Consider the following 55757-nt stretch of genomic DNA (forward strand, 5'->3'; position numbering starts at 1 on the left):
ACGCATCATCCTCTACCGAAACCTGCACGCTGCCGCCTTTTTCAAGCTTGCCGAACAGGATTTCATCCGCCAGCGGCTCTTTCAAATGTTTCTGGATTTTACGGGCGAGGGGGCGTGCGCCCATAGCAGGGTCAAATCCCTGCTTGCCCAGCCAGCGCCGCGCCTTTTGATCCAGTTCGATAATGACATTGCGGTCAGCCAGTTGCGCTTCCAGCTCCATCACGAATTTATCGACAATCCGGTCAAGAACTTCAGGCGACAGGCTGTTAAAGGGTACAATCGCATCCAGACGGTTGCGGAATTCGGGGGTGAACATGCGCTCGATGGCTTCGCTATCTTCACCGATACGGTTTTCGCGCTCAAAGCCAACGGCAGGGCGGGCGATTTCCGCCGCGCCCGCATTACTGGTCATGATCAGAATGACATTGCGGAAATCAATGGTTTTGCCGTTATTATCGGTCAGCTTGCCGTAATCCATCACCTGCAGCAAAATATTGAACAGATCGGGATGCGCCTTTTCAATCTCGTCCAGCAGCAGCACGCAATGCGGGTTCTGGTCAACCGCGTCGGTCATCAACCCGCCTTGGTCAAAACCGACATAGCCGGGCGGTGCACCAATCAGGCGGGAAACGGCATGCGCCTCCATATATTCCGACATGTCAAAGCGCTTGAGTTCAATGCCGAGACCGCGTGCGAGCTGCCGCGCCACTTCGGTTTTACCGACACCGGTCGGACCGGTGAACAGATAACAGCCGACAGGTTTTTCCGGCTCACGCAATCCGGCGCGGGACAGCTTAATCGCACTGGCCAGCGTATGGATGGCTTCATCCTGCCCGAAGACCATATTTTTCAGGTCGCGTTCAAGATTGCCCAACACCTGACGGTCATCGGAACTGATGGTGCGCGCCGGAATGCGGGCGATTTTTGCGACAATATCTTCAATTTCCGGCACATCAATGATTTTCTTGCGCTTGTCTTCGGGGCGCAGTTTTTGCGCCGCACCGGATTCATCCAGTACGTCAATGGCCTTATCGGGCAGTTTGCGGTCATTGATATAGCGGATGCTAAGATCAACAGCCGCCTTGATGGCCTCATCCGTATAGGTGATGCCGTGATGTTCCTCGTAATATTTGCGTAACCCGCGCAGAATTTTGATTGTGTCACCGGCAGAGGGTTCACGCACATCGATTTTCTGGAAGCGGCGGACAAGGGCGCGGTCTTTTTCAAAATGGTTGCGGTATTCCTTATAGGTGGTGGAACCGATGCAACGCAGCTCACCTTGCGCCAGAGAGGGTTTGAGCAGGTTGCTGGCGTCCATCGCCCCGCTGGAGCTTGCGCCCGCGCCGATGACGGTATGGATCTCATCAATAAACAGGATGGCGTTGTCCTGCTGTTTGATGGCGGAAATCACGGCTTTTAAGCGTTCCTCGAAATCGCCGCGGTAACGTGTCCCGGCCAGCAATGCGCCCATATCCAGCGCAAAAATCGTGGCATCTTTCAGCACTTCGGGTACATTGCCTTCGGTGATATGTAGGGCAAGGCCTTCGGCAATCGCGGTTTTACCGACGCCGGGGTCGCCGACATAAAGCGGATTGTTTTTGGTGCGGCGGCAAAGAACCTGAATAGTGCGTTCCAATTCGTCTTCGCGCCCGATCAGCGGATCAATTTTGCCATCCGACGCTTTTTTGTTCAGATTGACGCAATAGGCGTTCAATGCTTCGCGGCCTTTCTTCACCTCGGCATCTTCTTCGGCCTCGGCATCCGTTCCCAGAACGGGGCGGTCCTCGCCATAGCCGGGGACTTTCGCAATGCCGTGCGAGATATAATTGATGGCGTCAAAACGCGTCATTTCGCGCGCGGCCAGAAAATAAACGGCATGACTGTCCTGTTCGGAAAACAGGGCGACCAGCACATTGGCACCTGTGACTTCTTCGCGTCCTGCTGATTGCACATGGATGGCGGCGCGTTGCAAGACGCGCTGGAAACTGTTGGTCGGGCGGGCTTCCTGTTGGTCGGGGCGGATCAGCGTGGTCAATTCTTCATCCAGATAGATGGTGACATCTTCGGCAAGTCCGGGGACATCGACACCGCAGGCGCGCAGCACGGCAACGGCATCAGGGTCTTCGGTCAAGGCCAGCAGCAAATGTTCCAGCGTCACCAGCTCATGGCGGCGGGAGCCTGCATGGTTCAAAGCGCGGTGCAATGTCTGTTCCAGATGTGCTGATAACATGGCTTTAATCCTTTTTCCTTAGTCTTTTTCCATCGTGCATTGTAGCGGATGTTCGTGCTTTTTGGCAAAACCCATCACTTGTCCGACCTTCGTTTCCGCGACCTCATAGGTGTAAACGCCGCATAATCCGACGCCTTTGCGGTGGACGGTCATCATAATTTCGACCGCTTCATTTTCATCCTTGCCGAAAAAACGCTCCAGAACCGTGACGACAAAATCCATCGGCGTGTAATCATCATTCAGCAGCAGCACTTTATACATTGACGGTTTTTGCAGCTTGGGTTTGACGCGCGTCAACACGCCCGATTCTTCACGGTGGTCGGGGCGGCCCGCACCGTCTTTTTTGTCGCCCATGCGTATGTGGTGTCGTGTTCTCATGTCGTCAACAATCTTGAAAGGCAGGACAGTTTGAAACTGCTTTTTTTATTATACACGGTTTTTACGTGGGGGAAAACCGGACAAAGCGGCAGACCCCGCAATATTTTTCTGCGGGGCTGTTTTAAAATGTGAAAACGGGTTACGATGATATGTTGCAATCGTGACAGTACCGGAAGGTCGAAATGCCGTATCATGTTCGTTTCTCTTATTTTCTGATGATGTTTTTGCTGCTGTCCTGCCTTGGCGTATCCGTGGCGGCGGCCTGTATTTGCGCCCGCGGCTCTTTCAAAACCCGCTGGCAGGAGGCGGATGTGATTTTCCGCGGCACGGTGAAAGAAATCGCAATTGATCACCCGCGTTACTTGAATGTTTATGATGACAAACCGGTTGCCGTCACTTTTGATGTCACCGGATATTTCAAAGGCGGCAACGGCAAAATGACGGAATTTCCTCTGGATAATGCGGCACCGGCGCAGGACGGCGAACAGGTGGAGGCAACAGGCCGTCATATCGTTCCCGAAGAGGATGAAGACAAAACATTCACTATGCATACAAGCCTGCAGAATGTGACCTGTATGGGATATCCGTTCAAGGAGGGGGAAGACTATCTGGTCTTCGCCTATCTGCGCAAGGAAGGCTCGGGAAACCGCTGGTCACTATATCATTATCCGGCAGGCAGCTACGGGGCGGGCGGGCTTTGCGGCGGCACCGTACCTTATGACACAGCGGAGGCGCGGCGCGACCTGAAAGATATCTATAAAGTTCTGGGCAGCACCGGAAGCCGTCGCGGCGGATTGATTAAATTTCCCCTTAATGACTAGGTCAAAAATGCTGCAGTACAGCAACGAAAAACTGCGGAAACGGATATCACTGCCTTGGAAATCGTGCTAGTAATAAAACGGTCTTGCGTTGCAATCCGAATAGTCGAAAAGGAGGCGCGGCATGTCCCAAGCGCAGAAAAAAACAAAGGCAGCAGCCATGAATAAAAAGAAATCCCCCGCAAAACCTGCAGACAGCTTTTTCAGTCATTTCAAAAAACATGTGTCGACAAGCGATTGGCTCAGAATCGGCGATGCGGATATGGGCAAGCTGATCAAGAATCTCTATGGCTGGGTTGAAAAGCGGCAGGCCAAGCATCACAAAATCCGCGTCTATAATGTCGATGAAAAAATCCATGGCTGGCAATGCAATAATACGGTGATTGAAATCATCAATGATGATATGCCTTTCCTGATTGACTCGGTTGCGTCAGAGCTGGGGCATCAGAATTTTCAGATTGCCTATCTGTTTCACCCGGTGCTGGCGATTGACCGCAAAAAAAGCGGTTTGGTCGAAAAGGTCGGGAATAATATTGAAGAAGCGCGTTTGCGCGGCGGGCTGGAATCCGTCATTCATATTCAACTGGAACAATTTCTGCCGGCCAGTGCCTGCGCGCATCTGGAAAAACAGCTCTCCGGCATTCTGGATGATGTCCGGCTTGCGACAACGGATTGGAAGCTGATGCTGGCGCGTCTGCGTGACGTCATCAATACGATTGACATCAAGCAGGCTGACGGCGGCGAACATGAACACAATATCGAGGCCATCGATTTCCTCGAATATGTGTATAAAAACAATTTCACCCTGCTGGGCTATCGTGAATACCAGTTTGCCGCCGGCAAAAAAAGCGGCGATGTCGATGTGCGTATTGCCAAAGACAGTGCGCTGGGGCTGTTGCGCGAGGGGCATTATCCTTTTGATGTGGCGCTGAAGAAACGCGAATATGAGCAGATGCAGCAAGATGAGAATACGGTCGTCGTCAGTAAATGGATTGACCAGTATTCGACAGTGCACCGGCGCGTTCCCTTTGATGTCATCAATGTAAAAGTTGTCGATAACAAAGGCCGCGTCATCGGGCAGCATGTTTTTATCGGCTTATTCACCTCCAGCACTTATTCCTGCCGGACACTGGAAGTGCCGCTTGTCCGCAAAAAAGTGCGTGAAACGCTGGCGCTGGCGAAATTCGGCAGCGACTCCCATGACCGCAAGGCGCTGGAACATATTTTGGAGAAATATCCGCGGGACGAGCTGTTTCAGGTTTCCGTCGCGGAATTGACAAAAACCAGTATCGGGATTCTCGATTTGCAGGAACGGCAGCGCGTGGCTCTGTTTGCGCGTAAAGACCCGCTGGAACGCTATGTGTCCTGCCTTGTCTATATTCCGCGCGATATTTATGATACGCGCTTTCGCCGCAGTATCGAAACCGTGCTGGAAGCACGTTTGCAAGGTGTTTGCACAAATTATCACATTACGCTGGATGACAGCCCGCTGGCGCGCGGCCTGTTCACCATTTTGACGGATCCGGAACAGCTGACGAAATTTGACGCGGAAGCCGTTGAACAGGAGCTGATCGAGATCGGCCAAAGCTGGCAGGAAAAGCTCGGTCAAGAGCTGATCAACCGCTACGGCAAGAAAACAGGCGCTGTTTATGCCCATAGCTATGCCGAGGCCTTTCCTCCGGCCTATCAGGATAATTACGGCATCATCGGTGCGGTGAAGGATATTCCGCGGATCGAAACCCTGCTTGAGCAGAAAGATCTGGAGATCGCCGTTGATCTTTATCAGGATAAAACCAGCGCCGGTGACGGCACCTATCACTTGAAAATCTATCACCAGAGCCATCCGGTGCGCCTGTCCGATATTATGACGGCACTGGAAAATATGGGGCTGGATGCGATTTCGGAAATGCCGTTCAAGGTACGCCCGGGGCGCGGCACGAAAGAGCCGGTCTGGGTCCATGATTTTCTGGTCTCGCCGCGACACAGAGTCAGTTTTGAACTGGAGGAAATCAAGGAAGTCTTTGAAAAAGCCTTTTTGCGCATCTGGGACGAAGTTGCGGAAAATGACGCGCTGAACGAACTGGTTCTGCAGGCGGGTCTGAACTGGCGCGAAGTCCTGATTGTGCGCAGCTATACCAGCTATTTGAAACAGGCACGCTTTGCCTATAGCCGCCGCTATCTGGAAACGGTGCTGACGGAACATGCCGAAGCCGTGCGTGATCTGGTCGGTTTGTATAAGGCGCTGCATAATCCGAAACTGGCGGCAAAGAAACGCGCTGCGGAGGCCGATAAATTCCGCGGAAAGCTGGAAGCCAGACTCAATGACGTCACAAAACTGGACCATGACCGTATTCTGCGCGCCTATTGGACACTGGTCGAAAAGACCTTGCGCACCAATTACTACCAGCGCGATGAAAACGGCAAAATTCGTCCCTGTTTGTCGGTAAAGCTGGACAGCAAGAATATTGATTTTGTGCCGCGTCCGCGTCCGCATGTCGAAATTTTTGTCTATTCCGCGCGGGTCGAGGCCGTGCATCTGCGCGGCGGTAAAATCGCCCGCGGCGGTATCCGCTGGTCCGACCGCCATGATGATTTCCGTACCGAAATTCTGGGGCTGATGAAGGCGCAGATGGTCAAGAACGCGGTTATCGTTCCCGTCGGGGCAAAGGGCGGCTTTATCGTCAAAAACCCGCCGACCGAAGGCGGGCGCGATGCGTTTCTTGCCGAAGGAATCGCCTGTTACCAGCTTTTTGTGCAATCGCTGCTGGATCTGACGGATAATAATAATTTGGGTAAAATCGAACCGCCGGCAAATACCGTGCGCTATGATGATGACGACCCCTATCTGGTTGTTGCGGCGGATAAGGGAACGGCGACCTTTTCGGATATCGCGAATAAATTATCGACCAAGGCCGGGTTCTGGCTGGATGACGCTTTCGCTTCCGGCGGCTCTGCCGGATATGACCATAAAGTCATGGGGATTACCGCCCGCGGTGCATGGGAATCCGTGAAACGCCATTTCCGTGAAATGGGCAAAGATATCCAGAAAGAGGATTTCACAGCCATCGGCGTCGGTGATATGGGCGGCGATGTGTTCGGCAACGGCATGCTGCTGTCCAAACATACCCGTCTGGTCGGGGCCTTCAACCATCTTCATATTTTCTGCGACCCCGATCCTGATGCGGCGGCCAGCTTTAAAGAACGTCAGCGACTGTTCAAGGCGCGCGGCGGCTGGGATCAATATGATAAAAGCAAGATATCGAAAGGCGGTGCCGTTTACTTACGTTCGGAGAAATCTCTGACCCTGACGCCGGAAATCAAAGCCTGTTTCGATATCCGCAAGGATAAAGTCACACCGGACGAGTTGATGCATGCGATGCTGAAAACCGATGTCGAGCTGTTATGGTTCGGCGGTATCGGTACCTTTGTCAAAAGCGCGGCGGAAAGTCATGCCGATGCGGATGACCGCAGCAATGATGCGGTGCGTGTCAACGGGCGTGAAATCCGCGCGGCAGTCATCGGTGAAGGTGCTAATCTGGGCATGACACAGGATGCGCGCGTGGAATATGCGCATTATGGCGGCCGTTTGAACACCGATTTTATTGATAATTCCGCCGGTGTGGACTGTTCGGATCACGAGGTCAATATCAAAATTCTGCTGAATGCGGTGGAACGCAATACAAAACACAAAATGAGCCGCGCCAAGCGCAACACATTGCTGGAGAAAATGACCGATGAAGTCGGCAGTCTGGTGCTGGACGATAATTACCAGCAAAATCAGGCGCTCTCGATGGCGGAATACCGCGCTGCCGGTCAGCTGTCGCTTTACGGAGCCTTGCTGCGTGATTTTGAAAAACAGGGCGTTTTTGACCGCAAACTGGAACATCTGCCGGATGAGGAAACCATCGGCCGCATGTTGCAGGATAACCGCGGCTTGACGCGGCCGGAACTTTCGGTCGTGCTGTCCTATACGAAAATCGTGCTGTTCCAGAATTTGCTGGAGTCCGACCTGCCGGATGAAAAAGGTATGGAAGATTGGCTGGATATCTATTTCCCGAAACCTCTGGAAAAATACCGCACGGAAATTCTAAACCACGGGCTGCGCCGCGAAATTATCGCGACCATGCTGGCAAATGCGCTGGTCAACCGTATGGGGCCGGTCTTTATCAAATCGCGTGAAGCCAAAACAGGGGCGGGGCAGGTGGCCATCGTCAAGGCTTTCCTGATTATGATGCGGGCCTTTGATGTGCCGAAACTATGGGATGCGATCGAGGCGCTGGATAATAAAGTGCCGAGCAAAGTGCAGATTTCAGCCTTGAGCGAAATCTACATATTGCTGAAACATACCATTACCTGGCTGTTGCGGCGTCCGCGCCCGATGGGCTCCGTGACGGAGGAGGTGGCGCAATTGTCAAAAGGCATCACGGAAATTTCCGGCGTGGTGCGTGACCTGATCCCGCATTATGTGCGTGACCGTGTCGAAGCACGCCGCGAAAGCCTGAAAGAGCAGGGCATGCCCGACAAGCTGGCAACGGATATTGCAAGTATCCGCCTGCTGGATGCCGCGCCTGATATCATCAATATCGATCAGTCCTGCAAGGGCAGCTTAAAAGCGATCGCCGGCGTTTATTTCGATGTCGGACAGGTTCTGCGCCTTGACTGGCTGCGTCAGCAATGTCTGTCCCTGAAAACGGAAAATCATTGGCAGGCACGTGCTTTGAGCGGCATGGTCGATGAATTTTACAAATATCAGGCGCTGTTGACGGAAAAAATCGCGACCGAATACGGCTGTTCGGGACGAAAGGGCGATCTGGGCAAATGGCAGCAGGATCATGAAGAAAAATTGCAGAATATTGAACATCTGGTCTCGGAAATTGACCGCTCCCCGGCGATTGATATCCCGATGCTGATGCTGGCGGCGCAGGCCGTGCGGCAGTTTACGGAATAGGATCTGCAAATTTATCATGCATAAATAAAGGAAAGGCGGTCTGCATAGACCGCCTTTCTTGTCATACGGGCCGCTTACGGCTTGGGCTTTAAGCGGCTTTAGCCTTTCCCATGGCGGCTTCCAGATTTTCAGTCAGTTTTGCCATGAATTCCTGTGTCGTCAGCCATTTTTGGTCATGTCCGACCAGCAGGGCAAGGTCTTTTGTCATGTGACCGTTTTCAACGGTCTCGACGCAGACGCGCTCCAGCGTTTCGGCGAATTCAATCACTTCCGGCGTTCCGTCGAACTGACCGCGATAACGCAGACCTTGCGTCCATGCAAAGATCGAGGCGATCGGGTTTGTCGAGGTCGGCTTGCCGTCCTGATGCAGGCGGTAATGGCGCGTCACCGTACCATGTGCGGCTTCGGCTTCGACGGTTTTCCCGTCGGGCGTCAGCAGAACCGAGGTCATCAGGCCGAGAGAGCCGAAACCCTGTGCAACAACATCCGACTGCACGTCACCGTCATAGTTTTTACAAGCCCAGACAAAGCCGCCTTCCCATTTGATCGCGCAGGCGACCATATCGTCAATCAGGCGGTGTTCATAAGTCAGATCACGCTTGTCGAATTCCGCTTTGAATTCCGCGTCGAAAACTTCCTGGAACAGATCCTTGAAACGGCCGTCATAGGTTTTCAGGATCGTATTCTTTGTGGAAAGATAAACGGGATAGCCGCGCTGCAAACCGTAGTTAAAGCAGGCACGGGCAAAGCCGCGGATGGAGTCGTCAAGGTTATACATACCCATGGCGATACCGGGGCCTGTGAAATCGAAAATTTCATGGACTTCCGGTGCGCCGCCGTCTTCCGGTTGGAAGGTCAGGGTCAATTTGCCTTTGCCCGGTACTTTGATATCCGTGGCGCGGTACTGGTCACCGAAAGCGTGACGGCCGATAACAATCGGTTGCGTCCAGCCGGGAACATAGCGCGGAATGTTGGAGCAGATAATCGGCTCGCGGAAAACCGTGCCGCCCAGAATGTTACGGATTGTGCCGTTGGGCGATTTCCACATTTTCTTCAATCCGAATTCCTCAACGCGGGCTTCATCGGGGGTGATGGTTGCGCATTTAACGCCGACGCCGTGTTCTTTGATGGCATTGGCGGCATCAATCGTGATCTGGTCATCGGTTTCATCGCGTTTTTCGATGCCGAGATCAAAATATTTCAGATCAACATCAAGATAGGGAAGGATCAGCGTGTCTTTGATCATCTTCCAGATAATGCGGGTCATTTCATCGCCGTCGATTTCGACGATCGGATTTTTGACTTTGATTTTGCTCATGGCGGTTGCTCCTTGTTTCCAGTGTTCCTGTGATCTTTAAATGCACGGGCAGTATAGCAAAACAGGGCGCTGCTGCAATCATTTATTGGCGTTTGCGGGGAGGAGAGCTTAGTGGTTATAGCGCCGCTTTTTCTGCACGGTGGCGGTTTTGCCGCGCCACCAGTCTTTGCCGTTTTTTGCCGCAAGGCGGATATCATCGCGGGACAAAGCTTTTTTACCGTTTTTCAAATCATCCATGCGGGCGCGCATAAAGTTGCGGAGTTCCTTGTCTTTGCGGGTCGCACGGTCTTCACCCAGGCTGTACCATTGATAGGCCGCAACGCGGTCGCCGCGCTTTACCGCCAGCGCCGCCAGACGCAAATAGCTGTGAATATAGCCGGAACGGGCGCTTGCTTCAAACCAGCGCGCCGCTTCTTTTAAATCCTTGGCAAAGCCGCCTTTGCCTTTGCTGTACAGATCACCCAGAATAAATTGCGCACGGGCATCGCCATCCTGTTCCGCCATATCCATCAGCACGGCAAGCGGGTGGTCGGCATCCTCATAAAGCGGTTTGTAAACAGGGTCGGGATAAACCGGAATCTTTGTCGGTTTTTTATAGCTTTTATCCGCAGCAAAGGCCTGTGCAGGCAGGCACAGCAAGGCCGCAATCAGGAGAAACAGACAATGACGGAATAGCTTGCTCATTTCTTTTTTTCTTTGTCTTTCTCGTGGAAAACAGTCAGGGCTTCCATCAGGCTGTTGCTCTGGATCAGGGTTTTATTCTCCGTGGAAACGGAAAATTTCGCCTGTTTTTTGTGATTGCGCGGCACGGTTTTGGCAACGACAAAGGCGGGTTTTTCATTGCTGCTGCGAAAGATCGAAAACATCGCCGTGTCATAAGTGGAATCCAGCGCGTAATCGCGCCATTCGCCCCGCTGCACGCGCAAGCCGTAGATGGACAGAATTTGGCTAAGCTCATGTTTGTTAAAGGTGACTTTTTGCCCCGGATACCAGCGCCCGTAAAGACTGAAAAACTGTGCCATTCTATTCGTATTCGTTTCTTGTGTCCGTTAACACGCCCTTTAAGCCGCCATTCTAGAACGGTTTGCGGAAAAATGGAAATATTTTAGCGTTTGAAACCGCTGCCGCCCTGCTTTTTCTTGGGCGCGGCGGGGTACAGATCGGGGCTTTCGGAGATTTTTTTACAGCTGTTATAGACAATCTCGGCACGTTTGAAATGGTCGCGTGTTCCGGTCATTTCGGCCAGATCAAGGATGGCGTCATTCAGTTCTTCAAGCGGCATTTCCCCGTTTCCGACCTGCGCCTCGTAAATATTGCACAGCAGCAGGATGACCTGATTGGTCTGGATAACCATTTTTGCCATTTCCACGCCGGCTTTTGTGCCGGGCTTGAACATGTCATTGGCGTTTTTGGTCAGTCCGGCATCAATGGCGGGCTTCATCGCCTCGATATAGGGTTCCAGAACATTTTTGGTGGCAAAGGCGACGCTTTGCAGCAGACAGCGGTAGAAGGTCGTCTGCTCTTCCTCATTCAGCGTGCTGCGCACATCCTCAAACAATTTGTCCAGCAGGTCCTGATTCCAGTCTTTATTCTTTTGTCCGAATTCCTTCCATGACGGAATTTTTGCAAGTTTTTCCTGCAATTCTTCGGGCAAAGCTGTCAGACCGTGTTTGAAATCCATGCGCGTTTTCCTTATTAATTTAACTATCTATAGTAAGTGGCTGCGGCGGCTTGTCAAGCTGGTATTTCCGCACAGGATGGGGTAGACTGACCGCAGCAAAAATAAGAAGAAAAGGAAACAGCACCATGGCTCTGACACACACACCGCTTTGCGATACCTCTTTTAGCGCACCCGATTTTTCCCTGAAAGGCGTCGACGGCAAAGCCTACACGCTGGAGGATGTAAAAGGCGAAAACGGTACACTGGTCATGTTCATCTGCAATCACTGCCCTTATGTGAAGGCGATCATCACCCAGCTGGTGCAGGATGCGAAAGCATTGCAGGAAAACGGTATCGGTGTGATTGCGATCATGCCCAATGATACGGCGAATTACCCTGATGACAGTTTTGAAAATATGCAGATTTTCGCCAAGGAAAACGGCTTTACCTTCCCTTATGTCATTGATGAAAAGCAGGATGTCGCCCATGCCTATCATGCGGTCTGCACGCCTGATTTCTTCGGCTTTAACAAAGATCTGGAGCTGCATTACCGCGGACGTCTGGATGATGTCACACCCTCCCGCGCCGCAACGGCGGAGACGAAGCGCGAACTTCTGGACGGCATGCTGAAAATTGCCGAAACGGGGCAGGGACCGGAACATCAGACGGCCTCGATGGGCTGCTCCATCAAATGGCGGAATGAAGATGCGGCCTGATCCGCGGCAAGGCAGGGCAGGCTGAATTTTTCAGCATGTTCCGCTTGACCTTGCAGGGCATTTCGGTTTATAGAATAGGGTCTTAAAATTGTGGCGGCTGTAGCTCAGGGGTAGAGCACTCGGTTGTGGTCCGAGATGTCGCGGGTTCAAACCCCGTCAGTCGCCCCATTTTCCCTTTTATCCTTTTCACTTTACGCATTAGCGAAGTCTTAACCCGCTATATGTATATTTTTATATGAACATATATAGCGGAGAAAAGGTGATGGCGGATTTAGGCAAAAGTTTTCAGCACGAGCGTAACAGCCTGAAAGTCTACGGCTCCCCCGGCAACCAGTACGGTGACACGATGGTCGGCGGCGAGGATGTCAAAAAAATCAATCAAATGCTGCAAGATGCCTTTGCCGCCGGACAGGCGGGGGGGGGCGAAGCGCTGGTGCAAATCGGCACCCATAAAGGACGGAATATCTTTGAACAAAAGGCGGCTGACCAGATACGTATCAGCCTTGATGATGATGGCAACGCCTATGTGAAGCTGATTATACGCCAGCTTGATCCGGGGCTTGGCTTGCTGGCGCTGGCGGGCGGCTTTAAAGATCAGGGCGAAACGGATCAACAGGCGGCAGACCGTGAGGAAATGGAAGAGGCATCAGGCGCAACCGGCACGCTTGTGTCATCCTATCAGATAGACCGCCGTCCGGTTGCGGGTGATGTGCGCGTCTGGGGCGGGCCGGATCGTGCGGACGGCGTCAAAAACGGTGATGTTATTGCCATGTCGACAACGGCGATGGTGCCGGTGGTGCGTAATGCGCATCTGTGTGATGTGCAGGCGGGGGATGATGCCACAAATGCGGGCTGGGTCAAATTATCCGATCTGACGGATGCCAATGTGTTCGGCATTAAAGGACATGCGGAAATGCTGGAACAGGCGGCAGGGCTTGCGGGGCTTGCGGAACAGCTGCCGCAATCTTTTTCATCGTCGTTACAGGCACGAAATAAGGATATTCTGGTCGGCACTTCGGAAGAGCGGCAGGCGGCGGATCGTTTGATACAATCCTCCCATCAGCCCCCGTCACACAAACAGACTGCGCAAAAACCGCGATTGAAAAAATAATCAGGCTATATTGCCACGGGAGGCGGCGTTAATGCGGCATCTTCGGAGTCGGTTTTTCACCTGCCCAGCGCTGCAGATTTTTGCGGCCTGCGCCGATTAACATCAGCAGCAGAAAAGTGCCTGTAAAGCCTGCCCCTGCGGTATTAAAAATAGTCTGCCTGTCACCGGGCTTCTCATTGGACAGGTGGATGATATCGCGTGCAGTGGTGCGGTCATCAACCTGATGCAACACGCGGGCGCTCATTTCATCCAGATCGGCATAATCCGGCTCGTTGAGGCCGGTAAAGGCTTCAAATTCACCGATACGGCTTTCAAATTCCTGTACCAGATCAAATTTCTGCTGTTCGCTCAGGCGCTTGTCAACAATGACGGATTCCCCGAAACGGTGACTTAAATGCAGGAATTCTTCGGAGTCTTTGGTATTGGCGGCGCTCTCCGTGACATCCTCCCCGCCATAGACCAGAATTTCCTTTAAGCCTGTGGGCGTGTTCAATCCGGTATTCTTTTCGCCATATGAGGATAAAATGTCGAGGGCGGAGCCGTAATCATGCAGCGCGGTTTCCGCGCCCGGCTTCGCCGTGTCGTCCATCGGCAGGCTTTCGGCGATCATTATGCCCGGCACAAGAGCGACGATTCCGATAATGGTGCTCGCCATGGCGGCACCGCCTATGCTTTCCGGGTCAAGGGCGAGTACAGCCTTGCTGAATTTCTGCTTGAATTGTCCCATAATCCGTTACCTCCGCCATGGTCGTTTATAGCGACATAAATTAACATAATAATATGGTTTTGTCAATGGAGCTACAGGGCGGGGGCAAGTAATGCCGCGTCATTATTCGCGGGGCTGTTAACGCGCTTGCTGACGGGATAGGCTTCCAGCCAGTCATCAGGGCAGGGCTTGAGCAGCTTGGTCTCGCCGCTTTCCAGCCATGCGGCATAATCAGCCTTGTCCAGAATAACGGGCATACGGGCATGAACCGGTTTCACGGTATCATTGGCATCGGTTGTGATAATGGTAAAGCTGTGCAGCCTGTCTTCGCCCCATTCCTCCCATAGCCCTGCAAAGCCCAGTGGCTCATGATCATGGCGGCGGATATTGAAAGGCTGTTTGCCGCTTGCCTGTTTTTGCCATTCGTAAAAACCGTCTGCGGGGATGATGCAGCGGCGGTATTTCAAGGCACCGCGGAATGACGGCTTTTCCGCCAGCGTTTCCGCACGGGCATTTATCAGCTTATTGCCGATTTCAATATCTTTCGCCCAAAAGGGAACCAGCCCCCAGCGCATCAGGGTCAATTCGTTCCGTCCCTTGGCTTTCGAAAAACGCACAACCGGCGCATATTGCGTCGGCGCGATATTGTAGCTGGGCGGAAAATTAAACCGCTCCATGACGCCGAACACGTCACGCAGTTTTTCAATCGGGGAATTTTGGCTGTATCGTCCGCACATGCGGGCATTATATTGGCCTGCGGCGCATTTTGCCATATAGAAATTGTTGGAATATCAATGCCCTGCGGCGTATTTGGTTTGAAATTCCTTTTTCGATAGGTGGGAGGCAATGTGGTTAATATATTGTTTAATAATTGTTTTTTCTCAAAGTATTGACATATATCTTAAGCTGATGTATTGTCTTTTATCCGATCAGGATAGAGAAATGCTGAAGCGAGGCAGGTTATGACGGCAGAGAAAATGAATGAATATTTGCTGGAGCTGAATGTTCCCCCGCAACCGCAGCAATTTGTTGTGCTGAATGATGAGTCAAAAAGCGATGCCCTGCTGCGCGATCAGGAAAGACGCGACCTCTATGCCAGTACGATGATGATAAAAACCACTGATTGGGTTATCAAAAGCGGATTGACGGACTCCTTTCAAAGGGCTTCCGTTGCCACGATGCCGCAGCCAGGTCGGGCATGGCTGGTCATCGAATGTACAGAAGCATTGCAGCAAAAACTGTGCGCTGTCTTTCCGCGCAATATCAAAAAATCTGTAAAGCTGGGGCGTGCTGCGTCTGCGCAGCCTGGAAACACGCTCTAAAAGCGGTTCTCTTATTCCACAATCCGCGCTGTGCCGCAAAAGTCTTTGGCATTCGGGTCGTATTGCACCTGCACGGCATCACCGACCTTATAAGTCGCCCGTAGCCCCATATATTGATGGAAATAGCAGTTTTTATTCTGCTCGGGCACATGGAATTCCGTGCGGGCATAGAGATTCTTGCGTGCGGAACCGTTGGACATGATATCGTGCCGCGGCGCAATCGCCGTCACGCGGCCGGTGATAAAGCGCAGTTTCGGATTGTTCTCATGCGGTGCGACAGGTAAATCATACGGGTTGCGCGGATTGGCGACTACAAGCGTGTCTTTCTTGTACGGCTGTGTTTGCATTTGCCTGTCTTTGACGGACGGTTTGTGGAAATTCTTGATGATGCCGGCTGGAATTTTCTGCTGCGGCGTGTCGTCAAAATGGTTCACGACAATTTTGTAAGCATAAAAGCCGCCGGCAATCAGTACGGCGAAAAACAAAACCGCAACAAAGACAACTTTGCGGACATAGTTTTTTGCCTGTTGTTCGGATAAGGGGGTGAAGCTGGTGTTCTGGGTCATGGTCTTTCCAGATGTATAAATACGACCTTATCAGTCTATAGGCTTCCGCCCCTGCGGTGCAATAGTCTTTTCAAACAGATGCGGTGGGCAGCTATTAGCGACGGGGGCGGCTGACTGTCTGCGGCGGGGCGCGTTTGCGTGTTTCTTCGCGCAGATCCAGATGGGATGTGCCGTTTATCATGGCCTCATTGATGGCTGCCATAAAGATATTGGTATCCATATCCAGCCACCATCGCGTCCGCTCCGGCGCGCCCGCTACGTCAACGGGCTGATGCAGCGTGACGCAGGTCGTGTTCTTTGCGCTGACCGAGGCATTGGTGCGGGAGATATTGCTCCATAAAACCGTCACAGGGCAGTATTTTGCCGTCGGATTTTCATCCAGACGGTGATGAGCGAAAAATGTAATTTTCAAATCCGGATTTTCGGGAATGTTTTGGTTGCTGTCTTTTCGGGCGGGCAGGGTGGCGGTAAAAGCGGCTTTCAAATCGCTCTCCTGCGCCTCGTCGATTCCTGTCACATCCGTTAAATCAAGCTGGTTTGCGGCATTGCCGCGCCCGTGAAAACGGCGGCGCAGCTCTTTCAGCGGCAGATTGACCGGGATTTGCTTGTCATTATCCAAAAGAAGGGCAGACCGGTTTTCAGAGATTTCCAGCAACCCGTCAACTTTGCTTGCGCGAAATTCGTAATGACGCGTATCACCTGCGGCACCGCTGACGGGAATACGGACGGCAATCCATTTTTCGCCGCTGTTGCCAAGATATTGAATACGTGATTTTTCCGTCATTTATGCGTGCCTTTAGCTGCTCGGAGCAATTTATTTTCAGCAGAAGGGCTCTGTTTTAACACGAAAATATGAGATATGTCAATAATTATGCAAATTTGTATAAAATTTTATGTAAATTTTCATAAATTGGTAACATTTGTCATATATCATTGTTAAAGACGGTGCGAAATTGCGCGAAAAAAGCGGGTGACAGTCGTTATTCAGCCAAAGCTGCGGTTTCCGGACAATAATAAAAAAAAGACTGCAAAAGGGGAGAGCGGCATGTTCGAGGACGACAAAGACAAGAACGCCACCGATCAGGCAAAGAAAACAACCTTAGATTATGAAACGATTCAAAAATTTCTGCGCGATATGGGGGAGGCCGCTTATCACTGGGACGCAAAACAGGACAGCCTTTCCTGGATCAGCAGTGAATGTAAAGATTTCCGCTTTGCTGACGGCATTGCCGATATGAATGCTTTCCAAAAACAGCTGAACCCGCAGGATGCCGCAGGACGGCAGGCTTTTATCCATGAATTGTCACAGGCGGAGCCGGGCACGAAGCGTGATATGTCCTATCGCGTCAACGCGGCGGATGGCCGTGTTTTTGAAGTGCGCGAAACCGCAACATCTGCGCGTGACGGGGATGGCGGCTGCTATATTTACGGTCGTATTCAACCGCATAAACAGGTCGAAAGCTTTGAAAAGGATAAGCTGACCGGGCTGTATATGCGTCAATGGTTTCTGCACCGCATCACGGCAGAAAGCGCCGATGCCGCAGCAGCAGGGAAAGACGCCGCAGGCCATGTGCTGGCAATCGGTATTGACCGTCTGGCCATGTATAACGAGGCATTCGGCGCACATGTCACGGATGAGATCATTCGCGGTGTTGCGGAACGGCTGGGCAGCTTCTTTAAAGGGCGGCGCATATTGGCGCGTGTCTCCGGTGATATTTTCGGTGTGGCCTTGCCTTGTGCGAATGCCGAACAGGTGTCATCAATTGTGGCACAGCTTTTGGCATCTTTCCGCAGTATTCCGGTCGAAACGGCGGAGGGGCGTGTGCATGTCACGATCTCGGCCGGGGGCGCAGCTTATAACGACGCAGAAGATTTGACGCGGGCCAAAGATTTGATGGTGCAGGCGGAAACCGCATTGCAAGAGGCAAAACGCGGCGGCCGCGGTCGTTATATGAGCTATATCGTCAATGACAAGCAACGCGAACAGTTCCGCACATGGCTGAAAACAAGCGATACGCTGCTGACGGCGCTGGGCGGTAACCGCCTTGTGCTGGCTTTCCAGCCGATTATCGCCGCGAAAACCGGACAGGTGAAATTCTATGAAACGCTGGTGCGGATGGTAGATGCCGACGGCAAGCTGGTGGCGGCAGGGGAATTCATGCCGGTTGTGGAACAGATGGGGATTGCGCGTCTGGTCGATCAGTGCATTTCGAAAATGGCGCTGGAGGAATTGAAAACCTATCCGGATCTGACCCTGTCGATCAATATCTCGGCATGGACACTGGACGAGCCGACATGGCTGCGCTATCTGCTGAAAACGCTCAGGGAAACGCCGGAAATCGCCGAACGCCTGATCGTGGAAATTACCGAAACAGTGGCGCTGAGTGATATGAGCCGCGCCCGTTCTTTCGTCCGCACATTACAGGCGCTGGGCGCGCGCGTCGCGTTGGATGATTTTGGTACGGGGAACACTTCTTTCCGTCAAATCAAGGAGTTGGGCGTCGATATTGTGAAAATAGATAAATCATTTGTCCGCCGCATGGCGACGACTTACGATAACCGTCTTTTTGTACAAACATTGCAAAAGCTGGCTGAGGGGTGCAGCGTGGAAACCGTCGGTGAAGGGGCGGAAACGGCACAAGAGGTCGAAATGCTGCAAAAAGACGGCATCACCTATATTCAGGGCTATGCCTACGGCTTCCCCTCTGTCGAGAGGCTTTGGCTGGGGCAGGATGATCATGCGCGTTTACCGGAGAATGTCCGCGCCTTGCAGGCGGGGGAGAAAAAGCGGGAACAACCCTCATCAGCCGGAGCAGGATAAGCAGCGCATAAAATCAATAAAACTCAATAGGATTGGCCTGAATGTTGAATCATTTTAAGTGATTCGCATGCCAAAACCCCTCTTTTTTCTGCGGAAAAGATTATGACAGTGTTTTTTCTCAAAATTATCTCTAAGAAGTGATATTGTAAGCTATTGATTTTAAAGAGAAAGAAGTGAATCCATATTTTTTGCTTTTTAGGGCTGGACATTTTCATTTTGGCGATGCAAACTCGATTCGCTAGTGGATTTATCTGCTAGCGTCTCCCAAGTACTTCGCTTCGATGTATCTGTCTGCCCCGGTAATGTTTCATTACCGGGGCTTTTTTTCTTTGCCTGCCCCCGCAAATTTGCTAGATTTGCGGGAGTTCTGAAGGAAGAAAACAGGAATAGCAAAACTGACAGGAAGAGGCAAGCTTCATGAAACTACTCGTCCCCGTAAAACGCGTCATTGACGCCTATGTGAAACCCCGCGTCAAAAGCGACCAAACCGGCGTTGAGCTGACCAATGTCAAAATGGACATTAACCCGTTCTGCGAAATCGCGGTGGAAGAAGCCGTGCGCATGAAGGAAAAAGGTATCGCAACGGAAATCGTGGTCGTCAGCATCGGGGAGCCGAAATGCGAGGAAACCCTGCGCAAGGCACTGGCCATCGGCGCGGACCGCGCCATTCTGGTGGAAACAGGCGGGCAGGAGGCGGAGCCGCTGGCTGTTGCCAAAATTCTGAAAGCCCTTGTTGAAAAAGACTCCATTGATACGGTCATCCTCGGCAAACAGTCGATTGACGGTGATAACAACCAGACGGGCCAAATGCTGGCCGCATTGCTGGGATGGGGGCAGGGTACATTCGCCTCTGCTGTTGAAAAAGACGGTGATGCGCTGAAAGTCACGCGCGAGGTTGACGGCGGTCTGGAAACCCTGTCGGTCAAACTGCCGGCGGTTGTCACAACGGATCTGCGCTTGAACGAGCCGCGCTACGTCAAACTCCCCAATATCATGCAGGCCAAGAAAAAGCCGCTGGATAAAATCGCCGTAAGCGATCTGGGCGTTGATTTAACGCCGCGCGTGACGGTTCTGAAAGTCACCGAACCGCCGCAGCGTACAGGCGGTGATCTGCTGGAAGGCTCTGCCGCCGAACTGGTCGGACAGATGATGGAAAAAGTTGGAAACCGCCTTGCGGGTTAAAGGAGATAGAAGAAAATGAGCATTCTCGTTATTGCGGAACATGATAACCAAACAGTAAAAAGCGCGACCCTGCACACGGTCACGGCAGCAGCAAAGCTGGGCGGTGATGTGCATGTGCTGGTTGCGGGCAAGGATTGCGGTGCGGCGGCGGATGCGGCGGCGAAAATCGCAGGCGTTGCCAAAGTGCTGAAAGCCGATGATGCCTCGCTGGAACACCAGCTGGCGGAAAATATCGCGCCGCTGATTGTCGCGCTTGCGGGCGGCTACAGCCATATTCTGGCGGCGGCGACGACCTTCGGCAAAAACCTGCTGCCGCGTGCGGCGGCTTTGCTGGACACGCAGATGATCTCCGACATTTCCGACATCGTCAGCGCCGATACCTTCGTGCGCCCGATCTATGCGGGGAACGCGCTTGCCACCGTGCAAACGGGTGAGGCACTGAAAATTCTGACCGTGCGTACCACAGGCTTTGAGGCCGCCGCAGAGGAAGGCGGCAGCGCCGCAGTGGAAGATGCCGCAGGCGCGGCGGAAAGCGGTCTGACAGGTTTTGTCACGCGTGAACTGACGGTCTCCGAACGTCCCGAGCTGGGCGATGCCCGCATCGTTGTCTCCGGCGGGCGCGGTCTTGGCAGTCAGGAAGAATTCGAACGCCTGATCCCGCCGCTGGCGGATAAGCTGGGCGCGGCAATCGGTGCATCACGCGCCGCGGTCGATGCGGGCTGGGTACCGAATGATTATCAGGTCGGTCAAACAGGCAAACAGGTTGCGCCCGAGATTTATATCGCCATCGGTATTTCCGGTGCAATCCAGCATCTGGCAGGCATGAAGGATTCCAAAGTCATTATCGCCATCAACAAAGACGCCGAAGCGCCGATTTTCAAAATCGCCGATATCGGCCTTGTCGGTGACCTACAGGAAATCCTCCCCGAGCTGATGAAAGTCCTCGACGGCACCAACGGCCTGCAAAAAACCGCGTGATTTGTTTGGAAGGGGGGCGTGAGGGCAAGGGGTTTTATTGTCCCTTGTGATTAGTTGATATATCCGGTTTTTGCCATTTCGGCGTAGCGCATGACTCGCGGGTCAATATTTCCTGCTCTTTTGATAAAGTTCTCAATGATCTCGGCGGCGTGTGGCCAGTTATAGACCGCATGTCCTAAGCCGTGCAAGCCGCTCTCTATGCAGGCAATATTATTTAAGGTTAGGGCATATTCCATCACATCTGTAACGGCGGGATAAAAGATTTCTCGGTTTGGGTCATCTGCTGGATAATAGCTCAGTGTTGTTACATCCCACCACATATAGCAGAAATCATTTAGTTTGTTACCTGTCTCCGATAAATACCCCAGAACAGGTTGGCAACGCAGTTCTAGGCAGTCTCTATAAAGATATTTCATAGACTTTATGGCTTGTAATCTTGTTTTTACAGGGGCTTCGCTGACCTCTATGGCATACGCAATATTCGAGCATGATGGGCTATAAATGTAATCTAAGCCCATACCTAACTGCCAGTCTGTGTAGTATTTGGTAATTTCCGGTAGTTCGTGATTAAGCTTTATAATAAATTCCGGTATTAGTTTCTCGGGAATATCCAGAGGTTCTTGGTCGATTGCAAAGCGCCAATCACCATCTTCCTCGGGATGATCAAAGAGCGATACAATCCATTGCTCAAATAAGTTTTTGTCAAGGGATATAGATGTAATAGCGGATTGAACGTCGTCCAGCAACTCTTGCCAAGATTTCTGCCCCCGCTTGGCCATTTTTTTAGAGCTGCTTGTATAGATGCTGTCCATGCGCATAGCTATATAAGATTCTGCCCATTGAAGCTCGTCAGCGTCTCGGGTTTCAATGGCGTTTTCTATTCGCTTGATTTCTTTGACGCGGCTCATGATTCACGCCGCATCAAGCCGTCCGGTTTGAACAAAAACGCGCACCGCTTCAATCAGCGCGACTTTGTCCGGCACTTGGCGCACGCCGTAACGCGCGCCGGTAATATCGACATTGCCCTTGCGCCAAAAGCCGTCAGGGCAGCAAACCAGCAGTTTTTCAGGGGCGCTTTTCGCATAAAGGCCGAATTCCAGCAGGGAAATCGGCGATTTCGTATCGGGCTGTAGATAGAGCAGGATCAGATCGGCATGTTCCAATGCCTGCAGCTCCCATTCCACTTGCTCGCGGAAATGCGGGTTGTCGATTGTCTGTTCCCAGCTGGCATCCCAGCCTTTGCGGCGCGGGTTCAGCAGCAGCACATTCTCGCCCTGCATGGCGGCGGCCATTTCATCCTGCCAGCGTTCGGCCTTGCCCATTTCGATGGAACCGCCCAGAAACACCGCAGGACGATCAGCGGAGAGATGCGCACTGTAATCTTCGGGGGCTTTAACGTGGATCATGCTCACTTTATTGCCCCGCAACGCCTTCCAGAACATCAAGGATAATATCCGTGGCCGCATCAACCAGCACAACATCATCACCGGCCAGAATACGCTTCAAACCCTTGCGCAGGGGGAGGCGGCTTTCAAGATCATCGGGCAGGTCGCGTTTTTCCAGCCCCGGCGGCAATTTGCCGTTTTTCTCAAGTTGCATCGCCAGCCCGGGCGGAAGCTTGTCTTTTTTCGCAAGGCCGGGCGGCATGGATTTGCCGTTTTTCTTCCCCTTGCCGTTTCCTTTGCCGTGTTTTTCGCTGTCGGTGCTGCGGCGGGCTTTGTAATAATCGCCGATCAGCACTTTTTCCGCCTCGGTAAAGACGCGCTCCAGCACGGCTTCCGTTGTGTTTTCGGCTGTGCGTTTCTTCCAGATAATATCCGACAGTTTAATGCCGTCTGCCGCCTGTACGGGGGAGGCTGTCAAAACCGCCAGAACAACTGCGGCGGAAAAGGTCAAAAAATGTTTCATGTTATGCTGCTCCTAATTGTTTCAGGGCCAGCATCAGCTTTTCATGCGCATCTTCGGCCTCGGCTTGGCGGGATTTTTGCTCGGCAACGACTTCTTCCGGCGCTTTCTGAAGAAAGTTTTCGTTCGAGAGTTTTTTCTTTATTTTCCCGATCTCTGCTTCGACTTTCTCAATCTCTTTCTTGAGGCGTGCGCGCTCCTGATCCATATCAATCACATCGGCCAGCGGCAGAATGATGGTCGCTTCATCCACCACATCCTGAATGCTGCCTTGCGGCGCGTCACCGTCATGTGGCGTAATGCTTTCCAGACGCGCCAAACGCTTGATGATGTCCAGATGCGCGTCCAGACGCTTCAAGTTTTCGTCAGATGCTCCGCGCAGCAGCATATGGATAAACGCCCCCGGCGGCACATTCATATCACCGCGCACACGGCGGACGGTGGTAATCAAACGGATCACCCAATCCATATCGTCAATCGCCTTGCGGTCGATCGCGCTGTCGTCAAATTCCGGCCATGATGCCGTCAGCAACCATTCCTGCTTATCCGTTGCATCGGGGTTTTTGCCGTGCAGATGCGCGTGCAGTTCTTCGGAAATAAAGGGCATCACGGGGTTCAGCATCAAAATCAGCTGGTCAAACACCCATGCGGCAGTGGCGCGGGTTTCGGCTTTTGCGGCCTCGTCATCGCCTTGCAGCAGCGGTTTCGACATTTCCACATACCAGTCACAGAAAGTGCCCCATGCGAAATGATACAGATGGTTGGCCGCTTCGTTGAATTTATAGGCATCCAGCGCTTCGGCGGTTTTTTGGCTCAGCAAGGCAAGCTCGCTGACAATCCAGCGATTGACGGCATGGCTGACCTTTGCCGGATCAAAATCCGCAACGGGTTTACAATCATTCATTTCACAGTAACGGGCGACATTCCACAGCTTTGTGGCAAAGTTGCGGTAACCTTCCACGCGACCCGGTGCCAGTTTGATATCGCGCCCCTGCGCGGCCAGCGCGGTGAGGGTAAAGCGCAGCGCATCCGCGCCGTATTCGTCAATCACATCCAGCGGGTCAACGATATTGCCCTTGGTTTTTGACATTTTCTGCCCGTGTTCGTCACGGACGAGGGCATGAATATAAACTTTGCGGAAGGGAACATCTCCCATGAAATGCAGCCCCATCATCATCATACGGGCAACCCAGAAGAAGATGATGTCAAAACCTGTAATCAGCGTATCGGCGGGATAGTAACGCCCCAGCTCTTTCGTCTGTTCCGGCCAGCCAAGGGTAGAGAAGGGCCACAGAGCGGAAGAAAACCACGTATCCAGTACGTCTTCATCCTGCGTCAGCGTCACATCATCCTTGCCGTAATGTTTGCGCGCCTGTGCATAGGCATCTTCCTCGTCCTCGGCAACGAAAACCTGTCCGTCATCCGCATACCACGCCGGAATCCGGTGTCCCCACCACAGCTGGCGCGAAATACACCAGGGCTGGATATTGCGCATCCATTCAAAATAGGTTTTTTCCCAGTTTTTCGGCACAAATTCCGTGCGTCCGTCTTCAACGGCTTCAATCGCGGGTTTGGCGAGCGTGGCGGCATCACAATACCATTGATCGGTCAGCCACGGCTCCAAGACCGTTTGCTTGCTTTTCTCGTCATAGGGGACGGAATGGGTAATCTCGGTAATTTCGCCCAACAACCCGAGCTTCTCGAATTCTTCGATGATTTTCTTGCGGGCGTCAAAGCGATCCATGCCCTGATATTCCGCAGGCGCGTTTTCATTGATTTTCGCATCGGCATCCAGAATATTGATCAGCTCCAGATCATGCCGCCGCCCGACTTCAAAATCATTGAAATCATGGGCGGGGGTAATCTTCACCGCACCGGTACCCTGTTCGGGGTCGGCATAATCATCGGCGACAATCGGAATCTCGCGTCCGACAAGCGGCAGGGTCACGGTTTTGCCGATCAAATCCTTATAGCGTTCATCTTCGGGGTGAACGGCAACGGCGCTATCGCCCAGCATGGTTTCAGGGCGGGTCGTGCCGACCTCGATAAATTTTGACGGGTCATCTGTCAGTGGATATTTCAAATTCCACATATGACCCTGTTTCTCCAGCATGCTGACTTCCAGATCGGAAACGGCGGTGTGCAGCTTCGGATCCCAGTTCACAAGGCGCTTATCCTTGTAGATCAAACCTTCTTTATACAGCTGGACAAACACCTTTTTTACGGCATCGGACAGCCCGTCATCCATCGTAAAGCGCTCGCGCTCCCAATCGGGGGAGGCACCAAGACGGCGCAGCTGCGTGGTGATGGTATTGCCGGATTGCTCCTTCCATTCCCAGACTTTTTCAAGGAATTTCTCGCGTCCCAACTCCTGACGTTTAATACCTTCTTTGTTCAATTCACGCTCGACAACCATTTGCGTGGCGATACCGGCATGGTCGGTGCCCGGCTGCCACAGCGTGTCATCGCCGCGCATACGGCGGTAACGCGTCAGAATGTCCTGCAAGGTCATGGTCAAAGCATGGCCCATATGCAGACTGCCGGTCACGTTCGGCGGCGGCATCGGAATGGTATAGGCCGTGCGGTTGCTATCCACATTCGCCGCAAACACACCGCTGTCTTCCCAGCGTTTGTAATGTTTATCTTCAACGGATTTCGGTTCGAATGTTTTATCCAGCATTGTTTTTGTCTGTCCCATTATTTTGTGTTTGTGCCTTTGATACGATATGAAATATGCCCTATTTTCCTTGCGTAATAAAGGTTTTTTGGCAAGAATAGCGGGCAAAAGCTTGAAGAAATAAACGAAAGGCAGCCAAGGATGGGGCAAATCATGCAAAAGAACACGGAAAACGGCAGCGCAACAGTACGGATGGAAAGCGACTCGATGGGAGAGATCGCCGTTCCCGCAGACAAATACTGGGGCGCACAGACGCAGCGCTCGCGCGAGAATTTCGAAATCGGCGGCGAAACCATGCCCGCGCCGCTCATCCGCGCCCTCGGCATTCAGAAAAAAGCTGCCGCCCTGACCAATATGGAACTCGGAGAGCTGGAAAAAAATATCGGCGAGGCAATCGTCAAAGCCGCCGATGAAGTGATTTCGGGCGGATTGAACGACCATTTCCCGCTGGTTGTCTGGCAGACAGGCTCAGGCACGCAAACCAATATGAATGCCAATGAAGTCATCGCCAACCGCGCCATTGAAATGCTGGGCGGCAAAATCGGCAGTAAAACCCCCGTCCATCCGAATGACCATTGCAACCGCGGCCAGTCCTCCAATGATACATTTCCCGCCGTGATGCATATTGCTGCTGTGGAGGAAATCAACAACAATATGCTGCCCGCACTGGCGCATCTGCACAAAGTGCTGGACGGCAAGGCAACGGCCTTTAAAGACATCATCAAAATCGGCCGCACCCATTTGCAGGATGCCACGCCTGTGACACTGGGGCAGGAATTTTCCGGCTATGCCGCGCAAATCGCCTATGGTATCGAACGCGTCAAAACAACACTGCCGCGCCTGTCTGAACTGGCGCAGGGCGGTACGGCCGTTGGTACAGGACTGAACTGTAAAATCGGCTTTGCCGAGCTGTTTGCCAAAAAAGTCTCCGAGATCACAGGGCTTTCCTTTGTCACGGCGGAAAACAAATTCGAGGCGCTTGCCGCGCATGATGCGGTGGTCGAGGCGTCGGGCGCGCTGAATACGCTGGCTTGTTCGCTGATGAAAATTGCCAATGACATCCGTCTGCTCGGCTCCGGTCCGCGTTCGGGTATCGGTGAAATTCTGCTGCCGGAAAACGAGCCCGGCTCCTCCATCATGCCGGGCAAGGTCAATCCGACGCAATGCGAGGCGCTGACGATGGTCGCCGCGCAGGTGATGGGCAACAACACCACAATCACCATTGCGGGCTCAAACGGTCATTTCGAGCTGAATGTCTTTAAGCCGGTGATGATCTATAATTTGCTGCAATCCATCCGCCTGCTGGCAGATTCCGCGCACAGCTTTGCCGATAAATGCGTTGTCGGGATTGAGGCCAATCAGAAACGGATTACCGAACTGATGCAGCAAAGCCTGATGCTGGTCACGGCGCTGAACCCGCATATCGGCTATGATAATGCGGCAAAAATCGCCAAAAAGGCGCATCAGGAGGGAACAACCTTGAAAGAGGCGGCGCTGGCGCTTGACCTGCTGACAGCGGAACAATTCGATGAATATGTCCGCCCTGAAGATATGGTTGCACCGCGTAAATAATACTGGATGGGAAAATGACGGGAAACAAAATCTCGCCCTGCAAAGTCGTAAAACGCTCCGTCGCCGTGGCGGGGCATCCGACCAGCGTCACGATGGAATTCGCCTTTTGGGAAATCCTCGACCAAATCGCCGCGCGGGATGATATGTCCGTCAGCGCCCTGATTACCGCCGTTGACGACGCCAATAAAGGCAAATGCACCCTGTCGGCGGCCTTGCGCGTTTATATCCTCAAACGCGTCACGCGGTAGGCGGCGCGATATGAAGTGAGGAAACCGCATGAGTAATTTGGCTGAAAAAGAGGGCGTGTGGTTTGTCTATGACGGTGAATGCCCGATGTGCACATCGGCGGCGCATGCCTTGCGGATCAAAAAGGATTACGGTGCTCTTCATTTGATCAATGCCCGCGAAGCCGCCAATGACCCGCTTGTCAAAGAGATCAATCAACAGGGTTTTTATCACGGGAAAGATGCCCTCAAATTCATGGCGCGCTATGGTGACGCGGGCAATGTATTTACGGCTGTTTGGCCACTTCATTCCCGTTCCGCTGACCATGCTGATGGGGAAAGGCTATGCGGAAGAGATTGCTGTGGATGATGAAAGATTTGATATGATTGTAAATATCACGCATCCGTGGTGGGGGAAGATCTATGAATATAAAGGCCGTTTTAAAATTGTGGAGCAGGCTGAAAACTGAGCAGGGGGCGGCGCGGTTTATTGACACGGTTGATTTAACTATGGGATGATTTTAACAATTGCCTGTTATAATAATGGGAAAAGACGATGGGGAATGGAAAATGAGTACTGTAGCAGCACCGGCGCCGTCCGGCTGGTTGAAAAGCCGCTGGTTTGATGTCAATTTTATCGGCCTGATTGCTGCGGTGGCGATTATTGTCGGTGTCACGGCCTATCTTTTTCCGCAAAGCGCGGAACCTATTTTCTTCATGAATGTCTGGTTCTTAGGCTATCACCATGTGATTGCGACCTATACGCGGCTGGTCTTTGACAAGAGCAGCGCCAAAGAATATATCCATCTTCTGACGACGATACCGGCGATTGTACTGATTTTTACCGCGGGGCTGGGCTTTACGGTCGGTGTGGCGGCGCTTATAACGGTGTTCTTCCACTGGCAATGGTTTCACTATACGCGGCAAAGCTGGGGAATAGCCTGCGCCTATCGCAGGCAGGCGGCCAAACAGCCGATGCATCACCCTAAAATTGCGGAAATCGTGTTTTGGAGCGTTCCGATCTTTGGCTTGATCCACCGTTCATGGCAGGGCTGGGATGCTTATTGGTCGGTGCCGATGATGATGCTTCCGGTCGGCGATATCGTCTATTACGCGTTCATGGCTTATGCCGGTGCGGCGATATGTTATTGGATATGGTCGATGGTGCATGACCTCAAACATAAGCAATTTGCCAAATTTTATCATGCCTATCTGGCATCGCATTTTGCGATTTTCTTCATCAGCTATTATGTGATTCCGGATTTAAGCATGGGCTGGCTGGTGGTAAATATCTGGCATAACGCACAATATATCGCCTTTGTCTGGCTGTATAACCAGCGCAAATTCAAAGACGGTGTGGATCCAAAGGCCAAGTTTTTGTCAACGATCAGTCAGCCGCAAAATGTCTGGCTGTATTTTACGGTCTGCATGGTGATTACGACCCTGATTTACGGAACCTTCAAGCTGATTACGGTGCGGCTGGCACCGGGGACGGAAGTTCTCGCGATGCTGATACTGTATCAGACGATCAATTATCACCATTATATCGCGGATTCCATGATCTGGAAGACGCGCAAGAAAAAGGCAGTCGCATCAGGCAAGGCCGCGCGCCCCTATAATATAGATTAGGAATAAAAAAGCGTATGGCAGGTTTTGGCGACTATTTTTCCATACGGCGTTCTGAAAAGGCGATTGCGCCGCTGGACGGGCTGCGGGCATTTGCCGTCATTCTGGTCGTGTTCCGTCACGCGACGCTGCCGTTTATGCCGCAAGAAGGTGCGCTTCTGCCCGTTGGCGGCTGGGATGCGGCTTTTCCGATGATGAATGGCTGGATCGGTGTTGATCTTTTCTTTATCCTCAGCGGCTTTCTGATTAGCTATCATATTTGCAACCGCTATCTGGAAAAAAACACGTCCATGCATTGGCGTGATTATATCTTCCGCCGTTTGCTCAGAATTCTGCCGGCCTATTATACCGTGCTGTTTTTGGTGGTGTTGGGCGTATTTCCCGGATATGTGCCGCCTGCGGGGGACATCACTGCGGGTAATGTTATAAAACACCTCTTTCTGCTGCAGGATTATACCGGCTCCAATCTGCTGGTGGTGTTCTGGAGTCTGGGAGTAGAGGAAAAATTCTATTTCCTGTGCCCGTTTTTTCTGATGGCGCTGCTGAAAACTGACAAGGTGCGCATTCATTATACGGTCATGGCGCTGATGATTGCGCTGCTGCCGCTGATACGCTGGGTGACCGTGCTGATGCATCCTGAAATCAACGATTATCCCGGTTTTTTTACGATGTTGCGCAGCCCGTTTCATGTAACGCTGGACGGTCTGCTGGTCGGTATCCTGTGCGCACTCGTTTATCGCAATAAGCCGCATCTGGAGGCTTTGCGCAAAACATCTGCGCCGGAATGTCTGTTCTGGGGCGGGTTTCTGGGGATTGCCGCTTTTCTGGTATCCGACGACCATTTGCGGCAAATCGGCTTTTTTGACAAAGTCTTCATGGAAAGCTATCTGGCGCTGTGTTTCGGCAGTATCGTTATGGCCTGCCTGCTGGGCGTGCGCGCCTGTAAGCTGCTGTCCGCCCGCATATTGTTTTATATCGGCACGCTGTCCTACAGCCTGTATCTGCTGCATTTTGCACTGCTGCCTTTGGCGGTGAAAGCGACGGCGGTGGTGTTGGCGGGCTATGGCATTAACTGGCTGACCGTACCGGCGGTCGGTCTTCCCGTGCTCCTGCTGATATTCTGGGTGATCTCGCTGAGTGCAACGCTGGCATTGTATTACGGCGTTGAAAAACCGTTCCTGCTGTTGCGTGATGTGAAGAAAAGCAAAAAAGCCTAGGTTTACGGAGTATGGCGCACGTCGTTACTGCGGCGGTTTCGGGCGGAAAGGGTTGATATCGATTTTAATCTCCGGCTTATCGGCCTTTTTCACAACAGGTGCGGCGGCTTTTTCATCCGTCGCTTTTTTCGCGTCTTCCGCGCCGCTGTCGCGTTTGAAATATTTGTCTTCCGCCTTTTTGCGGTTCGCGCCGAATTGCTCCATCAGTGACATGATGGCCAGCGTGTCGCGATATTCGGATTGTTTCTTGAAAATCATCCGGTCGGTAAACAGCTTGTCGTAAAAGCCGTTGGCGGCTTTTTGCGGGTCTGCGCCATGCTCCAGCAATACATGCACGATGTCCTTGTTGCGATAGTCGCGGCGCTCTTTCTCGTTATATTGCGTGGCGTGTTTGATGCCCTGCTGCAGCAATTCGTCATTCTCGATATCGCCTTTTTTCAGGATGTTATGTACCGTCCAGGGGCGGTTCAGCTTGCAGGCCTCGAAAAAGATGTCTTTCAGCCGTTGCTTGTCGCCTTTTTTGATGGCGGCATCAGCCGTTTTTTTGAAGCGGCGTTTTTCGCCCCAGCGCGGCTTCACATTGCGGGAGAAATATTTGCCCTGGTCATAGCTGTCGGCACAACGGTTTTGCAGGCAGAAATCCTCCAGCATTTTCGGAACCAGATCATCCCTGAATTTCCAGCTGCGAAAGGTACGCATATGTTCTTCGGGGTCAGCGCCGCAGGCCAGCAGGTTCTTGATTGTAAATGTCCGTTCCTGACGAACGGCATGATATAGCGGCTCATTATTCCGTACACGCGGGTCGGCACCGTATTCCAGCAATGTGTCGACAATATCGGCATAGCCGAAAAAGGCGGCTTGCCGTAGCGGCAGGTCATCTTCGCCATGAATGTCGAAATCCTGATTATCCAGCACACGTTTGACGCCGCGCAGATCGTATTTGGTAAGGGCGCCGGTGAACTCCCGCATCAGTTTTTCCTGCGTTGTCGGTGCCGGCGGCTTTTCATCCGTGCAGGCCACGTGATGTGCGGCGGTTCTCAGCGCATTGTAAACATCTTTCTTGCCTTGCTGCAGCAGGAAGGCGGGCGGGTTTTTCAGCAGATCGGCTTTCAGTTTCGGGCAATCGGCACCGGCAATCAGGTCAAGCGGGGTTTTGCCGTTTTTGTCTTTGGCAAAGGCATCGGCATGCCATTGCAGCAATTCGCGTACCACGGCGGGGTCGTCCTGCAATACGGCTTCATGCAGGGCGGTGCGCCCGTGATCATCGGGGATGCTCATCATAACATCAAGGCGTTTGCCGAGCAGGCGGACAATATTCAGTTTTTCCTCTTTCGGAGCATAGCGCACGGCAAATAAGAGCGGCGTTTCACCGCCGGCATTTCTGATATTGGGGCTTAAATTGTCATGGCTGTCCAAAAGATGCGTGATATAGGAGGTATTGCCCTTAATCATGTCATAGAAAATGGCGCGTTCAGGCGTTGCCCGCCCGGGCTCGGGCTGTGGCGGAACATATCCGTACATATCCATGTAATGGCTGTAAACCATAAGACCTTCCCACGTAAAATTATAACGGGTTATGGTAGGAAATCTTTCTGAAAATAACAAGAGAAATTCCTGCTTGGCCTGAAAAGGCAGCCCGTGCTATAAACGCGGACGAAAAGAATAGAACAAAATAAAAAGGATATATCCATGCCGAAAATGACCTTTATCGAAAAAGACGGGAACCATTTGGAAGTGGACGCGCCGCTGGGTCTATCCGTTATGGAGATTTCCCACAAACACGGTGTGGATATCGAAGGTGCCTGCGGCGGCTGCCTTGCTTGCGCCACCTGCCATGTTAGTGTCAGCCCCGACTGGTTCGAAAAGCTCGAAGAGATTGAAGAGGATGAGGAAGATATGCTGGATCTTGCCTTTGATCTGACCAAAACCTCGCGCCTTGGCTGCCAGATTATTATGTCGGACGAGCTGGACGGCTTGGTCGTTGCGCTCCCCGAAGCACCGCGTGAGTGGTAGTCTTGCCCCGACATTTCTTTTCTCCGGGATTTTCCTGCGCCTGATTAAGACTATCTTAAATATTCCATAATATTATGAGATAGATTTAAATTCTTGATCAGGGGATGATATGACAGAAATCCGTGAAAGCTTTTCAAAACGTATGGGCGAAATGATCGCCGATGTCATGGGCGTTGATGCCATTCAGGAAATGTATGAAAAAGGCAATCTGACGGAAGAGCAAAAGAAAAAGCCAAGCGGCTTTCTGGCGCTTGATCTCGGTATTGTGACGGCAGGGGCGAAAAACGCGCTGCTGATCGCACAGGCGGCGGAACGGACATTGCAGACGATCGAGCGCGTCGAAACGGCGCTTGATAAAGCACCGGAATTGGCGGCCTCCATCCAGCAGGATATCGAAACCGTACAAACACAGAATTCCTGGGTCGGCACTGTTTCCCGTTTTGTGACAAGACAGCCAAAACCGGAGATCGCCGATAAAATCAAAACATGGAACGACTATAATATGCATTTGAAAGAGCGCTTTGACGGCGAATGCGGGTTTCTGCCATGTGATGATAAAGAATTCGCACATCTTGGCCTGTCCAGCATGTCGGAGCCGCATTTCTCGCTTGTCGAGATTATAGCTCCGGGGGCTGAAGCGCCCGAGCAGAAAAAGAAAGAGGCGATGAAGCCCGAAGATGTCGATACCGTAAAACTGGCACAAACCGTTAATTATCTGGCGCGGCAAGAGGAAGTTATGACCAAAAACTCCGTCTTCTGGAGCTTTAGTCACAGATTAAGCGAGTTCGGCGGTAAAGAAGGAAAAGAAGTTGCCGCCCATCACCGGCCGCGGCATGACGGTCTCAAAGAAATCGCCAATCATTTGTATCATGTGGCTGCGGATATGCTGGAGAAAGAAGGTTATCCCGATGTTGCCAAACAAATCCGTAATGACGAGACGATACAAAATGCGGCGGGCAATATGCTGGGCAAAACGCGTGATGAGAAATTTGAATCCTATGCGGGATCGCCGGCGAATATCATCAATTCCGCCTATGAAGAATATAAGGCGAATGATGATCAGATTACGAATTACGCCGGTTGGGGCACGTCGCGCGGTTATAACGCCACGCAAATGACGGAATTGCTTAATCTGTCCACGATCATGGAGGCGATGCCCGGTATTTTGCAAGGGGCAGGCTGTATTACGGAGAAGGAAGCCGCCAATATGTCGGCGAATACGCAAAGCGCGCTTCCCAATAAAGAGCATATTCAGTCCCGTATTAACGAGTTTTCCCGTGATCCGTGGAATAATGATGACGGCGCAAAGCCGAAACCCGGCCAAAACCGTGTCGTGCGTGTCGAGGTCTAATGGACTGCCGGCACATCGTTTTCTACGGCACGTTACAGCTGGAATGCGATAAATTCCGCGAATTGGAGCTGGACCGGCATCTGGTCTTTGTCTCTGACTGTTTCTTTCGCGGTGATCTCTTTGATATTGAAGATATGCGCACAGGTCATAACTATCCCGCAATGGTTGACGGGGCAGGGACGGTCAAGGGGCAGTTGTTCCATATCCGCGAACCGTCCTTTCTTCATGCCGCCGATCTTTATGAAGGCATCCGCCCGGGTGATGCGCCCGCGCAATCGGATTACCGCCGCGAAATTCTGCGCCTGACCCGGCCGGAGATTGATGCCTGGGTTTATATCTATAATCAAAGCGTTGCCGATTGCCTGAAAATAGACGGCGGTGATTGGCTGACCCATATCGCAGAGAAAAACTGCGGAACCCGCAAACAGGGCTAACCGCATCTGTGCAAAAACTTGCATTCGCAGCTGTCTTCTGTTTATATATTCCCGCAAATCAAATCGGGAATGGAAATATGTCACAGCGTAAACACCGCTTTATCACGGGTCTTTTAACAGCCGCTTTTCTGGCTGTTGCGCCGCCTGCTTTTGCACAGGATGCCGCCGTTCTGGAACAAGACAGCACCGCCGCCGTCAGTATTGTGCAGGTTGATACGGTCAAGCCCGCCCTTGATATTGACGCGATGCGGGAATGGCGGCAGGATTTCCACAAAAACCCCGAAACCGCCTATGAAGAAACCCGCACGGCGGAAAAAGTCGCAACATTGCTGAAAGAATGGGGGATCGAAACCCATACCGGCATCGGCGGCACAGGCGTTGTCGGTATTTTGAAAAGCGCCGATGCGGATGAGAACAGCCCGTCAATTTGCCTGCGCGCGGATATGGATGCGCTGGCCATTACCGAGGCCAATACCGATCTTCCCTACATCTCGCAAAATGACGGCAAGGCGCATGCCTGCGGCCATGACGGTCATACGGCAATGCTGCTGGGCGCGGCAAAATATCTTGCCGAAACCAAGGATTTCACGGGAACCGTCTATTTTGTCTTCCAGCCTGCCGAAGAAGGCGGCGCAGGTGCGCAAGCCATGATTGATGACGGCTTGTTTGATCTGGTGAAATGCGACGGTATTTACGGGCTGCATATCTGGCCGTCACTTCCGGCTGGGCAGGTGGCCGTTGCGGAAGGCTTCATCACCGCCAATAGTGACCGCTTCACCGTCAAAATCACAGGCAAGGGCGGTCATGCCGCCTATCCCGCGCATAATATTGATATTGTCGCGATGGCCGCTGATCTGATTGCGGAACTGCATAAATATAAAAAAGATGAAATCGCCGGAGATGAGGGCGCCGTACTGGCCGTCACCAAAATCCACGGCGGCGAGGCATTGAACGCCATGCCCGAAACGCTTGAACTTGGCGGTACGGTGCGAACCTTTACCGATGAAGATCAGGACAAATTGGAAGCTGCCATCAAGGACATTTCCGAAAAGCTGGCAAAGGAGTACGGCGCTACGGTTGAGGTCGCTTATAACCGCGGCTATCCGGCGGTGCATAACAGCCCTGAGGAAACCGCCGCAGTGCGCGATGTGCTGAAAGCGCAGCTGGGCGAAGAAAATGTCAAGGAATTCACCCGTACGATGGGTGCGGAAGATTTCGCCTATTACACCGAACAGCTGGATGGTGCCTTTATCGCGCTGGGGCAGTGGGACGGCGAAAGCAACAAGATGCAGCTGCACAGCCCGCATTTCAATTTCAATGATGATGTGCTGGAAACCGGTGCGAAATACTGGACAGGTCTGGTCGAGGCACAATTGCCCGTTATCACTCCCGCCGTTGCGCCACCTGTGAAGCCGAAACCGGCTTCAACGCCTTAACGTCCTTGCGCGTAAAGCCCGGGAACAAACCCGCCATAGCTGTTGCTGTAAACCCGGCCATTGGCATCTTTATCGCCATCTCGCGGCTTTGCGTTTTCAGCTTTTTCTTTATTTGCCAGTTCATTAATATGCTGTCTTAAAGTTTTTTCTTTACTCATTGTGATTGCCCTTTATTTTACCGTTTTAAATGTTTGTTTTTCAAATAGCGGCGGAAATTTTGACATTGGCGGCTTTTGCGCTCCGCATGACTTTCCAGCCCGCAAAACAGTTCCGGATGTTTGCGGCTTTCCGCAAGATCGGCGGCGGTCTGTCCACGCTTGTCTTTATCATCGGTACGCGCACCGGCATTTATCAATGTTTCAATCCCGTCGCGAAATCCCCACAAGGCGCACCACATCAGCGCCGTACGCCCGTCTTCAGTATCTTTGGCATGGATATTCGCGCCTTTTTTGATGAGCAGGTCCATTGCATCCCTGTCATCGGCATAAGCCGCGAACATCAACGGCGTCCAGCCGTCATCATCATTGGGTAGGGCGGGGTCGGCGCCGTTTTCCAGCAGGTATCGTACGCATTCCGTATGACCGCTACGCGCGGCCAGCGACAATGCTGTCCAGCCGTAATCGTCTTTACCGTTGATATCCAGCCCGCCATCCGCTATAAGCTGCTGTAAAGCGGCAAGCGCACCGTCTTCCGCATGGAAGAACAGCTTATATTGCGGCGTGTCATAGGGCGGTATAATCATTTCTTTTTTAATCCGTTATTATGGAATAAAAACGATAACCGACTTGCTGCACCTTGTCTATGAAAAATTCTTGCCTTTTAAAGATAAAAAGGTTATGGTAACTGCGATGAAAAACAGTTTAGGATTTGATAAAAGCCCGGCGGAAACGCGTGTGGTTGTCGCAATGTCGGGAGGTGTGGATTCCTCCGTTACGGCAGCGTTGTTGCACGAGCAAGGCTATGACGTCGTCGGCGTGACATTGCAACTCTATGATCACGGCGAGGTTTTGAAGAAAAAGAACGCCTGCTGCGCCGGTATTGACATCTATGATGCGCGCCGCGTCTCCGAAGCCTGCGGCTTTGATCATTACGTCCTGAACTACGAAAACAAATTCCGCCAAAGCGTCGTGGACGACTTTGCCGACAGCTATTTGCGCGGTGAAACGCCGATTCCTTGCGTGCGTTGTAACCAGACCGTCAAATTCCGTGATTTGTTGGCAACGGCACGTGATCTGAATGCCGATTGTATGGCAACGGGGCATTATATCCGCCGCGTGGTCAATGCGGACGGGCAGGCGGAGTTGCATGCGGCCGATGACGGCGGCAAAGATCAAAGCTATTTTCTGTTTGCGACCACGCAAGACCAGCTTGATTTCCTGCGCTTTCCTTTGGGGGAGCTGACAAAGGATGAAACCCGCGCCCATGCCGAACGTCTCGGTTTGATCGTGGCGGACAAACCCGACAGTCAGGATATCTGCTTTGTACCCGACGGCAATTATGCCGAAATCGTCACCAAGCTGCGCCCCGAGGCCGTAAAGCCCGGAAAAATCGTTCATATTGACGGGCGCGTACTGGGAGATCATCAGGGGATTGTCAATTACACGATTGGCCAGCGCCGCGGTATCGGTATCGGCGGCGGCGTGATCGAAGATAATGCTCCTGTTTACGTGGTGGCACTGAATGCGGAAAAAAATGAAGTGATTGTAGGCCCCTATGCCGCGCTGGCGCGGGATGTCGTCGCGATCAGAGAGACCAACTGGCTGATTGATACGGCAGGTCTGGAAAACGGTATGGATATCCATGTGAAATTACGCTCGGCGCAAGAGCCGGCATCTGCGCGGCTTTACAAAGACGCGGAGGGGCATTATTTTGTCGTGCTTGATCAGCCGCAATTCGGTATTGCGGCGGGACAGGCATGTGTTTGTTATGACGGCTCCCGCGTGCTTGGCGGCGGCTGGATTTCCGGTGCAAGCCGTAAAGAAGAGGCCGCGGCGGCCTGAAACAGAAATGCAATGTAAGTAAGCGGGCAGTTGAATGGCGGGAAGCGCATTAATCAAAGCCGTAAAGGAAAATGACTTTCAGCAGGTCTATAATCTGCTGGAAAGCGGTGCCGATGTGCATGAAAAGGATGAAACCTATTCCACCGCTCTGCATTATGCCGTCGATTACAAATGCAATAATCTGAATATCATCAAATTATTGATTCAGCAGGGCGCGGATGTGCATGCCATTAATAAAATCGGCACGCCGCTGGATATCGCCGTGCGTTACCCGAAAGGCATTCATGCGGTGCAGGTGCTGTTGGCGGCGGATGCCAATCCGAATTTTATCGCCAAGCCCGGCCAATATGAACGTCAGACACCGCTGCATTATGCTGCGGTCTACGGTACATCGGAAATCATCAAATTGCTGGTGAAAAAAGGTGCCAACCCGAATGTGCTGGATGGTGCAGGCAATGCACCGCTGCATTGGGCGGTATCGCGCTATGAAGTTGTGGAAACGCTGCTGTCCTGCGGCGCTTATCCCGCAATTGCCGGTCCCTCAGGTATGACGCCGTTGCATGTATTGGTGACGATGGGGGATGAGGCAGAAAATGTCGCCACGGCGGAATTGCTTATTAAAAAAGGCGCACAGGTCAATGCAACGGATAAGATTTTAAAGCAGACTCCGTTCCACCTCGCCGCAAAGGACGGTTGCTACCGCATGTGCCGCTGTCTGTTGCAACACGGTGCACAGCCGCTGCTGAAAGATGCCTATGGCAAACTTCCCGGTCAATTGGTACCGGAACAGGATCGTCCGTTATTCGACAGTTTCGCATCGGGGCATTTTGATACATTGATTAAAGAGCCGGCGGTGAATAAGCCGTCTTTTCATCTGACCAGCTGTTTCGTCCGCTAATCTCCGTTATCTGATGTGGTCTTCCGCCGCGCGGATCAGCCGGTCGACAATCCCCAATTCCATTGAAGAATGCCCCGCCGTGTCAATTGCGTAAAGCTTAGACTTGGGATAATTGATATGCAGCTCCCAGGCCGTTTCAAACGGGCAGATAATGTCATAGCGCCCGTGCACAATCGTGCAGGGAATGTGATGGATTTTCGGCAGATCCTGTAAAATCACATCATCGGGGGTAAAGCGGTTATTGCGGAAGTAATGCGCTTCAATGCGGGAAATCGCAAGATCCTGCTCCGGCTTTTCTTCCGCTGCAGGGTCGGGTTTTTTGCTGCGCAAGCGGCTGAAACCGGTTTCAAAATTGCTCCATTGCTTTCCTGCGGGCAGGTGTATGGCAGGGTCGGGATCGGTCAGACGCTTGTAATAACTCTCCAGAATGTCGCCGCGCTCTTCTTCGGGGAGGAAATTGACAAAAGCATGATGGACATCGGGGAAAATCTTTTTCATACCGTCCAGAAACCAGTCCAGCTCTTTTTGCCGCATCATGAAAATGCCGCGCAAGATCAAACTTAAACAGGCTTCGGGATGTGTCTGGGCATAGCGCAAGGCCAGCGTACTGCCCCATGATCCGCCCCAGACATGCCAGGTTTCGATTCCCAGCATATTACGCAGGGTTTCGATATCGGCGACAAGATGTTCGGTCGTATTGTCATGCAGTTCGGCAATCGGCGTGGATTTTCCTGCGCCGCGCTGGTCAAACAGAATAATACGGCAGGTCAGCGGATTAAAAAAACGCCGCATATCGGGGTTACAGCCGCCGCCCGGCCCGCCATGCAGGCAGATGACGGGAATGCCCGCAGGGTTGCCCGATTGCTCCCAATACAGCATATGCACATCATCCACAGGCATCATGCCTGTCTCATAAGGCTCGATGGCGGGAAACAAAGGACGGAAATTATCTACGGGCGTAACAGTGTTCATGGAAATCAGAATAATGTTATTCTATGATCATGGAAAGAGCAGGAAGAAGAAAAATATGAAACCTCTGATCGGCATCACATTGGACTGGCAAAAAGACGGCAGTTTTTCAAAACGCCCGCATTATGCCCTGCGCACACATTATTTTGATGCCGTGGCGGCAGCGGGCGGGCTGGGCTTTGGCATTCCCTATCAAAAAGACATGATTGCGGATTATGTGGCGCGCTGTGACGGCTTTCTCTCCCCTGGCGGCGAATGCGCATCGCCTGCGGAATGGTATGTGGCGGAAGAACAAAAAGACGGGCAGGGCGGCAGTCCTTATGATGTGTCGCCGCGTGTGGCGTTCGAGCTGGCTTTGACGCGCGCTTTTCTGGATGCGGGCAAACCCGTTCTGGGCATTTGTCAGGGGATGCAGCAGCTGGGCGGCATGCATGGCTGTAAAATGACAGGGGATGTTCACAGCTATTTGAAGACGGACATCAATCATGCTCCCGGCATCACACCGCCGGAGAATTACGCCTATGATGTCACAATTGAAAAGGGCAGCCGCTTATGCGGGATCGTCGGCACGGAAACACTGCCTGTGAATACCGCCCATCGCGAGGCATTGGTCACGGCAGGACCGGGCGTGCGTATCAGCGCCCGCTCCGCAGATGGCTGCATTCAGGCGATCGAGCTTGAAAATCACGCTTTCGCCATCGGCATCCAATGGCACCCCGAATATTTCATTAATGCGGAAACCCGCGGCCATCAAAAGATTTTCGAGGCTCTCGTCGCCGCAGCAGGGAAATAGATTTTATCTCTTCAGATAATTGCGGAAGGCGGTTTGGCGGTTGCGTTTGGCGGCTTGCTGTGCTGCCCGTTTTTCGCGGCCGCGTTTGATGCGGGCTTCATCCAGCAGCTGGGTCGCCTGTCCGCCCGCACGTTTGGCAAGGCTATCGGCGCTTTGCTCCTGATCATTCACAAAATCAATATCCGCCCCGGCATCCAGCAGCACCTTGACGCTGGCGATATCTTTTTTATAGATGGCGCACATCAGCGGCGTCCATTGCATCTCGTTGTCGGCATCGTCAAGTTTTGCGCCGCATTCCGCCAGCATCTGCACCGCGGCGCTTTGCCCGCTTAACACGGCACGCATCAGCGGTGTTTCCCGATCATTATTCTTCATCTCAATATCGGCATGGGCATCAAGCAGCATTTTTATGATGCGCAGATGTCCGTAATTGGCGGCATCATGCAGCGCGGCCCAGCCGCTGACACTTTGCATGTTCACATCGGCTTTTTGCGCAATCAGCCATTGCACAACCTCTTCATTGCCGTCGGCTGTGGCAAAAATCAATGCTGTGCGCCCGTGCTGGTCGGTGGTGTTGACGGTGATTTTCTCGCGGCGCATCAGGTCGCGCAGCTTGTCCCAACTGCCCGTTGATGCGGTATCGAAATAGGAATGGTCTTTATCAAGTTCCATGAAATACTTTATATCCGGCTTTCTGCTGGTGAAACAATTTCAATAATATGGCAAATAACGGCAGGAATGTCAATCAAGAACGCGAATCTGTGCGGGATGGGTAACGGTGATAAAAGGGCCGTTCAATTTAAACAGCCAGCCGCGCACTTCGATGTCCTTGTCGCGCCAGTCTTGCGGCGACAAGCCCGCCTTGCGGAACAGCGGCAGATTTGCGCGGCGAATGCCGATAGAAAAATCCGTGCGCCAGTCGGACGCAAAATTAAGATACAGGAATTCACTTTTCAGGGCGGTTTTCGTCACGGTACCGCGCACAATCTGGAATTGGTTTTTCTGTTGCAGCAATAAATCCGTCTCTGCGGCACTTTTGATGCGCCACTCATCTGATGCCCATAAACCCTTTTCGGCTTGACGGGCGGTTTCTTCCAGATCAGACCAGTTTTGATTCGGCGCGGGGGAGGGCAGAACAACAGCAAACCCTGTGGCCAACAAGGCTTCCGGCGTGTTATCTGCCAGCTTATTCGCTTGCTCCCGAAAGGCGGGCGGCGTCCAGATATCCGCAGCATATGCCGCAGAAATGCCGGAAAACCAGCAAAAAGCGCAAAATAAAAAGAATCGGTACGGATAAGCCAAGAGAATCACATGTTTCATGCCGCAAAACTTTACGACTGGTTAAAAGCCTCTGTCATAACAGGTCGAACAATTTATAGAATCTTAACCGCAGCTTGTCTACATTACATAATATTGTAATATTATGTCTTTTTAGGGGGCGGTAGGCAAATTTTTCCTAGTGTCAAAAGCTTGTTAAGAAACTCATGGCATCATGGGAGTATAGAAAAAAAGGGCGAACAGAAGTTTCGCAAATAATAAAAGACTTTAAACTTAAACTGAGGGCAAAAAGAGAGAGAAGATGGTCGATAACACAAAAAATGAAGACGACATCAATCGCAAACCGAAGCTGCAGAATTTCCGCCACAAAACGGAATATATGCGACAGGGCGGAGGCAATGGCGGGCTCCGCCACCGCGAAACGCTGGAATGGCATCTCAGCCAGGACGTTTGCGACTATTTCGATGACGAATGTCTGGACATTGGTGTTGAAGATCTGACCGCCGTGCTGAAAGACAGCCGGACGGGGCAGGCGTTTCTGGAGGATGACAAACAGAAAAATCTGGTCATCAATTTTGACCGCCAGATCTCGATTTCACAATACTATCCCGATATGAACATGATCACATTAAACCCGAATCATCCGAAAATGGTTCTGGTCGTTAATCTGATCCGCGAGCTGCGCCGCAGCTGGCAACATATGCGCGGAAAACTGGTAAATCCTTTGAGTTTTCAGCCGGATGAGGCGGTTTTGTTAAACCGCGCCCAACAGGCGGATGCGACGATGATTTATGTCCGTATCGCATGGGAGTTGAAACTGAACGGCAAGAACGAGCTGTGGGATCATCTGCTGGCGACGTCCAATTCCGATATTGCCCGCAGTTTTGAAATGCGCGCACGGTCCGATTTCCGCTCGCTGAACAACGGTGACGCCGCCCGCACGGCCTATGATATGTGGTTTGCGGATGAGCGCATGAAATTCCACGATAAACGCATTATTCACCAGATGCTGCTGGACGATAAAGGCACGGATCATTACGAAGACGGTGTCAGCACCATGTCGGGCCAGATGCTCTACGGCGTTGCCGATATGCCGCATGGCCGCAACTATCTGTCGCTGCCGGGGCATAAGCCGCCGACGGATCGCGACTATGTCACGGTGGAAGACCGGTCCAATGCCAATTTCCTCTGGTTCATCAAATTCGAGCGCAGTTTCCAAATGCGCGAGAGAGAGATGATGCAAAAAAAAGCTGCGGCGCAAACGAATATCGTTGACATTCGTAGCTGGAAAAAGAACTATGCAGAACAATAGATTGAATCAGATTCTTAAGGTAAAGGTTTAATTCAAAAATGGGTGTGTACGATTATCGCGAGCAGCTGCTGACGACGGGGCAGGCGGATATCAATCTGCTTCTTCTCAAGGACCTTCTCAAACTCTCCGGCGGCGATTCCAATATTTTGACGATTCCGCAATCGCTTCATTATTTGCGTCAGGCGCTGGATATGCTTGGGCGCAGTCCGACGGCGAAGAAAATTCTTCTGCAATGCGCCAAGGCGCGGCTGTTGATCAATCCCGATACGCTGCTGTCAACGGGCGAAACGCTGTTTCATCCCGATGACAATGTTCTGGATGTGCCCGCTCTGCAAGGTGTGCGCGGCGCAGAGCGGCATAAGCTGATGCTGGCGGAAATGACGGTTGCGCTGATTGCAGGATTGCGCGAAGCGTCCCATTATCACCGCGGGCAGGCCTTTCACCCCGAGCTTTGCGTCCCCGATTACCTGCATCTTGCGCGCAGCGCCGATGCGGATCGCGTGGCTTTTGTTGTTCTGGTCTGTGATGAGCTCCGCGAAGCGGGCAATCCGCTGCCTTGGCGTCACCTTCTGGCGGGCGAGACGGGCGATATTGCCGAAGTTTTTGAAGAAACCATGCTGCGGCATGACAATACCGAAATCGCATTGCGCGCCGCATACCGGCACTGGTTTGATTCCGGTGACCGCGAGGCCGCATCCGAGCACAAAGCGCTTGAAAATCTCGACCGGCTTCTGATGCATCTGCGCAGCAGCGGCGCGATGAGCGACTGGATCGGTCAGGCCGATCTGGCGGCGCCGACATGGGTGCGGCTGGGCGAACTGCCTGGGGGCGGCAATTATCTTGACCGCCGCCGCAATGCGCTGATGCGTCACGGCTATCGCGCACAGCCCTCCGACCTGTTCAACAGGGCGCATTTCAAGCAGATTATGCGCGAGCTTTTCGCATAGATTTCCGTTAGAAATTTTTTGACAGCATTGCCTGCCCGTGCTATTTGAATAAGACATAATCCTTTTTCAAATAAACCTTAAGGGAAAAGCGCATGGCACGGTATCGCGGCTACGACAAGCAACACATCATTGAATCGCTGCAAAATGCGGAAAATTTTCTGCGCAGCCTGTCCATCGGCCCGGCAACGGAAGAAATGCTGGATGAATGGCTGAAGGAAGAGCCGTATAAGGACATCAGCGCGGCGCAGATCGACAAAGATCTGGTCGAAGCCATGCAAACCAGCGATGCCACCACGGTTTTCCTGCGCTCCCATGAAATTTTCCGCGCCCATGCCCTGACCGATACGGCAGGCAAAGGCCGCAATGTTTACGAAGATTTGATGTGCTGGGGCGCCTTTGCCGGTATGGTCACGCATGAGCTGCGCCCGTCGGATACCGAAGAATATAACCATCTGATCGAATTTTACGGCGATTATATTCAGGCCAAAATTGATCCTGATACCGCTTTGTCAAAACAGGCGCTTGATGCCAGCAAGTTTTTGCAGAAAGTCGAAAAAGATTACGGCACAAAAACCGTCGGTCAGGCGATGGAGGTGCTGAAAGACGGTTTTGCCAAAAAGGAATTCCGCGATCATCAGATGAAAGAGGCACTGGCCGCAATCTCCGGTCTGGAAGCCAATTTCAAAGACGAATTAAAGGCACAATCACCATTTCAGGCTTACGGCATTGTTGTGGATTATGACGGCAATAATTTTCAGGAAATTCAGCGCCGCGCCAATGAATATCCTGCCCAAACTCTATGAAGTGCTGGAAAAATACCACGATATGGACGAGGTCGATCTCGGTCATGTCATGCTCGGCTCCGTCACCAAGGATCAAAGCAAAAACGGCGTGCTGTTTTTTGCCACCGAGCGCACCGCACAGGCCGTCATGCGCGCCTTGCCGGACCAACAGCTGGTCGATTATAACGGCGATCCGGTCCGTTTCGCCCCGCCGCGCCCGAAAATCAGCCGCCTGACCCGCCCGAAAACCCCGTAATTTACGCCGACAATAATTTGACATAATTAAAATTTTGCGGTATAAATAAGGCTGTGTTTTGATTATTTAAACGGAGCGGTTAACAATGGCGGACAGCAAAAGCATTCTTCAAGATCTTTTCAAAGATATGGGGCAGGCCATGATCGACGGTCAGCGCATCGCGCAACGTGCCGAGCAGGAATTTATCGAACATGCCCGCGGGAATAAAGCGACGGAAGAAAAATGGGAAGATGGCGCGGTCTCCGAAGAGAAAATAAAGGCCGGCAAGACATCTGCCAAAGCTTCAAAAGGCACATCTCAAAAACGATAAAATTTACAGTCTATTCTTTCGGCTCTGTCGCTGTGTCCACAACGCAATGACCAAGCCGTATATCTGTTAAACCTTCTATATCAGTATTGATGAAAGACACAAATTCTCCGGTTTGCCTGTCAATGTGAAAGCTAGCGGCTTGTCCGACCTCATCTGTACCCGTTTTCACTAGAAATGAACCAGGATAATGGCACGAGCTATGATCGTAGCTCAATTGAAAAGTGAAGGGCTTCTTTTCTTTGCAAGCAAACCGCGTTTCGTTCTCTTCCCCCAGAAAATTATAACCAATAATTTTTGGGCATGAATATTCCGTCGTTTTGAAATCTAAAAAATATTTGGAAGGGTAGGCAAGCCAGTCACGTTGTTCACACATGTTTTGACCACAATGGATACTGCTTTCGAATGTGCATGTCAGCATGGCATCTTCGGATATATTGTAGGTCGGCGTTTTGTGGACAAGGCAGGCCTGCGCCGCACCGTGCGCCATGCACAGCAAGACTGTCCAGGCAGCAAAAAACAGCAGAATTGCGTTTGTTCTAAGCTTTTTCATGAGATGCATCCTTATTTCAGTCGACCGATTGTGACGCAGCCGTATTTTTGGGGAACATCAGCATTGCCGTTCACAACAATATAATCTGTCCCGTCAGTATTCGGCAGAATATCAACAATACGAAATCCTTGATAGCCTGGGGGAAAGCAATCTTGCGGCACGGTTTGTTGTGTCATTTCTTCAGTCGTTGTTTTTCCGTCTTTGGCGCTGAATGTAATGCGCTGCAGATTACGGATTGCATAGGGATCGCCCTTTTGTAACAGAAAGAAAGGCATACGGGTGCTATAGGGGAGTGTTTGTGCTTTTGCCCAAATTGGCGTGCCTTGTAATTTCAAGATATGAATGTCCTCTGTCATTTCCTGCCTGCGCCGATCATTCGTTTTATCCCAGCCATAGACAGCGTAAACATTGTTTTTATAAACAAGCAGCGCGGTTTGGGATAAGCCGTTCCCTGTGGATTTCTTCTCTGTGCTTAAAGTGTTTTTGGTAATGAGAGAGAGCGTGGAATCGTATTCCCAATAAGTCGGGTGGGAAGAATGCTTTTCTTTCGTCACACGCTCAAAACCCAGAATGGCGTAATGCCCCTGCGGCGTAATGGCAAAAGCCGGACTGCTGTGGTCGCCGCTATGAATTTCAAGAGATTGTTCAGTTTTATTGATTGTGGTGTCCGTAAAAACCGTCAGACGGTAAATCCCGTTTCCTCCGGATAACAGAACGGGCTGTCCCTCGCTGTTGATTCCAAGGCCGTAGGAGAGGCGGTCTTGTAACTTACGGGAACGTATGATTTTAAGTTTTCTGTCTTCAAGCTTTGCCCTGACCAGTATGTTTTGCCGCTTGTCAGGCAGGCCGAGCAGACTTGACGGATCAAAGCGGCGCTTGTGATTATGACCGGCCAGCAGCAAGTCGCCGTTCGGCGCTTTTGCTATGGAATGAACATAAAATTCAAAGGGGAGATCGTAAATCAAAGGGGCTTCCCATGGTACCTTTGTATTGAAAACATAGTAATGCAGGCGGCCGAAAACGATGATGTCATCGTCCATGCGCACAGCGCCGTAACCGAGATGGCCTTTCCCGACATGTGTATAAACCGGATTGGTGGCCTTGGAAGGGGTGGGGAAGAAGATTAGCAGTAGCGATATGCTGATAACATACAAAATACGCATTTTAAGCCCGCGGGCCATAGCGGCGCTTTTGCGGGATGCGGAAATTGCATTGCTCGGGCGCGGCTTGTGGCGCGATCAGTTTGCGTTTTTCCATTTCACTGATGATATCCTGTGCAACGGTGTCAATACTGCGTCCTGCGTCAATTTTCGGCCAATCCGTGACGGTTTTTTGCTGGGCAATCTGCATTTTGACAATCTCCGCCGTGGCATCCGAGGCATCGGTTCCGGTCTCCGCGCGTTTGGTGACGCGGTCAATCAGCACATCTTCATGCGTTTCCAGCCAGAATCCGGCGAAAGCAACGCCTGCCTGCTGCGCGTAATCTTCCTTTTCCTTGCGTTGGTTTTCCGCCACCAGCGTTGAGGTCCAGATCACGGATTTGCCTTCCGCCAGCAATTCTTCGGTGCGGCGGTTCATTTCGGCGATCACCTGTTTGGTGACCTCCCATGTATAACCGTCCTTGCCCAGCCGCGTTGTATGCGGTACGCCGAGAATATCCTTACGGATCGGGTCGGATTCCAGCACAACGGCCTCAATGCCGCGGGTGTCTTTCAGCTTTTTGGCGATGGCGTGCGCGGCGGTGGTTTTGCCGCTGCCGGAGAGCCCGCCAAGCGCGAGCAGAAAGTTGTTCTTTTGTGCTGTGTCTGACATGGGATATTCCAATATGTTTTAAAAATGCTTTTTGTGATGACCAAATAAAAAAGCCACGTTTATTTTTTATTTGTACACTTTTGTCTAAATTCAGCCTGCGCCGATTATAAATCGGCTTGTCTTCATTAAGACATCCAGTGATGACCAAGTCAAACGGCCCCGTTTAGGGGCCGTTTGACTTGGTCATGGTGGGCGTAACTGGGATTGAACCAGTGACCCCTACGATGTCAACGTAGTGCTCTCCCGCTGAGCTATACGCCCTTGACCATGTATAAAGATCGGATATATGAATAGCCGCAAGCGGCGGGGCTTGTCAACCTTTTTTCGGCACTTTCCTTTTTCTCTGCGCTCTGTCAGAATCTGCTGACAGAAAGGAAGAAAAACCATGCCGCTTTACTTCGCCTATGGCAGTAATCTTTGTCCGCAGCAGATGCAAAAACGCTGTGCCGATGCGCGTTTTGTCACCATTGCCGCGCTAAAGGATCACCGCCTTTGCTTTCCCCGCATTTCCCGCACATGGGGCGGCGGCGGTGTTGCCGGTATTCTTGCCCATGCCGGGGCGACCTGTTTCGGCGTTGTTTATTATCTGACGGAGGATGATCTTGCCGCGATGGACGGTTATGAAGGCCATCCGCATGATTATTTCCGCGCAGAAATCAATGTCGCGCCGCCCGAAGGCGAGTCCTTTGCCTGCTGGTCCTATTTTGCCAACCCGCAGGAGGGCGCACCGTTCCTGCCTGTCGCCGCCTATCTTGCGCGTATGGTCAGTGGCGCAGAGGCGCATGGTCTGCCGCAGGAATATATTGATGCATTAAAAGCGCAAAAAATACTGGCAAAGCATGAGGAAGTTTGATATATCTATTCCGCTTTTGTGAAGGATGGCGGGGTAGCTCAGCTGGTTAGAGCAGAGGAATCATAATCCTTGTGTCGGGGGTTCAAATCCCTCCCTCGCTACCATCACCAAGCAAAAAGGCCCCTTGAATGGGGCCTTTTTGCTTGGTGATCACTGAAGTCTTGCCGAAAGACAGCGGATTTACAATCCGCGCCTCTTGAGGCTTAGACGCAAGTGCGCAAATAAAAAGAAAGCCCCTAAACGGGGCTTTTTTCTTTGGAGTGGGTTAAGACATAATCTTAAACCAAGTCTTGACAGCTAGGTTGAGCCGATCTTGTTCTAATTCATCCGTAGCTGTGCAATGGGCAATAGGTCCTCGTAACAAGTTGAGCTGGTTTGTAACATTGCTAACGGCTGTTTTTGACTGAAAGATAGGGTCAAACAAGTCCCAGTTATCGGTTATTAACTGTGCCAGTTCTCCAAATGTCGTGTAATCTATCAAGTTATCAGAGCGCGGAGTAATCCCGCTATCAATCTCTTTTTTGCGACTAGCGTTGGCTTTCTTTCTTATTCGGTCATCATCGACACGCTCGCTATCCCACCAGTCGGCTCCTTCAGCTTCTATCATTACATCGGCAACGAGTTTTCTTATTGAGTTCTCTAAGCAATAAAAAACTTCGTAAAACTCTGACATTCTTGCAGCTTCTTTGCGAAGATCCGCCTCAAATTGTTCATATTCCGAGAATTTTCTGCTTTTAGACTTCGTTTTTACGTGCCCGAGAGAAATATCATACTTTTTTTCAATGTTTCTTAGGCCGGTTGTGATTTGCAACCCAGACATACCTAAAGCTCGTATTAATCCATCAGGTCTTTTAGGCATCTTCTGCACTCAATAAATTTTCTTTTAGGCTTTTGAAAATAGCGTCAAAAACTGCAGGGTCAGAAGTTGCAGGTAAGTTTAAATTGATAGTGTAGCCAAGATTTAAGCCAATAGAAGGAGACGGTTGCGAATTTTTTGCGTTGTGATTACTTTTATCATCCTCCATGTTTGGGGGATTGTTGTCAATTTTCGCGATGTGATTGTTTTCTTCATCACTAAAATCAGAGAAACTTTTTAAATGTTGAATGCAACTGACTATCAATTTTACAGGGTTTGAGTCGTGGGCATGACCAGTTTCTTCAACAACTAAACCTATTAGCTCTTCATCGTTCAGTTCGTGCATATACTCATTTCGCACATACAGAGGAGCATAGGCATCTTTAATGCATTGCGCTATAGCTTTGCCAGAGGATGTTGGGTTGCGAAATTTTCGATAGGTTTCATTAGGCGTACCGTCAGAATTTACTAAACTGATTTTCTTTAAAAAAGAGTTGATTTGATCGCCAGAACCTCCTGGTATTTTTAGAATTGTTTTTACGAAATCTAGGGTGACACGCTCAGGCACCCCTGCTTTCTTGATACCGTTTAAAGCTTTATCAATATTACCAGGAGATGTGATGTATGGTAAAGTTGCCATAGAAAGTCCTTTTTGGAAATTGTACTAGTAATTTTATAATATAAAAAAATACTACTTCATTTTAAACGAGCAAACCAGCGTCGAATTGATCACTTTCGGTGTCGGGCGGGTTTCGCGTTCGACCCGCATATTGAATTCTTCCAGCAGGGACGGCTTCACCGGATCATACAGCAGCGCATGCAGCCCTTCGGCTGAGCGCAGCGCAACCTCCGGCTCGTCATGTGCGGTGCTGCGGATTTGTTTCAGAACCTCTTTCTTGTCCGCGACAAGGCTTGCCACCATCACCAGCGCGGTATCACGGTAATCATATGCGCTGCCCGAGCTTTGCGTGAAATGCAGCTTGTCACTCATGCCGAGTTTTTCAGCCAGCGCTTCGCCGCGTTTGACGGCGGCTTCATCCATATCAAGGCAGGTAATTTTCATGCCCGTTTTCTGCGCCATGATAATGGCGGTCAGGGGCAGGGGACCGCTGCCGATAAACACGATTTCCTTATCCGGGTGTTTGCTGATGGAGACCTTTTCCAGCTCAAGATCGACAAGGTCAAGATAATTCTGCAAATACCAGAATTCATTGAGATTTTCTTCTTGAAAGTCGGGATTTTTCAGGAATTTGTCAGAGAAATAAAGCTCCATCGCATATTCGGCTTCCGAGAGTTCCGCCAGCATGGCGCGGCGCACGGCGCGGATTTGCGGATTATCCAGCACCTGCTTTTTCTCGGAGTCAGAGAAATGTTCTTCGGCCAGCACGATGTTTTCCACCAGCGCGGACAGCGTTTCGGTAATCAGGGGATTGGTCGGGGAACGGTCACTGGCAGTTTTCAAGACCTCATGCGCGTAGAGTACCTGGGAAATCAACTCCTCTGCACAAATCTGCCGCACGATCTGAGGCTGTGCTGCCATTTTTCCCCTCCGGTCTTATCGTTGTGTGTAAAAGCTATGTTAATAATTATATTTCATATGTCAATAAAGTTTTTACAGATCACGCTATTTTGCCGCGATTTCCTTGAAAATATTTGACATAATGTTAATTAACTGTTAATATAACCGCTGTAATAACGGCAGGCAATAAGAGGTAAAAAACGTGATGATTGGGGGACCGCTACCACCGTCGGAACTTCCCGAGGACCCGCAACTGCGGGCAGAGGTGGAGATTGCGCGTCCCACACCGGAAGAAATTCAACAGCAATTCATCGATGCGGTCAAAAACCGTGACTATGATGCAATCTCCGCTACATTGGCACAGGGCGCGGATATTGACGCGGAAATAATCGACCGACAATATCGCGGTTACCGCAGCCACGGCAGCTCTTACTATACACGCACATATACATCGCCGCTTTTCTATGCGCTGGAGAAACAGGACGGGCAATTGCTGGATTTTCTGGTTGCACATGGCGTAGATGTCAATCGTGTTGATGAGAATAAAACCGCCGCACTAACCCATGCGGTTTACAAGGAAATAAAAGGCTTGGTGAAAACAATCGCCACCGCCCCGGGATTTGACCCGAAAACGGCGGCGAACAAGGCGGCACTGCAAGCTGCGGAAAACATAAAGCATAACGGCCCCGCACAAAAAGAGCTGTATAAATACGCCAAAAGCATTTTCGCCGATCCGTGGCAGCTGGTTGATGATGACATCATCAGCCGCGTTAGCTTTGACAAAGACGGTATGCTGGAGGTCACCGACCAGTTCAATTTCAAAGCGGGGGAACGTGTCCGCCATATCCGCGATTTTGAATTCGGCAGTATTCAGACAACATCCTGCTTTTTCGCTGATATGCCTGCCAATATGCGCGCGCAGTTGAAAGAAGCTTGGGATGAATTAAAAGCCGCAGGCGGCGGCAAGAATGCCGACCCGCAAAGCATGAATAGCGTGCGCTTGCGTCAGGTCACCCGCCGCGTTTCGCAAACACAGTAAAAAGGTAGAGATTGATGTCAATCAGTGCAAAAGAGATGGGAGAATTGCTGGAAAATATAGATTACGCAGCCATTGAGCGCGCTCTTCTCCAAGGCACAGATGCAAATCTGCACATCAAAGACCCTTACCGCACGAGCGGAACCCTGTTATATCTCGCGGTATATAGGCAGGATCCGACACTGGCGGATATCGCCTTGCGTCATGGCGGCGATCCCAATCTGGGAAGCGAGAATTCATCGCCATTATACAAGGCCGTCCATGAAGGTTATTTCAGTTTTTGCCGTCAGATCACCGAGGCCGAAGACTTTGACCCGACCACGCCTCTGAACCGTAAAGCCTGGGTATTGGCGGAACGCTATCAAAATGAAAGCCCGCGCCATGCGCAAATCTACCGCCTGCTACAGAATGTCTTTGATACGGCGAATGGCTGGAAAAAAATGGATGACAGTTCTATCCAGCACATTTCCCGCACACCGGACCAGATGATCGAAGTTACGACAATTTTCAATTTCCGTGCCGCAAAAATGAAGGAAATCACGCGCGATTACGCCACCGGACGCAGCGATGTCGAAAGCACCTATTTCGCCGATCTGCCGCAAAATGCCCGCGAACAGGTTGTCGAAGCTTTGACGGAATTGCAGAAACAGGATGGCGGTCAGGATGTTGACCCGCGCAGCCTGTCGGGTGTACGTCATATCCAGCGCAGCCGCGGGAAACAGGTGCAGACAAAATCATGAGCAAAAAAGACGATAAAAATTGGCAGAAAGAATTCCGCAAGGCGCTGAAAGCGAAAGATTGCGCCGCGCTGGATATCGCGCTGCAAAACGGCGCAAACCCGAATGCCAAAGTCACGATTGACGGCGACCAATACGGTTCGGCACTGTGGTATGCGCTGGTCGAAGAGGAGCTGGGGCTGGTCAAAACCCTGCTGAAATATGATCTGAACCCGAATAAGAAGGATGAGGATTACAGCTGCCTGCCGCTGCAATATGCCGTGGATGAAGATTTGATGGATGCGGCGCTGGCCATCGCACAGCATGAAAGACTGGCGCTGTTTTCCGAAGATACGCAAGAGGTCTACGAAGAATCCGAAAACAACCGCGATGATGATGCGGAATATGAGGCGCTGTACCGCTGCCTGAAAGCACGGATCGAAACCGCTGACGGACCGTGGCGCAAAATCTCCAATGACAGCGTGCAATATACGGAATTCGCCAGCGCGGGCATGGTTGAAATCACAGATGTTTTCAATTTCCGCAGCGGCAAACAGACGCATATCATCCGTGATTTTGAGACGGAAACAACGACCTCCACGGATTGCTATTTCGATGATGCGCCGCGCGCCGCGCAAAAGATTATCAGCGAGGCCTTCGCCGCATTGCAAAAGGCGGGTGGCGCCAAAGAGCTGGAGCCGCATCAATTCGCGGGTATGCGCTATGTTTCACGCCGTACTGTGAAAAGGGGGTAATCATGGCAATTGATTTAGGTTTTGACGATCATTGGGATCCGCCGCCGCCGACGCCCGCACCTGCTCCTGAAAAAAAAGAGGAGAAAAAGCCCGACTGGCAGGCGCTTTTCGTTAAGGCGCTAAAGAAAACGGATTATGACGGCGTCAAAGAGGCGCTGTCCAATGGCGCAGATCCGGAGGTGAAAATCCGTGTTCCGCGCGGCTATGATTATTCCGACCTCACCTATCAAACGGCGATGTTTTTTGCGCTAAACCATATCAAGGACACCCGTATGATGGATATTCTTGTCGCGGGCGGTGTGGATGTGAATGCCGTTGACGGCAACAAAAAATCGCTTTTGCGGGCGGCTGTCGGCAATAATTATGCCGTATTGGCGCTGCATGTGGCGAAATATGACGGTGTGGATTTTACTTCCGCCGGCGCGCAGAAGGCTTACGAACTGGCAGCGGAAAAACGCCATAAAGAACCGCAAATGGAGGCTGTCTACCGCTATCTCCATATGAAGCTGGAGGAGCTGAAGGGCCCGTGGCGCAAAACCGCCGATGACAGCATCAAATATGTCAGCTACGACAATGACGGCATGACGGAAATCTCCGACACATTCAATTTCCGCGCTGCAAAGCAAAGCCGCGTCATTCGCGATTTTGATACCAAATCCATGCTGACGACGGAAACCTATTTTGCCGATATCCCCGTCAATGCGCAGGGCTTTGTGCGCGAAGCCTTTGATGAATTGAAAAAACAGGGCGGGGCTGTAAAAATCGATCCGCATATTCCCGGCCATATGCGCCGCTATGTCAGCCGTAAAAGATGATTGCCGGAAAGCTCGCCTTTGTTTTGGCCGCACTGGCTGCTTTGTTCCTGCTGGAACGCTTCAGGTCATTTATCAGAAAAAATAAGCATCATGCTGAAGATATTGTAAAAAACTTTGCGCTTTGGGGCCTAAATGCGCTGTTGTCGCTGGCGGTGATCCTGCCTGTGACAAAACTTGCCGCAAGTGTTGATCTCTGGGGGCGGGGCGCGGGCGGCATCGTCAGTATTATCCTGCATATCCTGCTGCTGGATTTCTGGGTCTATTGGTGGCACCGCGCCAATCACCGTTTTGACTTTCTCTGGCGGTTTCACCGCGTGCATCATCTCGATAAGATGCTCGATACATCAACGGCGGTGCGCTTCCATTTCGGGGAGGTATTTTTATCCGCGCTGGCGCGCATTCCCGTCATTCTGCTGTTTGCCATCCCGTTTCGCGATATCGTCATTTTTGAAACCGTGCTGCTGATTGCGGCTTTCTTCCAGCATGCCAATATCCGCCTGCCGGAGAAACTGGAAAAACCGCTCTCCCGCATTATCGTCACGCCTTCCATCCATTGGGTGCATCACCATGCCGACAGCCGCGACATGCACAGCCGCTACTGCCTGCTGCTCAGCATCTGGGATCATGTCTTCCGCAGCACCACAAACGGAACCCGCAAGGAAGATATGGCACTCGGCGTGCCGGGCGATAAAGACCGCAGCCTGCGGGATTTGCTGCTGCTGCCGTTTCGTAGAGGCGGGTAAGGCGTTTTAATGTAACTCATGATGTTTCGCACCATTGGTTTTGTGGTAAATTTCTACTGCTTGGTAAAGCTTGACCGTCTTCTGCCCGGAAGGACAGTATTTGATCCCGGATTCGGGATATGAAGAGTTATTTGCACGCCAAGCTGCAAAAGGTTTTCGGGGTAAATCTGGCTTAAAGAAAATATAGTAGAATGGTGGCGGGCTGTCCTGAATATTTGGAATTGCAATCGAAATAGCGCAGGAAGCAACGCCGGGAGGCATGTTTTTCTGGCATACCGTATGTTTCTTCTCCCATTGAGCTTTCCATTGAGCCTTCTCCGCTTCCGTCATAGTGCGAGAGCAGCGGTATTCTTTCCAGAAAAGATGAGAATAGCTGTAAATGCCAATATATCCAATCAGGCCACCCCAGATAGCCACATATAGGGCGAAAGCCGCAAGACGCCATTTCAAAACGGGTTTGCGCTCGATCAGTTTTTTGTAAAGGAAATATCCGACAAGCGGCACACCGATATAATATCCTGTGTATTCCAGCGCGGATATTAACCAATCAACCCTTTTTGTGGCGGCAGGCCAAGAGATAAACAGGATGACTGCGAGCGTAACAGACGCGATGAAAAGGATGCGCAGGCTTGCACCAATTTTCTCCTGTCCGTCCTTTTTATGGGGATGTCTAAAAAGAAAATAGGTTGGAATGATGACCATAATTAGGGGCGTGATAATCAAAAACCAGAATGCCGAAAAATGCCTTAATGCAATTTCAATTCCCCACTCTCCAAAGCCGTTCCAAAGCGGAGGAGCAAAAAAACCGAAAGTCAGCACGAAAGCAACACACAGACTACTGATAACTTTAGAAGCTATGCTCATCTTGAGGTTGATCTTTCCTTAGTGAAGGGGACAGATTAAAAGGAAATTACCGCTGCTTCTACATCCCCGGCAATTTCGTGACCGTCACGGCGTTTTCAATGCCTTCCGGCTTGCCGACGATGACAAAGCTGAGATCATCGGCGTTCAATAGCCGCTCCGCCACGCGCTTGACATCGTCTTTTGTCACCGCCCGCAGCATATCGGCATAGCGGTTGATATAATCAATATCGCGCTTGTTTTTCTGCAATCCCGACAACATGCCGGAAATCGCATCGCTGGAGGTCAGCGCCAGCGGGAATGACCCGATCAGGTAATTCTTTGCCAGCCGCAGCTCTTCTTCCGTTGGCCCGTCCTTGGCCAGCCGCGCCCATTCTTCTTTCAACAGCGCGACGGCTTTGCCCGCGCTGTCATTGGTGGTGGCAAACTGCCCTTGCAACAGCGATGCGGCATCGGAATCGGAAAGCTGGGTGTAAATACCGTAAGT

At 51.7% G+C, this 55757-nt stretch carries 60 protein-coding genes and 3 tRNA genes (2 of these 63 cut by a window edge); 33 read left to right on the forward strand and 30 right to left on the reverse strand.

The features are described 5' to 3' along the window. Both clpA and clpS read right to left on the reverse strand, forming a co-directional pair. Positions 1–2230 carry the 5' portion of an ATP-dependent Clp protease ATP-binding subunit ClpA gene (clpA, locus tag HND56_05720; GenBank protein QKK05215.1) on the reverse strand. 92 nt of this gene lie to the left of the window's left edge, so 2230 of the gene's 2322 nt are visible here — the first part of the coding sequence; it begins with the start codon at positions 2228–2230; its stop codon lies beyond the left edge, outside the window. 18 nt (positions 2231–2248) lie between these two features. Beyond that, a complete protein-coding gene (gene clpS, locus HND56_05725) occupies positions 2249–2608 on the reverse strand; it encodes an ATP-dependent Clp protease adapter ClpS (GenBank protein QKK05216.1) in 360 nt (119 codons plus the stop codon). Between the two features lie 182 nt (positions 2609–2790). Here clpS and HND56_05730 point away from each other — a divergent pair, with 182 nt between their 5' ends. Together HND56_05730 and HND56_05735 are read left to right on the forward strand one after the other, a co-directional pair. Continuing rightward, complete coding sequence (locus tag HND56_05730) at positions 2791–3429, forward strand: hypothetical protein (protein ID QKK05217.1); 639 nt, start codon at positions 2791–2793, stop codon at positions 3427–3429. Positions 3430–3550: 121 nt separating this feature from the next. Beyond that, positions 3551–8374, forward strand: a complete 4824-nt coding sequence (locus HND56_05735; protein ID QKK05218.1) for an NAD-glutamate dehydrogenase — start codon at positions 3551–3553, stop codon at positions 8372–8374. A gap of 88 nt (positions 8375–8462) precedes the next feature. Here the strand turns inward: HND56_05735 and HND56_05740 are convergent, their stop codons facing one another. From HND56_05740 to HND56_05755, 4 genes are all read right to left on the reverse strand, one after another. Beyond that, the gene (locus tag HND56_05740; protein ID QKK05219.1) at positions 8463–9692 is read right to left on the reverse strand and encodes an NADP-dependent isocitrate dehydrogenase; all 1230 of its coding nucleotides are present in this window, start codon (positions 9690–9692) and stop codon (positions 8463–8465) included. Between the two features lie 108 nt (positions 9693–9800). Continuing rightward, a complete protein-coding gene (locus HND56_05745; GenBank protein QKK05220.1) occupies positions 9801–10376 on the reverse strand; it encodes a sel1 repeat family protein in 576 nt (191 codons plus the stop codon). Beyond that, the gene (locus HND56_05750) at positions 10373–10714 is read right to left on the reverse strand and encodes a DUF2794 domain-containing protein (GenBank protein ID QKK05221.1); all 342 of its coding nucleotides are present in this window, start codon (positions 10712–10714) and stop codon (positions 10373–10375) included. The genes HND56_05745 and HND56_05750 overlap by 4 nt, the downstream gene beginning before the upstream one ends. A gap of 83 nt (positions 10715–10797) precedes the next feature. Next, positions 10798–11373 (reverse strand): hypothetical protein, encoded by a 576-nt coding sequence (locus tag HND56_05755; GenBank protein QKK05222.1) that lies wholly within the window; start codon positions 11371–11373, stop codon positions 10798–10800. A 125-nt stretch (positions 11374–11498) separates the two neighbouring features. Here HND56_05755 and HND56_05760 point away from each other — a divergent pair, with 125 nt between their 5' ends. The 3 genes from HND56_05760 to HND56_05770 all read left to right on the forward strand — a co-directional run bounded on the left by HND56_05760 (position 11499) and on the right by HND56_05770 (position 13179). Continuing rightward, positions 11499–12068 carry a thioredoxin family protein gene (locus tag HND56_05760; protein ID QKK05223.1) on the forward strand — a complete coding sequence of 190 codons (570 nt, stop codon included), beginning with the start codon at positions 11499–11501 and terminating at the stop codon, positions 12066–12068. A gap of 93 nt (positions 12069–12161) precedes the next feature. After that, a tRNA-His gene (locus HND56_05765) sits at positions 12162–12236 on the forward strand. 94 nt (positions 12237–12330) lie between these two features. Further along, a complete protein-coding gene (locus HND56_05770; GenBank protein ID QKK05224.1) occupies positions 12331–13179 on the forward strand; it encodes a hypothetical protein in 849 nt (282 codons plus the stop codon). Between the two features lie 28 nt (positions 13180–13207). Here HND56_05770 and HND56_05775 read toward each other — a convergent pair whose 3' ends face one another. Both HND56_05775 and HND56_05780 read right to left on the reverse strand, forming a co-directional pair. Then, positions 13208–13906: a hypothetical protein gene (locus HND56_05775; protein ID QKK05225.1), complete on the reverse strand. Its 699-nt coding sequence runs from the start codon at positions 13904–13906 to the stop codon at positions 13208–13210. 71 nt (positions 13907–13977) lie between these two features. Then, positions 13978–14622, reverse strand: a complete 645-nt coding sequence (locus HND56_05780) for an SOS response-associated peptidase (GenBank protein ID QKK06571.1) — start codon at positions 14620–14622, stop codon at positions 13978–13980. A 225-nt stretch (positions 14623–14847) separates the two neighbouring features. On the opposite strand from HND56_05780, the gene HND56_05785 reads away from it, so the two are divergent. Beyond that, positions 14848–15207, forward strand: a complete 360-nt coding sequence (locus HND56_05785) for a hypothetical protein (protein QKK05226.1) — start codon at positions 14848–14850, stop codon at positions 15205–15207. An 11-nt stretch (positions 15208–15218) separates the two neighbouring features. Here HND56_05785 and HND56_05790 read toward each other — a convergent pair whose 3' ends face one another. Further along, positions 15219–15773 carry a hypothetical protein gene (locus HND56_05790; GenBank protein ID QKK05227.1) on the reverse strand — a complete coding sequence of 185 codons (555 nt, stop codon included), beginning with the start codon at positions 15771–15773 and terminating at the stop codon, positions 15219–15221. Positions 15774–15867: 94 nt separating this feature from the next. Next, positions 15868–16557, reverse strand: coding sequence for a hypothetical protein (locus HND56_05795; protein QKK05228.1), 690 nt, complete (start codon positions 16555–16557; stop codon positions 15868–15870). A gap of 261 nt (positions 16558–16818) precedes the next feature. Here HND56_05795 and HND56_05800 point away from each other — a divergent pair, with 261 nt between their 5' ends. The 3 genes from HND56_05800 to HND56_05810 all read left to right on the forward strand — a co-directional run bounded on the left by HND56_05800 (position 16819) and on the right by HND56_05810 (position 20754). After that, complete coding sequence (locus tag HND56_05800) at positions 16819–18594, forward strand: bifunctional diguanylate cyclase/phosphodiesterase (protein ID QKK05229.1); 1776 nt, start codon at positions 16819–16821, stop codon at positions 18592–18594. A gap of 417 nt (positions 18595–19011) precedes the next feature. Continuing rightward, entirely contained in the window at positions 19012–19776 is a 765-nt protein-coding gene (locus HND56_05805) for an electron transfer flavoprotein subunit beta/FixA family protein (protein ID QKK05230.1), read from the forward strand. A gap of 15 nt (positions 19777–19791) precedes the next feature. Continuing rightward, positions 19792–20754 (forward strand): electron transfer flavoprotein subunit alpha/FixB family protein, encoded by a 963-nt coding sequence (locus HND56_05810; protein ID QKK05231.1) that lies wholly within the window; start codon positions 19792–19794, stop codon positions 20752–20754. 50 nt (positions 20755–20804) lie between these two features. Here the strand turns inward: HND56_05810 and HND56_05815 are convergent, their stop codons facing one another. Genes HND56_05815 through HND56_05830 form a run of 4 tightly spaced genes read right to left on the reverse strand, consistent with a single transcriptional unit; the run spans position 20805 to position 25339 of the window. Beyond that, entirely contained in the window at positions 20805–21662 is an 858-nt protein-coding gene (locus HND56_05815; GenBank protein QKK05232.1) for a hypothetical protein, read from the reverse strand. Positions 21663–21665: 3 nt separating this feature from the next. Next, the gene (locus HND56_05820; GenBank protein ID QKK06572.1) at positions 21666–22160 is read right to left on the reverse strand and encodes a hypothetical protein; all 495 of its coding nucleotides are present in this window, start codon (positions 22158–22160) and stop codon (positions 21666–21668) included. Positions 22161–22167: 7 nt separating this feature from the next. After that, positions 22168–22662 carry a hypothetical protein gene (locus tag HND56_05825; GenBank protein QKK05233.1) on the reverse strand — a complete coding sequence of 165 codons (495 nt, stop codon included), beginning with the start codon at positions 22660–22662 and terminating at the stop codon, positions 22168–22170. 1 nt (position 22663) lies between these two features. After that, positions 22664–25339, reverse strand: a complete 2676-nt coding sequence (locus HND56_05830) for a valine--tRNA ligase (protein ID QKK06573.1) — start codon at positions 25337–25339, stop codon at positions 22664–22666. Positions 25340–25489: 150 nt separating this feature from the next. Here HND56_05830 and fumC point away from each other — a divergent pair, with 150 nt between their 5' ends. Beyond that, positions 25490–26908, forward strand: a complete 1419-nt coding sequence (gene fumC / locus HND56_05835; protein QKK05234.1) for a class II fumarate hydratase — start codon at positions 25490–25492, stop codon at positions 26906–26908. A gap of 14 nt (positions 26909–26922) precedes the next feature. Beyond that, positions 26923–27156, forward strand: a complete 234-nt coding sequence (locus HND56_05840; GenBank protein QKK05235.1) for a ribbon-helix-helix domain-containing protein — start codon at positions 26923–26925, stop codon at positions 27154–27156. Here the strand turns inward: HND56_05840 and HND56_05845 are convergent. Then, positions 27146–27367 (reverse strand): hypothetical protein, encoded by a 222-nt coding sequence (locus tag HND56_05845; GenBank protein ID QKK05236.1) that lies wholly within the window; start codon positions 27365–27367, stop codon positions 27146–27148. The two genes, HND56_05840 and HND56_05845, sit on opposite strands and share 11 nt — an antisense overlap. 7 nt (positions 27368–27374) lie before the next feature. On the opposite strand from HND56_05845, the gene HND56_05850 reads away from it, so the two are divergent. The 3 genes from HND56_05850 (at position 27375) to HND56_05860 (ending at position 29975) form a co-directional block, all read left to right on the forward strand. Further along, entirely contained in the window at positions 27375–27602 is a 228-nt protein-coding gene (locus tag HND56_05850; GenBank protein ID QKK05237.1) for a DUF4166 domain-containing protein, read from the forward strand. A gap of 100 nt (positions 27603–27702) precedes the next feature. After that, positions 27703–28761 (forward strand): hypothetical protein, encoded by a 1059-nt coding sequence (locus HND56_05855; GenBank protein ID QKK05238.1) that lies wholly within the window; start codon positions 27703–27705, stop codon positions 28759–28761. A 14-nt stretch (positions 28762–28775) separates the two neighbouring features. Continuing rightward, positions 28776–29975 (forward strand): acyltransferase, encoded by a 1200-nt coding sequence (locus HND56_05860; protein ID QKK05239.1) that lies wholly within the window; start codon positions 28776–28778, stop codon positions 29973–29975. Between the two features lie 24 nt (positions 29976–29999). Here HND56_05860 and HND56_05865 read toward each other — a convergent pair whose 3' ends face one another. Then, complete coding sequence (locus tag HND56_05865) at positions 30000–31520, reverse strand: ankyrin repeat domain-containing protein (GenBank protein ID QKK05240.1); 1521 nt, start codon at positions 31518–31520, stop codon at positions 30000–30002. Between the two features lie 144 nt (positions 31521–31664). Here HND56_05865 and HND56_05870 point away from each other — a divergent pair, with 144 nt between their 5' ends. The 4 genes from HND56_05870 (at position 31665) to HND56_05885 (ending at position 35209) form a co-directional block, all read left to right on the forward strand. After that, positions 31665–31988: a 2Fe-2S iron-sulfur cluster binding domain-containing protein gene (locus tag HND56_05870; protein ID QKK05241.1), complete on the forward strand. Its 324-nt coding sequence runs from the start codon at positions 31665–31667 to the stop codon at positions 31986–31988. Positions 31989–32097: 109 nt separating this feature from the next. After that, positions 32098–33339, forward strand: a complete 1242-nt coding sequence (locus HND56_05875; protein ID QKK05242.1) for a hypothetical protein — start codon at positions 32098–32100, stop codon at positions 33337–33339. Then, complete coding sequence (locus tag HND56_05880) at positions 33339–33773, forward strand: gamma-glutamylcyclotransferase (protein QKK05243.1); 435 nt, start codon at positions 33339–33341, stop codon at positions 33771–33773. The genes HND56_05875 and HND56_05880 overlap by 1 nt, the downstream gene beginning before the upstream one ends. Before the next feature lie 245 nt (positions 33774–34018). Beyond that, a complete protein-coding gene (locus HND56_05885; GenBank protein ID QKK06574.1) occupies positions 34019–35209 on the forward strand; it encodes an amidohydrolase in 1191 nt (396 codons plus the stop codon). Here the strand turns inward: HND56_05885 and HND56_05890 are convergent. Beyond that, entirely contained in the window at positions 35206–35367 is a 162-nt protein-coding gene (locus HND56_05890; protein ID QKK05244.1) for a hypothetical protein, read from the reverse strand. The genes HND56_05885 and HND56_05890 overlap by 4 nt on opposite strands. A gap of 17 nt (positions 35368–35384) precedes the next feature. After that, complete coding sequence (locus HND56_05895; protein QKK05245.1) at positions 35385–35951, reverse strand: ankyrin repeat domain-containing protein; 567 nt, start codon at positions 35949–35951, stop codon at positions 35385–35387. A 106-nt stretch (positions 35952–36057) separates the two neighbouring features. Here HND56_05895 and mnmA point away from each other — a divergent pair, with 106 nt between their 5' ends. Together mnmA and HND56_05905 are read left to right on the forward strand one after the other, a co-directional pair. Further along, positions 36058–37209, forward strand: coding sequence for a tRNA 2-thiouridine(34) synthase MnmA (gene mnmA, locus HND56_05900; protein QKK05246.1), 1152 nt, complete (start codon positions 36058–36060; stop codon positions 37207–37209). Positions 37210–37243: 34 nt separating this feature from the next. Then, a complete protein-coding gene (locus HND56_05905) occupies positions 37244–38107 on the forward strand; it encodes a hypothetical protein (protein ID QKK05247.1) in 864 nt (287 codons plus the stop codon). A gap of 6 nt (positions 38108–38113) precedes the next feature. Here HND56_05905 and pip read toward each other — a convergent pair whose 3' ends face one another. Continuing rightward, positions 38114–39079 carry a prolyl aminopeptidase gene (gene pip / locus HND56_05910; protein QKK05248.1) on the reverse strand — a complete coding sequence of 322 codons (966 nt, stop codon included), beginning with the start codon at positions 39077–39079 and terminating at the stop codon, positions 38114–38116. 55 nt (positions 39080–39134) lie between these two features. Here pip and HND56_05915 point away from each other — a divergent pair, with 55 nt between their 5' ends. Then, entirely contained in the window at positions 39135–39869 is a 735-nt protein-coding gene (locus tag HND56_05915; GenBank protein QKK05249.1) for a gamma-glutamyl-gamma-aminobutyrate hydrolase family protein, read from the forward strand. 3 nt (positions 39870–39872) lie between these two features. Here HND56_05915 and HND56_05920 read toward each other — a convergent pair whose 3' ends face one another. Beyond that, positions 39873–40541: a hypothetical protein gene (locus HND56_05920; GenBank protein ID QKK05250.1), complete on the reverse strand. Its 669-nt coding sequence runs from the start codon at positions 40539–40541 to the stop codon at positions 39873–39875. A 69-nt stretch (positions 40542–40610) separates the two neighbouring features. Next, complete coding sequence (locus tag HND56_05925) at positions 40611–41189, reverse strand: hypothetical protein (protein QKK05251.1); 579 nt, start codon at positions 41187–41189, stop codon at positions 40611–40613. A 259-nt stretch (positions 41190–41448) separates the two neighbouring features. Here HND56_05925 and HND56_05930 point away from each other — a divergent pair, with 259 nt between their 5' ends. The 5 genes from HND56_05930 to HND56_05950 all read left to right on the forward strand — a co-directional run bounded on the left by HND56_05930 (position 41449) and on the right by HND56_05950 (position 44754). Beyond that, positions 41449–42459, forward strand: a complete 1011-nt coding sequence (locus HND56_05930; protein ID QKK05252.1) for a hypothetical protein — start codon at positions 41449–41451, stop codon at positions 42457–42459. Positions 42460–42497: 38 nt separating this feature from the next. Then, positions 42498–43406 (forward strand): hypothetical protein, encoded by a 909-nt coding sequence (locus tag HND56_05935; GenBank protein ID QKK05253.1) that lies wholly within the window; start codon positions 42498–42500, stop codon positions 43404–43406. A gap of 92 nt (positions 43407–43498) precedes the next feature. Beyond that, the gene (locus HND56_05940) at positions 43499–44209 is read left to right on the forward strand and encodes a hypothetical protein (protein ID QKK05254.1); all 711 of its coding nucleotides are present in this window, start codon (positions 43499–43501) and stop codon (positions 44207–44209) included. Further along, a complete protein-coding gene (locus tag HND56_05945; protein ID QKK05255.1) occupies positions 44184–44444 on the forward strand; it encodes a hypothetical protein in 261 nt (86 codons plus the stop codon). The genes HND56_05940 and HND56_05945 overlap by 26 nt, the downstream gene beginning before the upstream one ends. 85 nt (positions 44445–44529) lie before the next feature. Beyond that, positions 44530–44754, forward strand: coding sequence for a hypothetical protein (locus tag HND56_05950; GenBank protein QKK05256.1), 225 nt, complete (start codon positions 44530–44532; stop codon positions 44752–44754). Between the two features lie 10 nt (positions 44755–44764). On the opposite strand, the gene HND56_05955 is transcribed toward HND56_05950, so the two are convergent. From HND56_05955 to HND56_05970, 4 genes are all read right to left on the reverse strand, one after another. Then, the gene (locus tag HND56_05955; protein QKK05257.1) at positions 44765–45304 is read right to left on the reverse strand and encodes a hypothetical protein; all 540 of its coding nucleotides are present in this window, start codon (positions 45302–45304) and stop codon (positions 44765–44767) included. Between the two features lie 11 nt (positions 45305–45315). Further along, entirely contained in the window at positions 45316–46467 is a 1152-nt protein-coding gene (locus HND56_05960; protein QKK05258.1) for a hypothetical protein, read from the reverse strand. A 1-nt stretch (position 46468) separates the two neighbouring features. Then, on the reverse strand, positions 46469–47116 hold the full coding sequence (locus HND56_05965; GenBank protein QKK05259.1) for an AAA family ATPase: 648 nt from the start codon (positions 47114–47116) through the stop codon (positions 46469–46471). A 186-nt stretch (positions 47117–47302) separates the two neighbouring features. Continuing rightward, positions 47303–47377 (reverse strand) — tRNA-Val (locus tag HND56_05970). Between the two features lie 124 nt (positions 47378–47501). Here HND56_05970 and HND56_05975 point away from each other — a divergent pair. Then, on the forward strand, positions 47502–47969 hold the full coding sequence (locus HND56_05975) for a gamma-glutamylcyclotransferase (protein ID QKK05260.1): 468 nt from the start codon (positions 47502–47504) through the stop codon (positions 47967–47969). Between the two features lie 27 nt (positions 47970–47996). Continuing rightward, positions 47997–48073, forward strand: a tRNA-Met gene (locus tag HND56_05980). Positions 48074–48234: 161 nt separating this feature from the next. Here the strand turns inward: HND56_05980 and HND56_05985 are convergent. From HND56_05985 to HND56_05995, 3 genes are read right to left on the reverse strand one after another with little or no spacing between them, the layout of a single operon-like run. Beyond that, positions 48235–48837, reverse strand: coding sequence for a hypothetical protein (locus HND56_05985; protein QKK05261.1), 603 nt, complete (start codon positions 48835–48837; stop codon positions 48235–48237). After that, on the reverse strand, positions 48821–49465 hold the full coding sequence (locus HND56_05990) for a DUF5343 domain-containing protein (protein QKK05262.1): 645 nt from the start codon (positions 49463–49465) through the stop codon (positions 48821–48823). Before HND56_05990 ends, HND56_05985 begins: the two co-directional genes overlap by 17 nt. Before the next feature lie 51 nt (positions 49466–49516). Next, a complete protein-coding gene (locus HND56_05995; GenBank protein QKK05263.1) occupies positions 49517–50365 on the reverse strand; it encodes a hypothetical protein in 849 nt (282 codons plus the stop codon). Between the two features lie 184 nt (positions 50366–50549). Between HND56_05995 and HND56_06000 the strand changes: the two genes are divergently transcribed. The 5 genes from HND56_06000 to HND56_06020 are packed head-to-tail and all read left to right on the forward strand — an operon-like array spanning position 50550 to position 54409. Then, on the forward strand, positions 50550–51383 hold the full coding sequence (locus HND56_06000; protein ID QKK05264.1) for an ankyrin repeat domain-containing protein: 834 nt from the start codon (positions 50550–50552) through the stop codon (positions 51381–51383). A 14-nt stretch (positions 51384–51397) separates the two neighbouring features. Continuing rightward, positions 51398–52120, forward strand: a complete 723-nt coding sequence (locus HND56_06005) for a hypothetical protein (protein ID QKK05265.1) — start codon at positions 51398–51400, stop codon at positions 52118–52120. Continuing rightward, positions 52117–52851: a hypothetical protein gene (locus HND56_06010; GenBank protein QKK05266.1), complete on the forward strand. Its 735-nt coding sequence runs from the start codon at positions 52117–52119 to the stop codon at positions 52849–52851. Before HND56_06005 ends, HND56_06010 begins: the two co-directional genes overlap by 4 nt. 2 nt (positions 52852–52853) lie before the next feature. After that, the gene (locus HND56_06015; protein ID QKK05267.1) at positions 52854–53666 is read left to right on the forward strand and encodes a hypothetical protein; all 813 of its coding nucleotides are present in this window, start codon (positions 52854–52856) and stop codon (positions 53664–53666) included. After that, positions 53663–54409, forward strand: a complete 747-nt coding sequence (locus tag HND56_06020; protein ID QKK05268.1) for a sterol desaturase family protein — start codon at positions 53663–53665, stop codon at positions 54407–54409. Before HND56_06015 ends, HND56_06020 begins: the two co-directional genes overlap by 4 nt. 6 nt (positions 54410–54415) lie before the next feature. Here the strand turns inward: HND56_06020 and HND56_06025 are convergent, their stop codons facing one another. Beyond that, positions 54416–55273, reverse strand: coding sequence for a hypothetical protein (locus HND56_06025; GenBank protein QKK05269.1), 858 nt, complete (start codon positions 55271–55273; stop codon positions 54416–54418). Positions 55274–55331: 58 nt separating this feature from the next. Continuing rightward, positions 55332–55757, reverse strand: the 3' end of a protein-coding gene (locus HND56_06030) for an insulinase family protein (GenBank protein QKK05270.1). It continues 1068 nt past the right edge of the window; 426 of the gene's 1494 nt are visible here — the last part of the coding sequence; the start codon falls outside the window, past its right edge; the stop codon is at positions 55332–55334.

Source organism: Pseudomonadota bacterium, assembly GCA_013285465.1.
GTDB lineage: Bacteria > Pseudomonadota > Alphaproteobacteria > Micavibrionales > CSBR16-224 > CSBR16-224.

What these genes read in the sequence shown, in the direction of transcription:
- HND56_05825 (QKK05233.1), bottom strand. Translation starts at nt 22,662, where the DNA reads ATGAAACATTTTTTGACCTTTTCCGCCGCAGTTGTTCTGGCGGTTTTG.
- HND56_05815 (QKK05232.1), bottom strand. Translation starts at nt 21,662, where the DNA reads ATGAGCCGCGTCAAAGAAATCAAGCGAATAGAAAACGCCATTGAAACC.
- HND56_05830 (QKK06573.1), bottom strand. Translation starts at nt 25,339, where the DNA reads ATGCTGGATAAAACATTCGAACCGAAATCCGTTGAAGATAAACATTAC.
- HND56_05850 (QKK05237.1), top strand. Translation starts at nt 27,375, where the DNA reads ATGCCCTCAAATTCATGGCGCGCTATGGTGACGCGGGCAATGTATTTA.
- HND56_05820 (QKK06572.1), bottom strand. Translation starts at nt 22,160, where the DNA reads ATGATCCACGTTAAAGCCCCCGAAGATTACAGTGCGCATCTCTCCGCT.
- HND56_05950 (QKK05256.1), top strand. Translation starts at nt 44,530, where the DNA reads ATGGCGGACAGCAAAAGCATTCTTCAAGATCTTTTCAAAGATATGGGG.
- HND56_06015 (QKK05267.1), top strand. Translation starts at nt 52,854, where the DNA reads ATGGCAATTGATTTAGGTTTTGACGATCATTGGGATCCGCCGCCGCCG.
- HND56_05880 (QKK05243.1), top strand. Translation starts at nt 33,339, where the DNA reads ATGGACTGCCGGCACATCGTTTTCTACGGCACGTTACAGCTGGAATGC.
- HND56_05960 (QKK05258.1), bottom strand. Translation starts at nt 46,467, where the DNA reads ATGCGTATTTTGTATGTTATCAGCATATCGCTACTGCTAATCTTCTTC.
- HND56_05770 (QKK05224.1), top strand. Translation starts at nt 12,331, where the DNA reads ATGGCGGATTTAGGCAAAAGTTTTCAGCACGAGCGTAACAGCCTGAAA.
- HND56_05925 (QKK05251.1), bottom strand. Translation starts at nt 41,189, where the DNA reads ATGAAACATGTGATTCTCTTGGCTTATCCGTACCGATTCTTTTTATTT.
- HND56_05730 (QKK05217.1), top strand. Translation starts at nt 2,791, where the DNA reads ATGCCGTATCATGTTCGTTTCTCTTATTTTCTGATGATGTTTTTGCTG.
- HND56_05905 (QKK05247.1), top strand. Translation starts at nt 37,244, where the DNA reads ATGGCGGGAAGCGCATTAATCAAAGCCGTAAAGGAAAATGACTTTCAG.
- HND56_05975 (QKK05260.1), top strand. Translation starts at nt 47,502, where the DNA reads ATGCCGCTTTACTTCGCCTATGGCAGTAATCTTTGTCCGCAGCAGATG.
- HND56_05810 (QKK05231.1), top strand. Translation starts at nt 19,792, where the DNA reads ATGAGCATTCTCGTTATTGCGGAACATGATAACCAAACAGTAAAAAGC.
- HND56_05990 (QKK05262.1), bottom strand. Translation starts at nt 49,465, where the DNA reads ATGGCAACTTTACCATACATCACATCTCCTGGTAATATTGATAAAGCT.
- HND56_05785 (QKK05226.1), top strand. Translation starts at nt 14,848, where the DNA reads ATGACGGCAGAGAAAATGAATGAATATTTGCTGGAGCTGAATGTTCCC.
- HND56_05795 (QKK05228.1), bottom strand. Translation starts at nt 16,557, where the DNA reads ATGACGGAAAAATCACGTATTCAATATCTTGGCAACAGCGGCGAAAAA.
- HND56_05760 (QKK05223.1), top strand. Translation starts at nt 11,499, where the DNA reads ATGGCTCTGACACACACACCGCTTTGCGATACCTCTTTTAGCGCACCC.
- HND56_06005 (QKK05265.1), top strand. Translation starts at nt 51,398, where the DNA reads ATGTCAATCAGTGCAAAAGAGATGGGAGAATTGCTGGAAAATATAGAT.
- HND56_05735 (QKK05218.1), top strand. Translation starts at nt 3,551, where the DNA reads ATGTCCCAAGCGCAGAAAAAAACAAAGGCAGCAGCCATGAATAAAAAG.
- HND56_06020 (QKK05268.1), top strand. Translation starts at nt 53,663, where the DNA reads ATGATTGCCGGAAAGCTCGCCTTTGTTTTGGCCGCACTGGCTGCTTTG.
- fumC (QKK05234.1), top strand. Translation starts at nt 25,490, where the DNA reads ATGCAAAAGAACACGGAAAACGGCAGCGCAACAGTACGGATGGAAAGC.
- HND56_05955 (QKK05257.1), bottom strand. Translation starts at nt 45,304, where the DNA reads ATGAAAAAGCTTAGAACAAACGCAATTCTGCTGTTTTTTGCTGCCTGG.
- HND56_05940 (QKK05254.1), top strand. Translation starts at nt 43,499, where the DNA reads ATGGCACGGTATCGCGGCTACGACAAGCAACACATCATTGAATCGCTG.
- clpS (QKK05216.1), bottom strand. Translation starts at nt 2,608, where the DNA reads ATGAGAACACGACACCACATACGCATGGGCGACAAAAAAGACGGTGCG.
- HND56_05930 (QKK05252.1), top strand. Translation starts at nt 41,449, where the DNA reads ATGGTCGATAACACAAAAAATGAAGACGACATCAATCGCAAACCGAAG.
- HND56_06025 (QKK05269.1), bottom strand. Translation starts at nt 55,273, where the DNA reads ATGAGCATAGCTTCTAAAGTTATCAGTAGTCTGTGTGTTGCTTTCGTG.
- HND56_05870 (QKK05241.1), top strand. Translation starts at nt 31,665, where the DNA reads ATGCCGAAAATGACCTTTATCGAAAAAGACGGGAACCATTTGGAAGTG.
- HND56_05855 (QKK05238.1), top strand. Translation starts at nt 27,703, where the DNA reads ATGAGTACTGTAGCAGCACCGGCGCCGTCCGGCTGGTTGAAAAGCCGC.
- HND56_05965 (QKK05259.1), bottom strand. Translation starts at nt 47,116, where the DNA reads ATGTCAGACACAGCACAAAAGAACAACTTTCTGCTCGCGCTTGGCGGG.
- pip (QKK05248.1), bottom strand. Translation starts at nt 39,079, where the DNA reads ATGAACACTGTTACGCCCGTAGATAATTTCCGTCCTTTGTTTCCCGCC.
- HND56_05755 (QKK05222.1), bottom strand. Translation starts at nt 11,373, where the DNA reads ATGGATTTCAAACACGGTCTGACAGCTTTGCCCGAAGAATTGCAGGAA.
- HND56_05935 (QKK05253.1), top strand. Translation starts at nt 42,498, where the DNA reads ATGGGTGTGTACGATTATCGCGAGCAGCTGCTGACGACGGGGCAGGCG.
- HND56_05890 (QKK05244.1), bottom strand. Translation starts at nt 35,367, where the DNA reads ATGAGTAAAGAAAAAACTTTAAGACAGCATATTAATGAACTGGCAAAT.
- HND56_05780 (QKK06571.1), bottom strand. Translation starts at nt 14,622, where the DNA reads ATGTGCGGACGATACAGCCAAAATTCCCCGATTGAAAAACTGCGTGAC.
- HND56_05895 (QKK05245.1), bottom strand. Translation starts at nt 35,951, where the DNA reads ATGATTATACCGCCCTATGACACGCCGCAATATAAGCTGTTCTTCCAT.
- HND56_05775 (QKK05225.1), bottom strand. Translation starts at nt 13,906, where the DNA reads ATGGGACAATTCAAGCAGAAATTCAGCAAGGCTGTACTCGCCCTTGAC.
- HND56_05805 (QKK05230.1), top strand. Translation starts at nt 19,012, where the DNA reads ATGAAACTACTCGTCCCCGTAAAACGCGTCATTGACGCCTATGTGAAA.
- HND56_05915 (QKK05249.1), top strand. Translation starts at nt 39,135, where the DNA reads ATGAAACCTCTGATCGGCATCACATTGGACTGGCAAAAAGACGGCAGT.
- HND56_05945 (QKK05255.1), top strand. Translation starts at nt 44,184, where the DNA reads ATGAATATCCTGCCCAAACTCTATGAAGTGCTGGAAAAATACCACGAT.
- HND56_05740 (QKK05219.1), bottom strand. Translation starts at nt 9,692, where the DNA reads ATGAGCAAAATCAAAGTCAAAAATCCGATCGTCGAAATCGACGGCGAT.
- HND56_06000 (QKK05264.1), top strand. Translation starts at nt 50,550, where the DNA reads ATGATTGGGGGACCGCTACCACCGTCGGAACTTCCCGAGGACCCGCAA.
- HND56_05885 (QKK06574.1), top strand. Translation starts at nt 34,019, where the DNA reads ATGCGGGAATGGCGGCAGGATTTCCACAAAAACCCCGAAACCGCCTAT.
- HND56_05920 (QKK05250.1), bottom strand. Translation starts at nt 40,541, where the DNA reads ATGGAACTTGATAAAGACCATTCCTATTTCGATACCGCATCAACGGGC.
- HND56_06010 (QKK05266.1), top strand. Translation starts at nt 52,117, where the DNA reads ATGAGCAAAAAAGACGATAAAAATTGGCAGAAAGAATTCCGCAAGGCG.
- HND56_05790 (QKK05227.1), bottom strand. Translation starts at nt 15,773, where the DNA reads ATGACCCAGAACACCAGCTTCACCCCCTTATCCGAACAACAGGCAAAA.
- HND56_05800 (QKK05229.1), top strand. Translation starts at nt 16,819, where the DNA reads ATGTTCGAGGACGACAAAGACAAGAACGCCACCGATCAGGCAAAGAAA.
- mnmA (QKK05246.1), top strand. Translation starts at nt 36,058, where the DNA reads ATGAAAAACAGTTTAGGATTTGATAAAAGCCCGGCGGAAACGCGTGTG.
- HND56_05865 (QKK05240.1), bottom strand. Translation starts at nt 31,520, where the DNA reads ATGGTTTACAGCCATTACATGGATATGTACGGATATGTTCCGCCACAG.
- HND56_05860 (QKK05239.1), top strand. Translation starts at nt 28,776, where the DNA reads ATGGCAGGTTTTGGCGACTATTTTTCCATACGGCGTTCTGAAAAGGCG.
- HND56_05750 (QKK05221.1), bottom strand. Translation starts at nt 10,714, where the DNA reads ATGGCACAGTTTTTCAGTCTTTACGGGCGCTGGTATCCGGGGCAAAAA.
- HND56_05875 (QKK05242.1), top strand. Translation starts at nt 32,098, where the DNA reads ATGACAGAAATCCGTGAAAGCTTTTCAAAACGTATGGGCGAAATGATC.
- HND56_05840 (QKK05235.1), top strand. Translation starts at nt 26,923, where the DNA reads ATGACGGGAAACAAAATCTCGCCCTGCAAAGTCGTAAAACGCTCCGTC.
- HND56_05745 (QKK05220.1), bottom strand. Translation starts at nt 10,376, where the DNA reads ATGAGCAAGCTATTCCGTCATTGTCTGTTTCTCCTGATTGCGGCCTTG.
- HND56_05995 (QKK05263.1), bottom strand. Translation starts at nt 50,365, where the DNA reads ATGGCAGCACAGCCTCAGATCGTGCGGCAGATTTGTGCAGAGGAGTTG.